42 protein-coding genes, 2 tRNA genes and 2 pseudogenes are annotated in these 45,057 nt (G+C 58.2%); 20 read left to right on the forward strand and 26 right to left on the reverse strand.

Annotated elements, in window-relative coordinates:
• Nucleotides 1-400 (reverse strand): annotated as a pseudogene (locus tag Q1M04_RS11285) (collagen-like protein); the annotation flags it as partial.
• Between the two features lie 318 nt (nucleotides 401-718).
• On the opposite strand from Q1M04_RS11285, the gene Q1M04_RS11290 reads away from it, so the two are divergent.
• Nucleotides 719-1,525: a hypothetical protein gene (locus Q1M04_RS11290; protein ID WP_300447848.1), complete on the forward strand. Its 807-nt coding sequence runs from the start codon at nucleotides 719-721 to the stop codon at nucleotides 1,523-1,525.
• 296 nt (nucleotides 1,526-1,821) lie between these two features.
• Nucleotides 1,822-1,908 (forward strand): annotated as a pseudogene (locus tag Q1M04_RS16180) (DUF4368 domain-containing protein); the annotation flags it as partial.
• Nucleotides 1,909-2,198: 290 nt separating this feature from the next.
• On the opposite strand, the gene Q1M04_RS11300 reads toward Q1M04_RS16180, so the two are convergent.
• A complete protein-coding gene (locus Q1M04_RS11300) occupies nucleotides 2,199-2,390 on the reverse strand; it encodes a DUF951 domain-containing protein (RefSeq protein WP_293279730.1) in 192 nt (63 codons plus the stop codon).
• Nucleotides 2,391-2,458: 68 nt separating this feature from the next.
• Here Q1M04_RS11300 and Q1M04_RS11305 point away from each other — a divergent pair, with 68 nt between their 5' ends.
• Nucleotides 2,459-3,391 carry a S1 RNA-binding domain-containing protein gene (locus Q1M04_RS11305; protein ID WP_297999737.1) on the forward strand — a complete coding sequence of 311 codons (933 nt, stop codon included), beginning with the start codon at nucleotides 2,459-2,461 and terminating at the stop codon, nucleotides 3,389-3,391.
• Here the strand turns inward: Q1M04_RS11305 and Q1M04_RS11310 are convergent.
• Nucleotides 3,372-4,640 carry a replication-associated recombination protein A gene (locus tag Q1M04_RS11310; protein WP_295755698.1) on the reverse strand — a complete coding sequence of 423 codons (1,269 nt, stop codon included), beginning with the start codon at nucleotides 4,638-4,640 and terminating at the stop codon, nucleotides 3,372-3,374. The genes Q1M04_RS11305 and Q1M04_RS11310 overlap by 20 nt on opposite strands.
• 265 nt (nucleotides 4,641-4,905) lie before the next feature.
• On the opposite strand from Q1M04_RS11310, the gene galE reads away from it, so the two are divergent.
• From galE to Q1M04_RS11365, 11 genes are all read left to right on the forward strand, one after another.
• Entirely contained in the window at nucleotides 4,906-5,925 is a 1,020-nt protein-coding gene (gene galE / locus Q1M04_RS11315; protein WP_297999735.1) for a UDP-glucose 4-epimerase GalE, read from the forward strand.
• 22 nt (nucleotides 5,926-5,947) lie between these two features.
• Nucleotides 5,948-6,868, forward strand: a complete 921-nt coding sequence (locus tag Q1M04_RS11320) for a sugar phosphate nucleotidyltransferase (RefSeq protein ID WP_297999734.1) — start codon at nucleotides 5,948-5,950, stop codon at nucleotides 6,866-6,868.
• A 1-nt stretch (nucleotide 6,869) separates the two neighbouring features.
• A complete protein-coding gene (locus Q1M04_RS11325; protein WP_297999732.1) occupies nucleotides 6,870-7,982 on the forward strand; it encodes a phosphotransferase enzyme family protein in 1,113 nt (370 codons plus the stop codon).
• Complete coding sequence (locus tag Q1M04_RS11330) at nucleotides 7,979-8,842, forward strand: PocR ligand-binding domain-containing protein (protein WP_293279724.1); 864 nt, start codon at nucleotides 7,979-7,981, stop codon at nucleotides 8,840-8,842. Before Q1M04_RS11325 ends, Q1M04_RS11330 begins: the two co-directional genes overlap by 4 nt.
• A 185-nt stretch (nucleotides 8,843-9,027) precedes the next feature.
• Nucleotides 9,028-10,359, forward strand: a complete 1,332-nt coding sequence (locus Q1M04_RS11335; RefSeq protein WP_293279723.1) for an ABC transporter substrate-binding protein — start codon at nucleotides 9,028-9,030, stop codon at nucleotides 10,357-10,359.
• Nucleotides 10,360-10,520: 161 nt separating this feature from the next.
• Complete coding sequence (locus Q1M04_RS11340) at nucleotides 10,521-11,477, forward strand: carbohydrate ABC transporter permease (protein WP_300345775.1); 957 nt, start codon at nucleotides 10,521-10,523, stop codon at nucleotides 11,475-11,477.
• The gene (locus Q1M04_RS11345; protein WP_295755687.1) at nucleotides 11,474-12,337 is read left to right on the forward strand and encodes a carbohydrate ABC transporter permease; all 864 of its coding nucleotides are present in this window, start codon (nucleotides 11,474-11,476) and stop codon (nucleotides 12,335-12,337) included. The genes Q1M04_RS11340 and Q1M04_RS11345 overlap by 4 nt, the downstream gene beginning before the upstream one ends.
• 141 nt (nucleotides 12,338-12,478) lie before the next feature.
• Nucleotides 12,479-13,231: a glucosamine-6-phosphate deaminase gene (nagB, locus tag Q1M04_RS11350; protein WP_297999802.1), complete on the forward strand. Its 753-nt coding sequence runs from the start codon at nucleotides 12,479-12,481 to the stop codon at nucleotides 13,229-13,231.
• Nucleotides 13,222-14,355: an N-acetylglucosamine-6-phosphate deacetylase gene (nagA, locus tag Q1M04_RS11355; RefSeq protein ID WP_297999804.1), complete on the forward strand. Its 1,134-nt coding sequence runs from the start codon at nucleotides 13,222-13,224 to the stop codon at nucleotides 14,353-14,355. The genes nagB and nagA overlap by 10 nt, the downstream gene beginning before the upstream one ends.
• Before the next feature lie 225 nt (nucleotides 14,356-14,580).
• Complete coding sequence (gene ugpC, locus Q1M04_RS11360; protein WP_293280711.1) at nucleotides 14,581-15,759, forward strand: ABC transporter ATP-binding protein; 1,179 nt, start codon at nucleotides 14,581-14,583, stop codon at nucleotides 15,757-15,759.
• A gap of 126 nt (nucleotides 15,760-15,885) precedes the next feature.
• A complete protein-coding gene (locus Q1M04_RS11365) occupies nucleotides 15,886-16,305 on the forward strand; it encodes a rhodanese-like domain-containing protein (protein ID WP_204789492.1) in 420 nt (139 codons plus the stop codon).
• A gap of 42 nt (nucleotides 16,306-16,347) precedes the next feature.
• Here Q1M04_RS11365 and Q1M04_RS11370 read toward each other — a convergent pair whose 3' ends face one another.
• From Q1M04_RS11370 to Q1M04_RS11385, 4 genes are all read right to left on the reverse strand, one after another.
• Nucleotides 16,348-17,319: a hypothetical protein gene (locus Q1M04_RS11370; RefSeq protein WP_297999808.1), complete on the reverse strand. Its 972-nt coding sequence runs from the start codon at nucleotides 17,317-17,319 to the stop codon at nucleotides 16,348-16,350.
• On the reverse strand, nucleotides 17,261-17,794 hold the full coding sequence (locus Q1M04_RS11375) for an RNA polymerase sigma factor (protein ID WP_293280705.1): 534 nt from the start codon (nucleotides 17,792-17,794) through the stop codon (nucleotides 17,261-17,263). The genes Q1M04_RS11370 and Q1M04_RS11375 overlap by 59 nt, the downstream gene beginning before the upstream one ends.
• Before the next feature lie 149 nt (nucleotides 17,795-17,943).
• Entirely contained in the window at nucleotides 17,944-19,035 is a 1,092-nt protein-coding gene (gene ychF / locus Q1M04_RS11380; RefSeq protein WP_297999810.1) for a redox-regulated ATPase YchF, read from the reverse strand.
• Nucleotides 19,036-19,231: 196 nt separating this feature from the next.
• Complete coding sequence (locus Q1M04_RS11385) at nucleotides 19,232-19,828, reverse strand: site-specific integrase (RefSeq protein WP_300345823.1); 597 nt, start codon at nucleotides 19,826-19,828, stop codon at nucleotides 19,232-19,234.
• A gap of 13 nt (nucleotides 19,829-19,841) precedes the next feature.
• Between Q1M04_RS11385 and Q1M04_RS11390 the strand changes: the two genes are divergently transcribed.
• On the forward strand, nucleotides 19,842-20,210 hold the full coding sequence (locus Q1M04_RS11390; protein WP_300345771.1) for a transposase: 369 nt from the start codon (nucleotides 19,842-19,844) through the stop codon (nucleotides 20,208-20,210).
• On the opposite strand, the gene Q1M04_RS11395 is transcribed toward Q1M04_RS11390, so the two are convergent.
• Nucleotides 20,174-20,788 (reverse strand): hypothetical protein, encoded by a 615-nt coding sequence (locus tag Q1M04_RS11395; protein ID WP_300345769.1) that lies wholly within the window; start codon nucleotides 20,786-20,788, stop codon nucleotides 20,174-20,176. The genes Q1M04_RS11390 and Q1M04_RS11395 overlap by 37 nt on opposite strands.
• A 343-nt stretch (nucleotides 20,789-21,131) precedes the next feature.
• Between Q1M04_RS11395 and Q1M04_RS11400 the strand changes: the two genes are divergently transcribed.
• On the forward strand, nucleotides 21,132-21,263 hold the full coding sequence (locus Q1M04_RS11400) for a hypothetical protein (protein ID WP_300345767.1): 132 nt from the start codon (nucleotides 21,132-21,134) through the stop codon (nucleotides 21,261-21,263).
• Nucleotides 21,264-21,371: 108 nt separating this feature from the next.
• Here Q1M04_RS11400 and Q1M04_RS11405 read toward each other — a convergent pair whose 3' ends face one another.
• Both Q1M04_RS11405 and Q1M04_RS11410 read right to left on the reverse strand, forming a co-directional pair.
• On the reverse strand, nucleotides 21,372-22,400 hold the full coding sequence (locus Q1M04_RS11405) for an MmgE/PrpD family protein (protein ID WP_300345765.1): 1,029 nt from the start codon (nucleotides 22,398-22,400) through the stop codon (nucleotides 21,372-21,374).
• A 346-nt stretch (nucleotides 22,401-22,746) separates the two neighbouring features.
• A complete protein-coding gene (locus tag Q1M04_RS11410; RefSeq protein ID WP_295754764.1) occupies nucleotides 22,747-23,868 on the reverse strand; it encodes a D-alanyl-D-alanine carboxypeptidase family protein in 1,122 nt (373 codons plus the stop codon).
• Between the two features lie 148 nt (nucleotides 23,869-24,016).
• Between Q1M04_RS11410 and Q1M04_RS11415 the strand changes: the two genes are divergently transcribed.
• Nucleotides 24,017-25,060, forward strand: coding sequence for an aldose epimerase family protein (locus Q1M04_RS11415; protein WP_300345763.1), 1,044 nt, complete (start codon nucleotides 24,017-24,019; stop codon nucleotides 25,058-25,060).
• A gap of 36 nt (nucleotides 25,061-25,096) precedes the next feature.
• Here the strand turns inward: Q1M04_RS11415 and Q1M04_RS11420 are convergent, their stop codons facing one another.
• The 9 genes from Q1M04_RS11420 to Q1M04_RS11460 all read right to left on the reverse strand — a co-directional run bounded on the left by Q1M04_RS11420 (nucleotide 25,097) and on the right by Q1M04_RS11460 (nucleotide 35,245).
• Entirely contained in the window at nucleotides 25,097-26,164 is a 1,068-nt protein-coding gene (locus Q1M04_RS11420; RefSeq protein WP_300345761.1) for a galactose ABC transporter substrate-binding protein, read from the reverse strand.
• Complete coding sequence (locus Q1M04_RS11425; RefSeq protein WP_300345759.1) at nucleotides 26,109-27,038, reverse strand: substrate-binding domain-containing protein; 930 nt, start codon at nucleotides 27,036-27,038, stop codon at nucleotides 26,109-26,111. The genes Q1M04_RS11420 and Q1M04_RS11425 overlap by 56 nt, the downstream gene beginning before the upstream one ends.
• Nucleotides 27,035-28,849, reverse strand: a complete 1,815-nt coding sequence (locus Q1M04_RS11430) for a sensor histidine kinase (protein ID WP_325303401.1) — start codon at nucleotides 28,847-28,849, stop codon at nucleotides 27,035-27,037. The genes Q1M04_RS11425 and Q1M04_RS11430 overlap by 4 nt, the downstream gene beginning before the upstream one ends.
• Nucleotides 28,850-29,041: 192 nt before the next feature.
• Nucleotides 29,042-30,637 (reverse strand): helix-turn-helix domain-containing protein, encoded by a 1,596-nt coding sequence (locus Q1M04_RS11435; RefSeq protein WP_300345757.1) that lies wholly within the window; start codon nucleotides 30,635-30,637, stop codon nucleotides 29,042-29,044.
• 118 nt (nucleotides 30,638-30,755) lie between these two features.
• Nucleotides 30,756-31,751, reverse strand: a complete 996-nt coding sequence (locus tag Q1M04_RS11440; protein ID WP_300345755.1) for an ABC transporter permease subunit — start codon at nucleotides 31,749-31,751, stop codon at nucleotides 30,756-30,758.
• Between the two features lie 14 nt (nucleotides 31,752-31,765).
• Nucleotides 31,766-33,274, reverse strand: coding sequence for a sugar ABC transporter ATP-binding protein (locus Q1M04_RS11445; RefSeq protein WP_295758882.1), 1,509 nt, complete (start codon nucleotides 33,272-33,274; stop codon nucleotides 31,766-31,768).
• A 146-nt stretch (nucleotides 33,275-33,420) separates the two neighbouring features.
• Complete coding sequence (locus Q1M04_RS11450) at nucleotides 33,421-34,482, reverse strand: galactose ABC transporter substrate-binding protein (protein WP_295758880.1); 1,062 nt, start codon at nucleotides 34,480-34,482, stop codon at nucleotides 33,421-33,423.
• A 193-nt stretch (nucleotides 34,483-34,675) separates the two neighbouring features.
• Complete coding sequence (locus tag Q1M04_RS11455; protein ID WP_204792118.1) at nucleotides 34,676-34,897, reverse strand: hypothetical protein; 222 nt, start codon at nucleotides 34,895-34,897, stop codon at nucleotides 34,676-34,678.
• Between the two features lie 201 nt (nucleotides 34,898-35,098).
• The gene (locus tag Q1M04_RS11460) at nucleotides 35,099-35,245 is read right to left on the reverse strand and encodes a hypothetical protein (protein WP_204792119.1); all 147 of its coding nucleotides are present in this window, start codon (nucleotides 35,243-35,245) and stop codon (nucleotides 35,099-35,101) included.
• Nucleotides 35,246-35,498: 253 nt separating this feature from the next.
• Between Q1M04_RS11460 and Q1M04_RS11465 the strand changes: the two genes are divergently transcribed.
• Both Q1M04_RS11465 and Q1M04_RS11470 read left to right on the forward strand, forming a co-directional pair.
• A tRNA-Leu gene (locus tag Q1M04_RS11465) sits at nucleotides 35,499-35,585 on the forward strand.
• Between the two features lie 14 nt (nucleotides 35,586-35,599).
• A tRNA-Met gene (locus Q1M04_RS11470) sits at nucleotides 35,600-35,675 on the forward strand.
• Between the two features lie 71 nt (nucleotides 35,676-35,746).
• Here the strand turns inward: Q1M04_RS11470 and Q1M04_RS11475 are convergent.
• The 7 genes from Q1M04_RS11475 to Q1M04_RS11505 form a co-directional block, all read right to left on the reverse strand.
• Nucleotides 35,747-36,979 (reverse strand): IS3 family transposase, encoded by a 1,233-nt coding sequence (locus tag Q1M04_RS11475; protein ID WP_326186855.1) that lies wholly within the window; start codon nucleotides 36,977-36,979, stop codon nucleotides 35,747-35,749.
• Nucleotides 36,897-37,553 carry a helix-turn-helix domain-containing protein gene (locus tag Q1M04_RS11480; RefSeq protein WP_300345750.1) on the reverse strand — a complete coding sequence of 219 codons (657 nt, stop codon included), beginning with the start codon at nucleotides 37,551-37,553 and terminating at the stop codon, nucleotides 36,897-36,899. Before Q1M04_RS11480 ends, Q1M04_RS11475 begins: the two co-directional genes overlap by 83 nt.
• Before the next feature lie 138 nt (nucleotides 37,554-37,691).
• Nucleotides 37,692-39,638 (reverse strand): hypothetical protein, encoded by a 1,947-nt coding sequence (locus Q1M04_RS11485; protein ID WP_300345748.1) that lies wholly within the window; start codon nucleotides 39,636-39,638, stop codon nucleotides 37,692-37,694.
• A 2-nt stretch (nucleotides 39,639-39,640) separates the two neighbouring features.
• Nucleotides 39,641-40,555, reverse strand: coding sequence for a TRAFAC clade GTPase domain-containing protein (locus Q1M04_RS11490; protein ID WP_300345746.1), 915 nt, complete (start codon nucleotides 40,553-40,555; stop codon nucleotides 39,641-39,643).
• Complete coding sequence (locus Q1M04_RS11495; protein ID WP_300345744.1) at nucleotides 40,552-41,490, reverse strand: TRAFAC clade GTPase domain-containing protein; 939 nt, start codon at nucleotides 41,488-41,490, stop codon at nucleotides 40,552-40,554. The genes Q1M04_RS11490 and Q1M04_RS11495 overlap by 4 nt, the downstream gene beginning before the upstream one ends.
• Before the next feature lie 14 nt (nucleotides 41,491-41,504).
• Nucleotides 41,505-42,575 carry a GTPase-associated system all-helical protein GASH gene (locus tag Q1M04_RS11500; protein ID WP_300345743.1) on the reverse strand — a complete coding sequence of 357 codons (1,071 nt, stop codon included), beginning with the start codon at nucleotides 42,573-42,575 and terminating at the stop codon, nucleotides 41,505-41,507.
• Nucleotides 42,572-43,861, reverse strand: a complete 1,290-nt coding sequence (locus Q1M04_RS11505) for a metallophosphoesterase (RefSeq protein ID WP_300345741.1) — start codon at nucleotides 43,859-43,861, stop codon at nucleotides 42,572-42,574. The genes Q1M04_RS11500 and Q1M04_RS11505 overlap by 4 nt, the downstream gene beginning before the upstream one ends.
• 212 nt (nucleotides 43,862-44,073) lie before the next feature.
• Between Q1M04_RS11505 and Q1M04_RS11510 the strand changes: the two genes are divergently transcribed.
• Nucleotides 44,074-44,982 carry a tyrosine-type recombinase/integrase gene (locus Q1M04_RS11510; RefSeq protein ID WP_300345739.1) on the forward strand — a complete coding sequence of 303 codons (909 nt, stop codon included), beginning with the start codon at nucleotides 44,074-44,076 and terminating at the stop codon, nucleotides 44,980-44,982.
• Nucleotides 44,983-45,057 lie beyond the last annotated feature (75 nt).

Consider the following 45,057-nt stretch of genomic DNA (forward strand, 5'->3'; position numbering starts at 1 on the left):
CGCCCGTAGCGCCTGTGGCGCCAACCGCGCCGGCGGCTCCGGTGGCCCCGGTAGGTCCGGTGGGGCCGGTGGCTCCAGTGGCCCCAACCGCGCCGGCTATGCCGTCAGCCCCAGTGGGTCCGGTCGCGCCAGTGGCCCCGGTGGGCCCAGTCGCGCCCGTAGCCCCGGTCGCGCCAGTAGGTCCCCCGGCAGGGCCGGTGGCTCCGGTGGGGCCGGTGGCTCCAGTGGGGCCCTGCATGGGAGAGGCCGTCAGCGCCTCCTGCATCTTCGCTTTCAGAAAGAGCTGGTTCTGCACTGCGGTCTCCAGCATACTGCGGACGCTTTCATTCGCGGCCAGCACATCGCTGACCGTGGCGGGCGGGCCGCTGAGACCAGGCAGGGTCCCCAGAATATATTGCAACTTCTCGCCCTCAGCGTTGAGGATATGGCTCAGTCCGAGCTCCTCCATGGCAATGGAGGAAAGAATTTGATTAACCGCGTCTTCCCGCCCAATAGGCGGGTCAACCGTTGGGAAGCCGGGCAGAGACATAATTGAGAATCTCCTTTCAAATTGACAGGCGCACCGTAAATATGCGCCTGGATAGTCTATGCCTCCGCCAGCGGGAGGGTTCCTGCCGCACCGGACGGCCCCAACCGGCATAGTGTAAAACAGCGGCATGGTCCCCTGCCGCACATCTTGATCCCGGCCTCCGCTGGGACGAATTTTGGAGTTTTGAACATGTCTATGCCATCCTTTCCACCCAATGGGGCGGATCTGACCCGAGAGGAAGCTCTGACCATGATCATCGCATCCATCGCCATGGAAGAGCTTGCCCTGAGCCATATCCTCAACGCTGAGGGTGAGAAGCTGCAATACATTCTTGGGACTCTGCCAGGCACAAGTTCCTGTACCTGTACCTGTCCTCAGGATGTGCTGGCTGTCAACAAAAGTGTCACCGCCCTGGTTGAGGCGGTGACGCAAACTCAGATCCTTTTGAAAAATAAACTGGCCCAGGTGCTGGAGTTCTGCCCGCGCCCTTCGACGCCGGACTGCAAGCAGGATCCGCCTCCTGCTCCCTGCTCTCCGCCGCCGTGTCCTGCGCCCTGTCCGGTACCACACTGTGAGAAAAGCGCTGTCCAGCTGGTCAGCCAGCAGGAGCGGATGCTGTGGAATCCGGGCTGCCGCCTGCCTTGGAAACTGCGATGCTGCTCCGGAAATAGTATCGGCTGGGACGGACACACTCCCGCTCAAATCCAGCTCAGCCCCGAGAAAACCTATGTGGTTCAGTACACGATGAACATCTGCGTCACTACGCCGGTCGAGGGGGCGATCCTTCTCAGGCAGTCACCCTGTTTGGCCTTTACGGACCCGCTGCCACTCTGCTTTTCTGTTGGGTGTTCTCAGCAGACTTTGCATTATGCCTCTGTGCTGCGCCCATCCCGAAACAATAGATGCTCCGCAGAACTGTCCCTGGTTCTGGACGCCAAAGCACCGGTATGTGTGGAACGGGCCGTACTGGATATAATGGAACTTGTGGCGGAATAGTGATCCGCTGCTCAGTTTTTCATCTAAAAACCGGAATTTCGGACGGTCTTTGCAGCCGGCTACAAACGATCCTCACTGTCTGTTTGCAAAAAGACGGTGGGGATTGTTCACATTTGGATGATTTGTTGCTTCTGGTCTCCCGCTCTTGAAAAGAGCAAACCTATGCCCGGTTTGCGAAAGTATCCCAGCGATACGAGCAGGAGCAGACGGACTTGAAACAGTCCGTTGAAAACCGCCGGGCTATTGTAAATGCCGCCGGAACCCAGGCTGTCAATGTCCAGGGCTTTCTGAAAATCGTGAAGAAGTACACCAAACCCATCGATCTGACCCTGGCAATCCTGCGGGAGTTTGTTGAGAAGGTGGTCGTTCACACCCCGGACAAGTCCAGCGGACACTGGGTACAGCGGATCGATGTGCACTACGCCTTCATTGGGGAGATTGATTTGTCCCCAGAGTACAGCAAGTTAAGTACAGGAAAGAGACCACTGCATGACGATCTTGCATCATGCGGTGGTCTCCCGCCGGGAAAACTTCTTAATCAGGGTTCCCTTTTGACAGCCCTTTTTTGCGCCCGCGGGCGTTTATCCGATGTAAGGCAGGATCATCGAGGCCAGCAGGGCCACCACCAGCACCACCGCCAGGGTCAGCGCGATGACCCGCTTCAGCTTGCCGTTCATGTGGATTCCTCCTTTGTCAGTACTTTGCGGATGCTCTTTTCCGCCTTGCTCCGGGGGAGCATCAGCTCATGGCCGCAGCCCCGGCAGCGGAGCTTAATATCCATGCCCACCCGCAGGATCTCCCATTGGACGCTCCCGCAAGGGTGGGGCTTTTTCAATTCCACCAGATCATGAAGATGCAGGTCCATCTTGTCCTCCTGTCAACCATTTCGGTTTTCCGCATATATTGATTTATCAACGATAAGGATGCGATATCATGCCGGAAAATAAACTGTACCTGCCGGAGGGCCTCCGCCCTCCCGTCCCCCTCGCCCTCGACCATCTGCGGGAGGCCCTGGAAACCGGGGACATTCTGGAAGCTCCCGTCCAGCGCTGCGGCGTGGACCACACTCTGCTTTTGAACCTGGGCGGCGTCCAGGGCCGCATCCCCCGGGAGGAGGCCGTGGCCCCCTGGATCAGCGGCGCGGACCGGGACATCGCCGTCCTCTCCCGGGTGGGAAAGCCCACCTGCTTCACCGTCACGGCCCTGGAATCCGACGGAAAGGGGGCTCCTGTGGCGCTCCTCTCCCGCCGGGCGGCCCAGGAGCGGGCCATGGCCTATTTCCTGGAGCGGTTGGAACCCGGGGCCGTCCTCACGGGCCGGGTGACCCGGCTGGAGAGCTTCGGGGCCTTTGTGGACGTGGGCTGCGGCATTGTCGCCATGCTGCCCATCGAACATATTTCCGTCTCCCGCATCTCCCATCCCAGGGAGCGCTTTCAGAAGGGACAGAAAATCCTGACGGCGGTATGGTCCCTGGACCGGGAAGCCCGGCGCATCACCCTCACCCACCGGGAGCTGCTGGGCACCTGGATGGACAACGCCAGCCGCTTCCGCCCCGGGGAGACGGTGCGGGGCGTGGTGCGGACAGTGAAGGACTACGGCAGCTTCATCGAGCTGGCCCCCAACCTCTCCGGCCTGGCGGACGCCAAGGAGCGCCTTTCCCCCGGAGACGGGGTCAGCGTGTACATCAAGAGTATCCGGCCGGAGCGGATGAAAATCAAGCTCCAGGTCATTGAGAAGCTGCCCCCCGCCCCGCCGGAGCCCATGCAGTACCAGATCACAGACGGGAAGCTGGACCGCTGGGTTTACTCCCCGCCGAACTATGAAAAGCCGGTGGTGGAAACGGTGTTCACAGCTCCTTCCCCTTGAGCTTTTCCCAATAGGCCTTGGCCGCCTGTTCCGTCTTGTTCTCTCCCCATTCGTAGTACTTCACGCCCTTCAAAGCGTCGGGGAGATACTGCTGGTCCACCCAGTGGCCGGGGAAATTGTGGGGGTAGAGGTAGTGCTGCTGGTTATCAAAGCCGGTGGTGTCGGCGTGGACGTTCTGGAGCTGCCGGGGCACGTCCCCGGTGCGGCCCGCCCGGACGTCCGCCCGGGCCTTCCCGATGCCCTCCACCACGCTGTTGGATTTCGGGGCGGTGGCCAGCAGAACGGCGGCCTGGGCCAGGGGAAGCTGCGCCTCCGGCAGGCCCAGCTGCATCGCCGTGTCCACACAGGCCTTCACAATGGCCACGGCCTGGGGATAGGCCATGCCCACATCCTCGCTGGCGGAGCAGAGCAGGCGGCGGCAGGGCGTCACCAGATCCCCCGCCTCCAGGAAGCGGGCCAGGTAGTGGAGGGCCGCGTCCGGGTCGCTGCCGCGAAGCGATTTCATCAGCGCGGAGGCGATGTCATACATGGCGTCGCCTCCCTTGTCATAGCGCATGGCGCTGCGCTGGGCCACCTGGGCGGCATCCTCTTTCGAGAGAAAGAGCGTTCCCTTTTTCGGCTGGGCCGCGTGGCTGAGAAGCTCCACGGCGTTGACGGCCTTCCGCACGTCCCCGCCGCAGGCGGTGGCGATTTGCAGGGGCAAACCCTCCTCCCACTCCAGGGGAAGGGGCGAGCGCTCCTTCTCAATCTCCAGCGCCCGGAGGACGGCGGGCTCCGCCTCCTCCGGCGGCACGGCCTTGAACTCGAAAACCGTGCTCCGGCTGAGAAGGGCCCCGTAGACATAAAAATAGGGGTTCTCCGTGGTGGAGGCAATCAGAGTCAGCTTGCCGTTCTCCATAAACTCCAGCAGGCTCTGCTGCTGCTTCTTATTAAAATATTGAATCTCGTCCAGGTAGAGAAGCACCCCGCCGGGGGCCAGCAGGGTCCCCACGTCGGCGATGATGTCCTTCACGTCCTGGAGGGAGGCGGTGGTGGCGTTGAGGCGGTAGAGGGCCTTGTGGGTCCGTTCGGCCACGATGTTGGCGATGGTGGTTTTCCCGGTGCCGGAGGGGCCGTAAAAGACCATGTTGGCCTCGGTCCCGCTCTCGATCAGGCGGCGGAGCACCGCGCCGGGGGCCAGGAGGTGCCGCTGGCCCACCACTTCGTCCAAGGTTTTGGGGCGGATCTCATCCGCCAGGGGGCGCTGCATGGCGGTCCCTCCTTTTCTCGTCTTATGGGAAGGGATTATACCACACCCAAGCCAAAGTTTCCAGACGTAGCGGAAAAAATTGTTTTCCCCTGGACAAGCCCCCATATCTTTAGTATAATAAACGCATAAATCGGACGATATTTCTAATAATTGGGACTATCGTCTCTTCCCATTTCCATCCAATGGGCCTACAATAAGCGTAATGATTCTCGAAAATATTTCACCAAAGCGGTCAATTTTTATAACTTGAAAGGAGCGGCTTTTTATGTCCATTCTTGTTTGCGGCGGCGCGGGCTACATCGGCAGCCACACCTGCGTGGAGCTCGTCCAGGCGGGCTATGACATCATCGTGGCGGACAATCTCTACAACTCCAGCGAGGAGGCCATCCGGCGGGTGGAGCAGATTGTGGGAAAGAAGATCCCCTTCATCAAGGCGGAGCTGTGCGATCTGGAGCAGGCGGAGGCCCTCTTTGCCCAGAATCCCGGCATTGACTCCGTGATCCACTTCGCCGGGCTCAAGGCCGTGGGCGAGAGCGTCGCCAAGCCCCTGGAGTACTATTCCAATAATCTTATCAGCACGCTCTACCTCCTCCAGGCCATGCGGAAGCACGGGGTAAAGAACTTCGTCTTCTCCTCCTCCGCCACGGTCTACGGCGACCCCGCCTCCGTGCCCATCCGGGAGGACTTCCCCACCGGCGGCACAACGAACCCCTACGGCACCAGCAAGCTCTTCCAGGAGAAGATGCTCATGGACATCTGCGCCGCGGACCCCACCCTGAATGTGGCCCTGCTCCGCTATTTCAACCCCATTGGAGCCCATGAGAGCGGCCTCATCGGCGAGGACCCCAACGGCATCCCCAACAACCTGGTGCCCTATATCGCCAAAGTCGCCGTGGGCCAGCTGGAGAAGGTCCATGTCTACGGAAACGACTACGACACCCCCGACGGCACCGGCGTGCGGGATTATATCCACGTCGTCGACCTGGCCAAGGGCCATGTGGCGGCGCTGAAAAAGCTGGAGCGGAACTGCGGCCTCTTCGTCTGCAACCTGGGCACCGGCAACGGCTACAGCGTGCTGGATGTGCTCCACGCCTATGAAAAGGCCTGCGGCCATGAGCTGCCCCACGTCATGGACCCCCGCCGCCCCGGGGACATCGCCCAGTGCTACGCCGACCCCAAAAAGGCCAGGGATGAGCTGGGCTGGACCGCGGAGCTGGGCATTGAGGAGATGTGCGCCTCCTCCTGGAAGTGGCAGTCCATGAACCCCAACGGTTACAAGGGATAAGGGAGAGAAAGGGAGAGAGGAAATGAACAAGCCTGTCCTGGTCATCATGGCCGCCGGCATGGGCAGCCGGTACGGCGGCCTCAAGCAGCTGGACCCTGTGGGGAACCACGGCCAGCTTATCATCGACTACTCCATCTACGACGCCCGCCGGGCGGGCTTTGAGACGGTGGTCTTCGTCATCAAGCCCGAGATCGAAGAGGACTTCAAGCGCTGCATCGGCGACCGGGTATCCAAGTCCATGGACGTCCGCTACGCCTACCAGCTCAAGGAGGACCTGCCGGAGGGCTACTGCGTTCCGGAGGAGCGCCGGAAGCCCTGGGGCACCGCCCACGCCGCCCTGGCCGCCCGGAACGTGGTGGACGGCCCCTTCGCCGTCATCAACGCCGACGACTACTATGGACCCGAGGCCTTCCGGGAGATTTACGGCTACCTCTCCGCCCACGCCGACGGAGACGTCTATGAGTACGTGATGGTGGGATACCTTTTGAAAAATACCGTCACGGAAAACGGCACCGTGGCCCGGGGCGTGTGCGAGGAGACGGCGGACAACTTCCTCACCCGTGTCACCGAGCGGACCAAGATTGAAAAAGGCGAGCCCCCCCGCTATACCGAGGACGACGGGCAGACCTGGACGGAGCTGCCCGAAGACACCATCGTCTCCATGAACATGTGGGGCTTCACCCGCAGCTTCCTGGACGAGGCCTGGGCGCGCTTCCCCGCCTTCTTAGACAAGGCCCTGGCGGAGAACCCCGCCAAGGCGGAGTACTTCCTGCCCACCGTGGTCAGCCAGCTCATCGACGAGGGCAAGGCCCGGGTCAAGGTCCTGCGCAGCGAGGACAAGTGGTACGGCGTCACCTACCGGGAGGATAAGCCCACCGTGGTGAGCGCCATCGCCGAAAAGACAGCATCCGGTCTCTACCCCGACCGGCTTTGGGAGGGTTAAGATGAACGCCGCGGAAGAGAGATTGCAGGAAGTCCTGGCCGCCTTTGACTTCGGGGCCCCCGTGGTGGGCGCCCTGCGGTACGGCCAGGGGCATATCAACGACACCTTCGTGGTCCACACCCAGCCGGAGGACCGCTGCTGCCGCCGCTTCATCCTCCAGCGAATGAGCGCCGCCGCCTTCAAGCATCCCGACGAGCTGATGGAGAACATCATCGGCGTCACCGAGTATCTGGGCCGCGAAATCGCGAAGCACGGCGGCGACCGGAGCCGGGAGGCCATGGAGGTCCTCCGCCCCCGGAATGGCGAGTCCTTCTTCACCGACAGCGCCGGAGGGGCCTGGAGGGTTTACCCCTTCGTGGAGCGCACCATCTGCTACCAGTCGGCGGAATCGGAGGAGCTGTTCGCCGCCTCCGGCCGGGCCTTCGGCCGCTTCCAGCGGCTGCTGGGGGATTATCCGGCGCAGACCCTCCACGAGACCATCCCCAACTTCCACAACACCGAGGACCGGCTTCAAAAGTTCAAGGCCGCTCTGGCGGCGGACCCCCTGGGCCGGGCCAAGGACTGCGGGCCGGAGATTCAATTTGTGCTGGACCGGGAGGCGGACTGCTCCGTGGCCCTGAACGCCATGCGGGAGGGAACGCTCCCCCTCCGGGTCACCCACAACGACACAAAGCTGAACAACGTCCTCATGGATGAAGAAACCCACGAGGGCGTGTGCATCATCGACCTGGACACCGTCATGCCGGGCCTGGTGATTTACGACTTCGGCGACTCCATCCGCTTCGGCGCCAACCACAGCGCCGAGGACGAGCGAGACCTCTCCAAGGTCAATCTGGACGTGGAGCTCTTCTCCGCCTACACCGCCGCCTTTCTGGAGGGCGCCGGGGGCTCCCTCACCAACGAGGAAATCGAGTACCTCCCCTGGGGCGCCAAGCTCATGACCCTGGAATGCGGCATCCGCTTCCTCACGGACTACATCGACGGCGACCATTACTTCCACATCAGCCGGGAGGCCCAGAACCTGGACCGCTGCCGCACCCAGTTCAAGCTGGTGGCGGACATGGAGTCCCGCTGGGCCGAGCTGGAGGCCATTGTAAAACAATACCGGAAATGAACATACTCTTTGACGAGGAGCGTCTGCGCAAGCTGATCGCCAACCTCAACATCCTCACCGGCGTGCCCGCCAACATTCTGGACCTGTCGGGCCGGGACATCAACCTCTTCCGGGGCCATCCCCCCTTCTGCCGGGCCATCAACGACCTGCCCGAGGGCCACGAGCGCTGCGTCGCCTGCGACCGCTGCAAAATTCAGCATTATCAGGCGGAGAGCGGCTTTCAGCACTACCGCTGCCACGCGGGCATCTGCGAGGCCGTCATGCCCCTTTACAGCAAGCAGAACCCCGTGGCCTACCTTGCCGTGGGCTGCTATCTGGATGATTCCCCCATGGAGGAGCAGTGGGAATACACCCGCTCCCTGCTGGACTGGTGGCCCGACGGCCCCGACGCTTTGAAGGACGCCTTCTTCCAGTTCCGCCGGTACTCCAAGGCGGAAATCCAGGCCTACACCGAAACCCTGGAGGCCCTGTCCGCCTATATCCAGCTCAAGGGCATGATTTTAACGGCGGAGCAGACGGATCTCCAAAAGCTGGAGCTGTATCTGGAGCAGCACTATATGGACAAGCTCTCCCTGGAATCCATCTCCCAGCAGCTCCACATCGGCCGGACCAAGCTCTGCTCCCTGGCCAAGGAGCTCTCCGGGGGGCGGACCCTCTCCTACCTGATTACCCGGCGGAGGATCGAGGCCGCTAAGCGTCTGCTGCTCCAGAGCAGCATGCCCATTTCCGCCGTGGGGGAAAAGGTGGGAATCAGCGACTACAACTACTTTTCCAAGGTTTTCCGCTCCGCCACCGGCATGACTCCCAGCGCTTTCCGCAAGAGCTGCCGGGACGCGGCGGCCGCTTCCAATTTTAGTTAATCGTTTACGGAAATCGTACGAACTTTCGTGGTTCGTACGATTTTTCTACAAACTGTACGGAGCCCCCTATTATTTACAAATTCTACAAGTATAATAAGAGTATGAGGGCGGCGTTTGTGAATTTTTCATATCGCATCCCTCACATGTGTATTCCGCACATAAAAATTGTAAAGAGGAGAATGACGATGAAAAAGTTTCTTGCCACTTTGCTTGCTCTTGTGATGGTCCTGTCCCTGGCCGCCTGCGGCGGCGACAAGGGCGGCGAGACCACGCCCCCGCCCGCCGACACCGGCAGCACCGACGCCCAGACTCCGCCCGCCGGCTCCGGAGACAAAATTGACATCAGCGTCATCGCCGCCGAATACGGCCAGAACACCAAGGAATGGTGGGCCGGCTTCCAGAACGACTTCAACGGAAGCCACGACGGGATCAACCTGAATGTGGAGGTCGTCTCCTGGAACGACATCTACACCGTGGTCAACACCCGGATCTCCAACAATGACGCCCCGGACATCCTGAACATCGATGTCTTCGCCGACTACGTGGCCGACGACCTGCTCCTCCCCGCGCAGGACTACGTCTCCGACGAGACCTATGCCAAGTTCTATGACGCCTTCCTGGAGCAGTCCAACATCGACGGCACCATCTGGGCCATCCCCGACCTGGCCTCCGCCCGCGCCATGTACTACAACAAGGGCATCCTGGAAGCCGCCGGCGCGGAAGTTCCCACCACCTGGGACGAGCTGAAGGACGTCTGCGCCAAGATTAAGGCCTATGACTCCAGCATCTATCCCTGGGGCATCGACATGACCACCGACGAAGGCCAGGCCGCTTTCGCCTACTACATCTGGAACAACGGAAGCGACTTCACCGACGCCTCCGGAAACTGGACCCTGAACGCCGACGCCAATGTGGAAGCGATTGAATACGCCATCAGCCTGGTCAAGGACGGCTACACCAACTCCGACCCCGCCACCGAGACCCGCTATGCCCTGCAGGATCTGTTCGGCGCGGGCAAGCTGGCCATGGTCATCGGCCCCAACTCCATTCCCACCTACATCGCCGACAACTATGCCAAGGCCAATACCCCCGAGGAAGAGCAGATTGACTTTGCCTTTGCGGCCATCCCCACCAACGGCGGCAACGCCTCCGTCTCCGCCGGCGTCATGGACCGGTTCATGTGCTTCGACAACGGCCATTCCGACGAAAAGCTCGAGGCCATCAAGGAGTTCTTCGACTTCTTCTATGAGGACACCCGCTATTCCGACTGGGTGCTGATGGAAGGCTTCCTGCCCGCCACCTCCGCCGGCGGCGAGATCGTGGCCGCTTCCGACCCCGATATGGCCCCCTGGGTGGACATCGTGGGCTCCTGCAAGTTCTATCCCACCGCCAAGGCCGAGTGGGCCAACGTGAAGCAGGGCGTCATCAATGTGGAGCAGCAGGCTCTGATGGGCGGCAATGTTCAGGAGCTGCTGGATGAGCTCCAGGCCGAGATTGAGGCCGAGGCTGCCGGCTGACGCCTCCAATCGCTTCACCGTTCACCGACATGCCACCGCGGGGCCGGGCCTGAACGGCCCGGCCCCCGTTTTCTTCCAGCCGTTCTCAAAGCGCGGCGGCCCCGCCGGGTTTTGACAGCGGCCGGAAGACGCTTTGATTCTGACTATAGGGAGGTGTCCCCGTGAGTACAAAGACCCCTGCTGCCCCTGCGGCATCCCAGGAGCTGGCCAGGAAGGCCCCACGTTCCTCCAAAAGCAAAAAATTCTTCCGCAAGGTCGAGCCCTACATCTGGATTGCCCCCAGCATCATCCTGATGGCCATTTTCATCGTAACCCCCATTGTCAAGGTCTTCCAGCTCTCCATGAGCAAGGTGACCCGGGCGGGTCTGGTCAAGGGATACAACAACTTTGAGAACTTTACCAAGGTCCTCAAAAGCCCCGCCTTTGCCCTGGTGCTGAAAAACACCATCGTCTGGACCATCGCTGTGGTGGTGATTTCCACCGTGCTGGGCTTCATGCTGGCCCTGGTGCTGAACAATAAATTCCGGGGCCGGAAGGTGGCCCGGGCCATCGTGGTCTTCCCCTGGGCCACCACGCTGGTCATTCAGGCCAGCGCCTGGAACTTCATCATCAACAAGGACTACGGCACCTTAAACACCCTGCTGATGAAAATCGGCCTCATCAGCGCCCCGGTAAACTGGACGCCCACCCCGGGAGCCTACTTCGCCTGGGAGATCGCCTGCGGCATCTTCGTCACCATTCCCTTTGTCACCTTCTGCGTGCTCTCCGGCCTCCAGAGCATCGACGCGTCCTATTACGAGGCCGCCACCGTGGACGGGGCCGGGTACTTCCAGAAGCTCTTCAGCATCACCCTGCCCCTGGTGAAGTCCTCTTTGACGGTGGCCACGGTGCTGAACATCATCTACGTCTTCAACTCCTTCCCCATCATCTGGACCATGACCAAGGGCGACCCGGCCAACCACACGGACACCCTGGTCACCTACCTCTACAAGCTGGCCTTCTACAACGGCAAGCAGGGCGAGGCCTCCGCCGTCTCGGTTATCGGCTTTCTCATCCTGCTGGTCTGCGCCAGCGTCTACATGATCTACACCCTGCGGAAAGGAGATGACGATTTATGAGCCAGCCCGTGAATACCGTGAAAAAGCCGGTTTCCATAAAGAAAACCATTCTGCGCGTCCTGCTCTACTTCGTCGTCCTGGACGTGTGCGTCATCACCCTGTACCCCTACTTTGCCATGCTGTGCACCGCCCTGAAAAACCGGGTGGAGATCTTCTCCGGCGGCACCGTCCTGCCCGTCGTGCCCCTGTGGTCCAACTTCATCGACATCTGGAGCCGGGCTCCCATGGCCAAGTACATGCTGAACTCCGTCCTCATCGCCGGCGGGTCCACCATCATCGCCATGCTCTGCGGCATCCCGGCGGCCTATGCCCTGGCCCGGATGAAGTTCAAGGGACAGACCGCTTTCCTGGGCTTCGTCATCGTCTCCCAGATGTTCGCCCCGGTGGTGCTGCTCATCGGCATCTATCAGGTCATGCAGCGCCTGGGCCTGACGGACAACATTTTGGGGCTCATCTTTATCAACGCCGCTTTCAATCAGGCGTTCACCATCTGGCTGCTCCGGGGCACCTTCATGGGCATCTCCGCGGAAATGGAACAGGCCGCCACCATCGACGGCTGCACCCGTGTCCAGTCCATGATGAAGGTGCTGCTCCCCGTGGCGGCCCCCGGCATCGTCACCACGCTGATCTTCATCTTCATCAACGCCTGGAACGAGTACACGGTAGCCCTGTGTCTCATCTCCACCGACGACTATAAGCCCCTGACGGTGGGTATCAATACCTTTAACGGGTATAATATGATCGAGTGGCAGTACCTGTTCGCCGCTTCCATCTTCGCCATCATCCCCGTGGTCATCCTGTTTATGTGCATTGAGAAGAACCTGGTCAGCGGCCTCGCCTCCGGCGGCGTAAAAGGCTGATACTTTTTCTCGAGAGAAAAAGTATCCAAAAAGAGCTTTCGCTCGCTCTGATAGTCTGGCAATCCACCTGGCCGAAGCGACGGCAACATAGAATTGCGTTATAGAACCTTGTTTTTGAAACTGGAAAGGAGAAATGCCATTATGAGAATCTTTATCGAGAAGGACTACGACGCCATGAGCCGCCGGATGGCCCAGATCATCGCGGCGGAAATCACCCACAACCCCGCCTGTGTGCTGGGCCTGGCCACCGGCTCCACCCCCGAGGGGGCCTACAAGTATCTGGTGGACTGGCACAAGCAGGGCTGCCTGAGCTTCCAGGACGTGCTCTCCGTCAACCTGGACGAGTACGTGGGCCTGGCCCCCACCCATGACCAGAGCTACCGCTATTTTATGCAGAGCAACCTCTTCGACCATGTGGACATCGTCCCCGAGCACACCCGGGTGCCCGACGGGTTGACCAAGGACCCCGCGGCCTTCTGCGCGGAGTACGACGCGTATATCCGCTCCCTGGGCTATGTGGACCTCCAGCTCCTGGGCATCGGCCGGAACGGCCACATCGGCTTCAACGAGCCCGGCGACTGCTTCGTCAAGGAGACCCATGTGGTGGACCTGGCGGAAAGCACCATCGACGCCAACGCCCGCTTCTTCGCCACCCGGGACGACGTGCCCAAACAGGCCATCAGCATGGGCATCGGGGCCATCATGGGCGCCAAGAAGGTTCTCCTGGCCGCCAGCGGAGCGGAGAAGGCCGACGCCATCCTGGGCTCCATCTGCGGGGCTATCACGCCCCACTGCCCCGGCTCCATCCTCCAGCTCCATCCCAACGTGGCGGTGGTCGTGGACGAGGCCGCCGGAAGCAAGCTGAAAGCCGCCGGGGTAAGCGTATGCGGATAACCGGCGGGCAGGTCTTTGACCTGGAACAGGGCTTCACCGCCCGGGATCTCTGCACCGACGGGGCCCTGATCTCCCATGTCAGCGGTGATGGGGATGTTTTGGACGCCTCCGGGTGCTACGTCATCCCCGGCCTGGTGGACGTGCATTTCCACGGCGCGGTGGGCGAGGATTTCAGCGACGCCACCTCCGAGGGGCTGCAAAAAATCGCGGACTATGAGCTTAGCCAGGGCGTGACCTATATCTGTCCGGCGGGCATGACCCTGCCGGAGGACCAGCTGACCGCCATCTGCAAAACCACCGCCGCCCACCGCAGGCAAAATTCCGGCGGCGCGGAGGTGGTGGGGGCGCACCTGGAGGGTCCCTTCCTCTGCATGGCCAAGAAGGGCGCGCAGAACGGCGCGTTCCTCCACGACCCCGACGTCCCCATGCTGGGGCGCCTCCAGGAGGCGGCGGAGGGCTGCGTGAAGCTGGTCACCGTGGCTCCCGAGCAGCCCGGCTCCGTCGAATTTATCAAGGCGGCAAAGGACCTGGGGGTCCATGTCTCCGTGGGGCACACCGTGGCGGACTACGAGACGGCCAAAACCGCCTTTGAGGCGGGGGCGGACCATGCCACCCACCTCTATAACGCCATGCCGCCCCTGGCTCACCGGGACCCCGGCGTCATCGGCGCGGCCTATGAGGTCCCCTCCGTCATGCCGGAATTGATCTGCGACGGCATCCACATTCACCCGGCGGTGGTGCGCCTCACCTTTGGCCTGTTTGGAAAAGAGCGGATGATCATCATCTCCGATTCCCTCCGGGCCACGGGCATGCCCGACGGCGAATATCCCTTCGGTGGGCAGATGATCGAGGTCCACGGCAACCGGGCCACCATCCTGCACCACCCGGAAACTCTGGCGGGCTCCGTCACCAGCCTCATGGGCTGTCTGCGCCAGGCCATCGCCTTCGGCATTCCGGCGGCGGACGCGGTGCGGGCCTGCACCTACAATCCCGCCCAGTCCATCGGCATCGACGACCGGACGGGCACCCTGGACGCGGGCAAGGAGGCCAGCATCGTCTTGCTGGACCAAAAGGACCTGTCCATCCGCAAGATTCTCTTCAAGGGCCAGGCCGTCACAGCCTGAGTTCCGGGCTCAACGTTGGACTTGGCGGGATACCCGCCTTTCCATAAAATCAACGGGCCGGGCGGCGACTCCATTTCCATCGTCCCCGGCACCAACAAAAAAGGAGGAATCCCCCGCTTTCACTTGCGGTGCGGCAGTGTGGAGACCTGCCGTAATGCCCGCGGGAACGCGCTTCCCGGGGCGAGGCGGAGACGGCGGAGGCCGCTTCGTCAAAGTGAGTACGCTATGGCAACTCTGAACCTCAAGAGCATCAAGAAAATCTACCCCCACAGCGGCGACCAGAAAAAAACCAAGAAAAAGGCGGCGGACCCTGAAAAGAAGGTCAATCTCCAGGTGACGGACAAGGGCGTCGTGGCGGTGCAGGAGTTCAACCTGGACATCGCGGACAAGGAATTCATCGTCCTGGTCGGCCCCTCCGGCTGCGGAAAGTCCACCACGCTGCGGATGGTTGCCGGCCTGGAGGAGATTTCCGAGGGCGAGCTGTACATCGACGGCCAGCTCATGAACGACGTGGAGCCCAAGAACCGGGACATCGCCATGGTCTTCCAGAGCTACGCCCTCTATCCCCATATGACGGTGTATGAGAACATGGCCTTCCCCCTGAAGCTCCGCAAGGTGCCCAAGGATGAGATCGACAAGCGGGTCAAGGAAGCCGCCGAGATCCTGGACATCACCCAGTACCTGGACCGCAAGCCCAAGGCCCTCTCCGGCGGCCAGCGCCAGCGCGTCGCCATCGGCCGCGCCATCGTCCGGGAGCCCAAGGTGCTGCTGATGGACGAACCCCTGTCCAACCTGGACGCCAAGCTCCGCAACCAGATGCGCGCCGAGATTATCAAGCTCCGGCAGAAAATCAACACCACCTTTATGTACGTCACCCATGACCAGACCGAGGCCATGACCCTGGGCGACCGGATTGTCATCATGAAGGACGGCTGGATTCAGCAGATCGGCACGCCGCAGGAGGTCTTCGACCATCCCGCGAACCTCTTCGTGGCCGGATTCATCGGCACGCCGCAGATGAACTTCTTCGACGCCAAGCTCTTGAAGGAAGACGGCAAATACAGCGTCTCCGTGGGCGGCATCAAGGTGGATCTCTCCGACACGAAGCAGAAGGCCCTGGCGGCCAAGAACGTGGGCTCCCAGGCCATCACCCTGGGCGTGCGGCCCAGCCACATCACCCTGGGCGACGGGGCCAACACCCTGACGGCCACGGTGGACGTGTCCGAGATGATGGGCAGCGAAGTCCACCTCCACGCCAACGCCGAGGGACGGGACGTAGTGGTCATCGTGCCCACCCTGGACCTCTCCAGCGTCAGCTTCGCTCCCGGCACCGCCATCCACCTCAGCTTCGACGGCAGCGTCTGCCATCTCTTCGACAGCGAGGGCAAGAACCTGGAATTCTAAGCGCCTTTGTTTTTAGAAAGCCGGTACGGATTTTCCGTACCGGCTTTTTGCAAAAAGATTGATTTTTTCCCCGGCTTCCTGTAAACTAATGCTTGTCCCAAAAATCTTACCAACAGGAGGCGCTCTATGAAAGAGCTTTTTCTTCTGGCCGCCGTCATCTGTTTCGGCATGGCCATTCTGAAATTCTTCTCCGCCCGGATGGACCGCTCCGCTCCCGCTTCCCAGGACGCCGGAACATCCCGGAACGTCATCAGCGGCGAAGAGGCCAAGGAGCGGCTGGAAGCCAATCCGGACGCCATTTTGCTGGACGTGCGGACCCAGGAGGAGTACGACGGGGGCCACATTCCCGGCGCGGCGTGCTTTCCCAATGAGGACATCCTGCCGGAATTCCCGCTCCCCTTTGAGAAGGACGCGGAAATCCTGGTCTACTGCCGCTCCGGCCGCCGCAGCGCCGAGGCGGCGGAGAAGCTGAAGCACATGGGCTATACCAACGTGGCCGACCTTGGCGGCATTGTGAACTGGCCCTATGAAACCACCACCGATTGACTAAGAAGAGCCGCGCCGGAGGGCGCGGCTCTTCTTTCGGGTTCAGTCCTCCGGTACGGCGTAGATGCCGTAAACAAAGAGATCGTCCGGCCCCGCCAGCTCCGGCAGGACGGTCATATCCCCGTCCCCGGTCCACTCCACCTTCAGCTCTCCGGTGTGGAGCCGGTAAGTCTGCGTTTTTTCCGTTCCATCGCCGGAAGTTACCGTCACCGTCAGCAGCCCGCCGTCGAAGAAGTCCGCGTCCATCTGGGCCTCGATGCTGATGCCCAGGCCGGTAGGAGCCATCTCCTCCGGAGACACCCAGAAGCCATATCGGGCATCGGGGTCGTAATCCTCCTCCACGCCGGTTCCCAACGCGGTCATTTCCGGCATATACCAGACCCCGTCGTCCCGCTGGCTGATGGCGGCGGGGGCAATCCGTCCCTCCGCCATGGCTTGCCGGTACTCCGCCAGCTGCTCGTCTGTCAGGTTCTCCCGGATTTGGTAGCGGTACAATCCACCCCGGTCAATAGAAAGGGATACCTTGGCAATATTCTCCCCGGTAACCTGGAAGAGACAGCCGGTAAAGTCGCCGAATTCCGGTGTGGTGCAGCCCTCGCCCACCGAGAACGCGATGCTGCCGTCCGGCGCAGGACCGTAGGTCGTATCGGTTCCCGCGGCATAGGCCGTCAGGCCGAAGGTGGGCACCAGGATTTGGGCCGGAGGCGCCTCCTCCCGCCCGGTGCTTCCGGGGGTCCCGGGCGCCGCTGTAGGCACGGGCCGGAGGGAGAAGCCTCCCAGCACCAGAGCCAGGGCGCAGACGGCGCAGACCGCCGTCCGCAGGAGGACCCGCGTCCAATTCCTCGGCGCCGCAGCGGCTGTAAACGCCGTTTTTGTCCGAGGGCGTCCCCAGCCTTGCCGTTCCCGGCAGGGAGCCGCTTCCGCCGTCCGGCGGCGTGCCTCGAAAAGCACCTGGTCATTCAGCCCGGCGGGCGTATGGATACGTTCCGTCAACTTCCGATAGCGATTTTCCATCATCAAAACCTCCCAATAAGTCCTTCAGCTCCGCCCTGGCCCGGCGGAGGCGGCTGCGCACCGTGGCCGCCGGGACGCCCAGCAGGGCCCCAATCTCACCGCTCTCATAGCCCTCGCCGTAGAAGAGGTGGACCGCCGTCCGCAGCTTCTCCGGCAGACGCCCTACCGCGTCCCACAGCTCCGCCGCCTCCTGGTCCACAGGCCGGGCCATGTCCGGCACCTCGTCCAGGGATATCACGCCTCCCCTTCTCCGGCGGGCCCGCCCCAGGTCGGCACAGCGGTTCAGCGCCGCCCGAATCAGCCAGGCTTTTGTCCGTTCGCCGTCCCAGCCGCCGGCCCGCTGTTCCAGCAGGCGGAGGAAGACGTCCTGATAAACGTCCTCCGCGTCGGCGGCGTTTTGCAGCCGGCACAGGGCCAGGCGGTACACCGTGTCGCCATAGGTTTTCATGGCATTGCTCAATTCCTGCTCCGTCAAGGCAATGCCTCCTTTCCTTGGTCTGAAAAGCGCCTTTCACTCATAACACGTTTGGGGAGGCCCTTCTGTTCACTCCGATGAAAAAATTTTTCCCTTTAAAACGGGCGGACGCTTTGCGTCCGCCCGTTTTCTCTCTCCGTATTTCCGCCTTATACGTTGAACCGGAAGTAAATCATATCGCCGTCCTGAACCACGTACTCCTTGCCCTCGCTGCGGAGCAGGCCCTTTTCCCTGGCGGCGGCCACGCTGCCGCAGGCCTCCATGTCGCTGTAGGCGATAACCTCCGCCCGGATGAAACCCCGCTCGATGTCGGAGTGGATCTTCCCCGCGGCCTGGGGGGCCTTGGTGCCCTTTTTGACGGTCCAGGCCCGGCACTCGTCCTTCCCGTAAGTCAGGAAGGAGATGAGGCCCAGCAGTGTGTAGGAGCATTTGATCAGCCGGTCCAGGCCGGACTCCTCCACGCCGATCTCCGCCAGGAACATCTGCTTCTCCTCGCCCTCCAGCTCCGCCACGTCCTGCTCCAGCTTGGCGCAGATGGGCAGGACCTGGCTGCCCTCGGCAGCGGCAATCTCACAAACCTGCTGATAATACTGGTTCTGCTCCAGGCGGGAAAAGCCGTCCTCATCGGTGTTGGCGGCGTAGATCACGGGCTTGAGGGTCAGCAGCTCGCTGGTCCGCAGCAGCGCGGCGGCGTCCGCGTCACAGTCGAAGGTCCGGGCAAGCTTCCCCTCGTCCAGGTGCTTTTGGAGGGCGGTGAACAGCTCCACCTCGTGGGCGAATTTCTTGTCCCCCTTCAGGGCCTTTGTTGCCTTCTCCACCCGGCGCTGGACCATCTCCAGGTCCGCCATGACCAGCTCCATGTTGATGATGTCGATGTCCCGCCTGGGGTCCGTGGAGCCCTCCACATGAATGACGTTTTCATCGTCAAAGCAGCGGACCACATGGACCACCGCGTCCGTCTCCCGGATATTGGCCAGGAACTTGTTCCCCAGGCCCTCGCCCTTGCTGGCGCCCTTCACCAATCCCGCGATGTCCACAAATTCAATGACCGCCGGGGTCTTCTTGTCCGGTTCGTACATCTCCGCCAGCTTGTCCAGCCGCTCGTCGGGGACGGCCACCATGCCCACGTTGGGGTCGATGGTGCAGAAGGGATAATTGGCGCTTTCCGCGCCGGCGTTGGTGATGGCGTTGAACAGAGTGGACTTTCCAACGTTGGGAAGCCCCACGATTCCTAATTTCATTTTTCTCCCTACCTCCTGATTTTTCAAGGGTTTCCGGCGTTTGAATGATGTCTGCCACACCATTTATACACCATTTTCGCATTTAGATACGCTTAGATATATAGAGTTATGGCCATTCGGCCACTCTTTGTCGCTAAGTTCGCAGCGGCAGCTCTTTGGGGTCTGATTTGCATTACACCCCACCACACCATCCGATTCAGGCACTTTGGTAAGATTCAAATTGCCTCACTGCATTTGCCATAGAATCGTCAGTCACATGGACATAGCGGTCCATCGTCGTTTTAATGCTGGCATGGCCGAGCAGTTTCTGCAAAACCTTCGACTGCATACCGCTCTCAATCGCCCGAGTTGCATAGGTATGGCGAAGCGCGTGCATACAAAATCGCTTGATTCCCGCCTCATCACAAAGCTTATACAGGTGGGCATCGTAGGAGCTGTTCTTGTTCGGCATCCCCGTTCGGAAATTGATGAAGCCCAGATCCCGCATAATAAGCTGAGATTTGACACCCGTTCGCCGGTCGATATACTCCAGGGTTTGCGAGAGCATTGGAGATTCTTTTCGGTAGGCCCGACTTAACTCTACGCTCTGGAGTATCTCATATGCTCGGTTAGTCAAAGGGATCGTTCGATAACTTTGCTGGGTTTTGGGTGGATCAGCCCTCCAAAAGGCTTGCTTATGCCGATACTCTAAAGTCTTATTGACAGTCAAGGTTCGTTTTTCCCAATCAATCGCATCCCATGTCAACCCGATTACTTCACCAGTGCGCAAACCCGTTTCTAAGGAAACGCTGATTTAATCCCCCGAAATGATAAAAGATGCCGGGAGCGGCTTTGTCCACACAGTGGAGGCCACCGCCGCCAATGTTCACGATGTCACTGCAGCGGCAAGGCTTCTGCGGGAAGATGATAAGGCGGTCTGCGGGGACAGTGCCTGCCTTGGGATAGAGAAACGGGAAGAAATCAAAAGCAATCCGCAGCTTTTTGCCATTGAATACCGCTTCAACCGCAGGCCGGGTCGGTTCCCCAGGGTTTCAGACAATGCCATTGACTGGGAGCGGTATATTGAAAACCGAAAATCTGCCGTACGCTGCAAGGTGGAGCATCCCTCGTCTGTTTGCCTGGCTTTTACCTGCTTTAATCAGTGCTTCCTTAATATCAGTGCGTACTGCGCATAGTTATGTGACCTTTGTGCGGTTTCCAAGAATTTCCCCTGCTCTTCCACAGTAAGATACTTGATATCATCCACTGTTCGAACAGGCTTAAAGTAACGAACCCCATTCATAGGATGTTTAATAATCAGGTCATTCATCAATGCTGATTTGAACATGGTCCCCATCGTAATATATGCTTGACGAATTGTCGATCCAGCATAATCTGCTTCCATCCTGTTGAGGACGACCTTGCAGTGCATGGGTTTGACGTTTGACAGCAACATACCACCAATCACAGGCTGAATATTGTGAACATACCGCTCCCGGTAGTTTCTACGAGTATTCGGTACCAAGTCTGCGATCATGTTCTCTTGCCGAAACTCAAACCATGTGTCCACAGTCATATCCGATGATAGAACAAGAATGTTGTCACGCGTATCTGCAAATCGAGCTTCCTCCAACCAGTTCCGTGCCTCTGGAAGCGTAGGAACATACTTCTCGTGGCGCTTACCATACTTGTCTATGAATCTTGCGTAATAAAAACCATCCTTCCTTTGGCAGATGCCCTTACCGCATTCTTTCCCTTTTAAGTTCTTTCCCATGAGGTGCGCTCCTTTCCTACTACGAGAAAAAGAGCCAATGCAATGGCTTTATTTTATCATAAAAGTCCATATATCTCAATAGGAACTGTCTCTAGATTACAATTTTTTTGCTAATGGTGGATTCTATAATTTATTAACAGCCGGACAGTATCCACTGTCCGGCTCAGTCTGTCGAAAAAGTCTGCCACAAGGCAGACTTTTTCATATAAAGATGATAAAATAGGGAATAATGGGAGAGAGATATGTTGGAGCGAGGGAAAAACGAGCGCGGGGTCATAGAAATGGTGGATACGGAAAGTCTTGTGCCGACGGAGCATCTGTTTCGGCAGGTATGGATGCGGCGGTGCGTTTTGAACGGCTGTATTATGGTATCGCGGAGCCGCTGTACATCGAGGATAAAGGGCGGTGGAGCATCGGCCCGGTGGTACTATTCAAGCTGGTGCTGCTCCAACACCTGGATGGGAAAGACTTTTGACAGAAGATACGTTGTCCGTTTACGGGCGGCAAGGCGCAAGATGCAGGCAAAAGATATTCGATGCGTCTCTTGAGACGCCCGCCAATATCAGGCCCTTCTAGAGCTTGCTCAAGCCTCCGGCTTAGCCGGAGGTTTTGCCTTCACAAATAGCCTGTCCGAAAGCGCCGCCACACTGGCAAAGTCCTCCAAACGCAGGACAGCCTCGATGATCTCTTCCGCCTTTTCCGGCGAAAGAACGCCCGCCGTCTGCGTCCGGAACTGCCGGGCCGCATCTTCCAAGGGTGCGGCGGTCCCCGCTGTCAGGGATGCGGACGCCTCCCGACGCTCGCCGTTTCGCAGCTTGACGCTCACCGTGACTGCGGGGAGGGTCCCCTCCCGGAAGGCCGCATAGGCGTTGCACTCCGTCATGGTCTCAAGCGCTTTGACCTTCTTCGCCAGGGCGGTGGTCAGGGGATCCCTCCGCCCATCCTCGGAGTACCACCCCGCACCCGGGGCCAGGCCCCGCAACGCGGAGGCAACCACGAAGGGAATAGACGTCTGCGCCTGCAGCATGGAGCCGTATCCGTTCTCCGGCGCGTGCGTAAAGCCCTCCGTCACAGGAGAAACCGTGATTTCGTCAATCTCCTCCAGGCAGACGGCGTGCTCTTGGACAATCCGGGCCGCCGCCTCTGCGGGAGCCTGCGCCCACAGTACCGCAGGCCAACGCCGCAGCACCGTTTCCGTCAGGAAATAGCGGCTGCCCAGTTCCCTGGTGAACCAGGTGGGAGCGGACTCGTCTCCGCTGACGATCACGTCTCCGTCTCCGTTGGCGGCGTCGTTTCCGCAGATTATCCCCCGATAGCAACGGGACTCGTCCAGCGCATCCCGGCAGTTGCGGATGCCTTTGTCCACGGCCTTTGCCACCATAAAGCCGTCCCGGGCCCGGTAGCCGTACTCATAGTGGCCGAAGTCGGACATGGTGGTCAGATGATAACGGGTCGGCAGGGTGCTGCTCTCACACCCCATGCCGATGGCCTGGTCGACCCTGCGGGCGTCAAAGCCGTACAAGACGGCGATGGGAAGGATCGCAGCGAAAATCTGCCAGCTGGTCACGCCCCAGCCCTTCTCCCAGCGCTTTGCGTCAGGCTGCACCACCACGGCAATGCGCTGGTATTACTTCCGAACTGAAAGGTCGGAAGTAATATGTGCCATGTTTTGCGGTTGCCGCTGTTTACAGCAGCGAGCAAAGCGGCTTGAATCAAATTCATTATTTCCGAGCTTTGAGCTCGGAAATAATATTTTAACTGCATTTCCTCGCCCCCCTGCTCTGATTATACCATATTTCGAGCGCTTTGGGGGCACTTTGTCAACAGCTCCATTCTGTGACAAGTTTTTCAGCTTGCTGAAAAACGTTTGATCCAAATGGTGCAGGGAACCCTTCCTGGGTTCCCCGCACACACCCTTCCTTCCCGTTGAATCGGTCTTGCGTTCTATCTCTATAGGCTCACCCCGCCAGGCACGCCGTCCGCAGGAGGCGCAGGAACATCTGGCCGTAGGTCACCCGGGGCACCTCCTCCCCCGCCAGCAGGGGGATTTCCGCCACGGTCTCCTCCCCGGAGCTCACCGTCAAAGTCCCCAGCCGGTCCCCCAGGGCCACGGGGGCGGGGACGGACTCCTCCAGCGCCACGGACTGGGTGAGGTTTCCGGCCTTGGCCTTCTCCAGAAGCAGCGTGCCCCCCTCGCCGGGCACCGGCTGGACCGTGGCCTGGGCCCCCAGCTCCACCGGGACGGGGGGCAGGGCCTGGTCCGGGACAATCTTCCGCAGGGCGTAGCTGGCAAAGCCGTGGCTCAGCAGGGCCTGGGCGTCCTCGAACCGCTGGGCGGAGGTGGCCCCCTTCATGATGACGGCAATGAGCTCCATGCCCTCCCGCTCCGCCGTGGCGGAGAGGCAGTAGAGGGCGCTGTCGGTGGAGCCGGTTTTCAGCCCCGTGGCCCCCTCGTAGAACCGCACCAGGCGGTTGGTGTTCACCAGCTGGGACTCCCCGTTCCGCAGGGTGTCCATCCAGATGGTGGTGTACTGGCGGATGTCCGGGTGGTTCAAAATCAGCTCCCGGCTCATCAGGGCGATGTCGTAGGCGGAGGTGACGTGGCCCGCCGCCGGAAGGCCCGTGGCGTTTTGAAAGGTGGTGTCCCGCATCCCCAGCTCCGCCGCCCGCCGGTTCATCCGCTCCACAAAGGCGTCCTCGCTGCCCGCCACGGTTTCCGCCAGGGCCACGGCGCAGTCGTTGGCGGAAACCACGCAGACCGCCTTCAGCATGTCGCTGACGCTGAGCTGCTCGTTCTCCTTCAGCCAGATCTGGGACCCGCCCATGGAGCAGGCGTGGGCGGAGGCCGTCACCATGTCGTCGTACTTCAGCTGTCCGCTGTCCACGGCCTCCATGGTCAAAAGCAGCGTCATCACCTTGGTGACGCTGGCGGGCTCCAGCTGCTTGTGCTCGTCCTTGGCGAAGAGGACGGTCCCCGTCTCCTTCTCCATCAAAATGGCCGACGGCGCGGACACCTCCACCGCCCGGGCGCCGGTGGTCAGCAGCAGCGCGGCGCACAGCAGCGCGATTCCTCTTTTCATGATGCTCCCCCTTTTGCTTGTACTCGTCGGTTAAGCCTATGAGGCAAAGAGGGCATTCATGCGTTGTCCTGGGACAAAACCCTTTGACCGGGGCGGAAAAATATGCTATGCTGATTCTGCTAATTTAAATTGGAAAGAGGGTATTCCCATGTCTGTTCCCATTCCCTTCGGCACGATGCCGGACGGTACGCCCGTAGAGCTGTATACACTGGCCGCCGGGGCGCTCTCCTGCCAAATCATCACCTTCGGCGGCTCTCTCCAGTCCCTCCGTGTCCCGGATCGATCGGGCAGGCCGGTGGACGTCCTCCTGGGCTTCGACGCGCTGGAGCCCTACCGGACCCACGGCAAGTCCCTGGGGGCCCTGGTGGGCCGGTATGCCAACCGCATCGGCGGGGCGAAATTTTCGCTGAACGGCCAAACCTATCAGCTGGCCGCCAATGACCATGAGGTCAACCACCTTCACGGCGGCCAGGTGGGCTTCAACCAACGGGTTTGGACTGTGGAAGAAGCGGAGGACAACCGCCTTGTCCTCTCCCTGCTCAGCCCCGACGGGGAAGAGGGCTACCCCGGAACTCTCAAGGCCCAAGCGGCCTACACCCTGACGGAAGAGGGCTTGACCATCGACTACCGGGCGGAGTCCGACCGGGATACTGTCTGCAACCTGACGAACCACGCCTATTTCAACCTCTCCGGCCACGACAGCGGCCCGGTGCTGGACCAGTCTATCCAGATCCTGGCGGACCGCTACACCCCCACGGACTCCTTGTCCATTCCCACCGGGGAGATCGCCTCTGTGGAGGGCACCCCCATGGACCTGCGTCAGCCCACCCCCATCGGGGCCCGCATTGATGAGGCGTTCCCCCAGCTGCTCCAGGCCGGGGGCTATGACCACAACTGGATTCCGGTTGGCGAATCGGGCGCTCTCCGGCCCATTGCCCGGGCCTCTTCCCCCGCCACCGGCGTCTCCATGGAGGTTCTCTCCACCCTCCCCGGCGTGCAGTTCTACACGGGGAACTATCTGGACGGCTGTCCCGCCGGGAAGGGCGGCGCACCCTACGGGGGCCGCTGGGGCTTCTGCCTGGAAACCCAGTTCTATCCCGACTCCCCCAACCATGACAACTTCCCCTCCTGCGTCCTCCGGGCGGGAGAGGCCTTCCACCACACCACGGTGTTCCGCTTCCCCCAAAAATAAACGAGCAGGACCGGCCCTTTCGGGCCGGCCCTGTTTTCACTTCTCCAAAAACTCGTCCAGGTTTTCCAGCGTCACCTGCCGGTAGGGAAGCCACACATAATGCCCCTCCGCCAGGTCCACCGCCTGGCCCGGGTCCTCCCCGTTCCAGAGGGCCAGCGTCAGATCCAGCATAGCCTGGGCCTGGCCCCGGCCGTCGTTGTGGACGGTGCCGTAGAGCTGCCCCGCCGCCACCGCCTCCAGGGCCGGAGCCGTGGCGTCCACTCCCACGATGAGGGGCCAGCGCTCCCGGGGCGTTGACGCCAGGGCGTCGATGGCCCCCAGGGCCATGTCGTCGTTGTTGGAGAAGATCACCTCGATGCCGTCCCCAAACTCCTCCAGCCACTGGGCCGTCCGGGCGGCGGCCTGGGCCCGGTTCCAGTTGGCGGTCTCGTTGGCCAGCTTTTCCACCTCCACGCCCCCGTCCACGACGGCCTTGATGGAGTACTCCGTCCGCAGCAGGGAGTCCTGGTGCCCCGGCTCCCCCTCCAGCATCACGTACTGAAGAATGCCGTCGCCGCTGCGGTCCAGGGACTCCCGGTCCGCCCGCCAGGCGTCCAGCACCAGCCTGCCCTGGAGCTCGCCGCTCTCCCGGGCGTCGGCCCCCACGTAGTAAATCTGATCCCAGCGCTGGATGTCCTCCGCCACCGGCTGGCGGTTGAAGAACACCAGGGGCACCCCCTCGGCCTCCGCCTTGTCGGCGATAACCGCCGCCGCCGTCCGGTCCACCAGATTGACGCACAGCACGTCGCAGCCCCGGGCCAGGAAGCGGTCCACCTGATCCATCTGGGTGTTCTGGCTGCTCTTGCCGTCGGCGATGAAGAGGGTGATCTTCTCTCCCGTCCCGCTCTCCGCCTCCCGGACCAGGCCCTCTAAGTCCTGGGCCATGGCGGAGATGAAGGTGTCGTCCTGGGTGTAGAGGGCCGCGCCGATGCGGAGGCTGTCGTCCTTCCCCCCGCCGCAGCCGGAGAGGGCCAGCAGCGCCAAGGCCAGCAGGGCGGCGGGGCCCCGCCTACCGGCTGGAGGACGACATGATGGGAAACAGCAGCTTCTGGTTTTCCGGCGCATAGATATCCTCCTCTCGCAAAATGAAGAAGGGCAGGGGGCCCAAGGCCCCCCCCGTTCCCCGGACGGCGTTCACCGCCCGCCGCACCGCCAGGTACCCGGCGGCGTAGTCGCTCCAGGCGGCGATGGCGGCAAGGTTCCCCCGCTCCAGCTGGGCGGTGATCGCGGCGGCGCTCCCCACGCCGTAGAGGGCGAAGTCCCGGCCCCCTGCCTCCCGCCCCTCGGCGGTCCGCTGGGTCACCGAGGGCTCGAACGCCATGACCCACCGGGGGGGCTCCTCCGGCAGCGCCTCCGCCCGCCGGGCGGGGATTCCCTCCGCCGACAGCGTTTCCTCCGCCGCCTCCAGCCGGGCCGACACGCCGGCGCAGCGCCCGGCGGTGTCCAGCAGCAGCACCTCCCCGCCGTCCCAGTCCTCCAGCAGGGCCTCCGCCAGCTCCTGCCCCAGCAGGGCATTGTCCGGGGACACCACGCCCGCCGCCCCCTCCATGGGGGACTCCAGGGTCACCACGGGACACACCACCAGCCAGGGGTCCAGCGCGGCGGACAGCGCCGCCGGGTCCGCCGGAACCACCACCAGCGCCGCCGCCCCGTCCTCAATCTCCCGCAGAAGCAGCTCCTCCTGCTCGGCGCCGTCATTGGCGGCGGCGAGGGTGAGAAAGCGGAGCTCCGCGCCCAGCTCATCCGCCGCCTGCTCCATGCCCTGCCGGGCCACGGTCCACCCGGAGCTGTCGGTGTCCCGGAGCAGCACGGTGAGAGACAGCAGCTGGGGCTCCCGCTCTCCCCGGAGGAGCTGGGGCAGGGCCAGGGACAGCGCCGCCGCCAGCCCCAGGGCCGCCAGGATGGCGATTTGAATGAGTCTGCTTTTTTCCGTTTTCATAGCTCCTCCCCCTGCCGGCGGCGTTCCGCCTCCTCCCGGTCCAGGGCCGGAAGGCGGATGCGGACCAGCGTGCCCTCGTCCGGCTCGCTGAAAATGGCCAGGCCGTATCCCTCCCCGAAGGTGAGGCCCACCCGCTGGTGGACGTTCCGCACGCCGATGCCGGAGCCCTTGGTCCGCACCTCGGGCCGGTCCTCGTCCAGGAGGGAGGCCGCCAGCTCCGGGCGCATTCCCAGGCCGTTGTCCTCCACGTCGATGAGCAGGTCCTCCCCCTCCCGGTAGGCCGTCACCCGGATGAGCCCGTCGTCCTCCGCGCTGGCCATGCCGTGGTAGATGGCGTTTTCCAGCAGGGGCTGGATGATGAGCTTTAGGGTGTAGAGCCCCTCGGTGCCGGGCCGGGCCTCAATCTCCGTGGTGAATTTGTTCTTATAGCGAATCTGCTGGATGTTCATGTAGTGCCGGGCGTGCTCCAGCTCGTCCGCCAGGGGGATGATGCTCTTCCCCTTGCTCAGGGAGATGCGGAAGAGCCTCGCCAGGGAGGTTACCATCTGAATGGCCTCGGTCTGCTGGCCGGATTCCGTCATCCAGATAACGGAATCCAGTGTGTTGTAGAGGAAATGAGGGTTGATTTGGGACTGGAGCACCTCCAGCTCACTGCGGCGCTTCTCCCCCTCCTGGCGGACGATGTCATCCATCAGGTGCCGCATCGTGGAGACCATGGAGGCCACGGCGTGATTCAGCCGCTGGACCTCGTAGCAGCCTCCCTCCTCAATTTTCACGCCGGCCAGCCCCTTGTCCAGCTCCCGGATGGACCGCTCCAGCCGCAGGATGGGGTCCGAAATCCGGGCGGAGATCAGGAAGTTCAAAAAGGCCATCAAAAAGATGGAAAACAGCAGCAGGGTCAGGCCGAACAGGGGCAGCTGGGGGGAGGCCGCGAACCAGCTTTCCGCCGGGGCCACGCCCACCAGCTTCCACCCGGTATACCCCATGGTTTTTACCGTGACCTGCCGGGACCGGCCCTGGAACTTCTCCTGGTGGCTGCCATCCCGGTATGCCGCCGCCGCCCGGTTGTTCTCCTCCAGCAGCCCGGCGTAGATCAGCTGCTGCCGGGGATGGTAAATCAGTTCCCCGTCGCCGTCGATGAGGTAGAGATACCCTCCGCTGCCCAGGGTTACGTCCCGGCAGACCTGCTCGATGCCGCTGAAGCTCATGTCCACCAGCAGCACGCCCCCCTCGGTGGCCCCGTCCCGGGTCAGCTGGACGTGGCGGCTCAGGGAGACCACCCAGCGGTAGGGGTAGTCCGGGTCGTCGAAGATATTTTGGACATGAGGGGTGGAAAAGTGGAGATTCTCCATGCTCTGGCTGGCCGCCTGGAACCAGTCGCTGTCCGCCGTCTCCGCGTCCCGCTTCAGCGCCGTCAGGGGCACGGCGGACACCAGGGCGCCCTCCCCGTCAAAGACCGCCAGGGACACCAGATCGTCCCGGTTTTCCTCATACAGAAGACTCAAATCCCCGGTGAGATCGTCCTCCGCCAGGTCCATGTTCTTGATGCTCCGGTAATACACCGTGTCGGAAATGCGCATCATCCGCCGGAGGTAGCTGTCCAGGTTCAAATTGGCCTGGGCCAGCACCCGGCGGCTGTTTTCCGCCACCAGCTGCTCGTTGACGGCGGAAAAGCGCCAGATGAGGCTGACGCTCATCAGCAGCATCCCCGCCGCCGCCACGGCGGTGAAGGACAGGGAGAGGACCATCTGGATGCTCATTTTGCGGTAGCGCTCCGCCCACTGGGCGGCGAGGCGGCGGAATACGTTCACGGCTCTCTCCCTCCTCACGGTGAGGTTTGCTTTTCCCTGGGAAAAGCAATGCCGGGCCATGGCCCGGCATTCAAAACACCTGGGCTCCGGCTCTTTTATTATCGGTTATGCGCTCCGGCCGTCCGGGACGGCCCAGGGCCGGCGGCGCCAAAAGCGGGGCCAGCCATTTTTTAAGGCCATGGCGTTTCTCCCCTACTCCCTCTGCCCCGCCCGGAACTTGGACGGGGACAGGCCGAAGTGCCGCTTGAAGACATAGCTGAAATAGTTGGGGTCCGAGAAGCCCGTGGCCTCGGCGATGCGGTAGGTCTTCTCGTCCGTCTCCCGGAGGAGCCTCGCCGCCTCCTCCATGCGTACCTTGGTGACGTAGGCGGTGAAGGACATGCCTACCTCCCGTTTAAACAGGGTGGAAAAATACGTGGGGGAGAGGTGGATGTGGGAACACAGCGCCTCCACGCTGAGCTGCTCGTTGGTGTAGTGCCCGGCGATGTAGTCCTTGGCCCGCTCCACCATCTGCCAGGCGGAATCGCTGCGCCTCCGGCCCAGCAGGTCGCGGAGCCGCCCGCAGCGCTCCCCCAGCCAGCTCCCCAGCTCCTCCAGGCTGGAAAAGCCGGAGACGGACACCGCGCCGGTGAAGCCCTCGCCGAAGACCTCCTCCACCGGAAGCCCGCCGGACCGGGTAATCCGCACCAGGCAGGTCACCACCTCCAGCAAAAAGAGGTCGCACTTGCTGAGGGACAGCCCCGCCTGGCGCAGCCGCTCCATCAGTTCCCGGACCACCGCCTCCGTCTGCTCCGGGGTGCCCAGCTTCACGGCGGCAGACAGGGCCCGCTGGTCCTCCTCCTCAAAGGAGGGGGCCGCGGCGGACAGGGGCTCCTGGTCGCCGATGTAGATGACCCGGCCTCCCCCCGCCAGCACCCGGTAGTCCAGGGCGGACCGGGCCCCGGCGGCGCTGTGGTTCAGCTCCTCCGGCCCCCGGCAGGGCAGGCCCACCCCGGTGGTGAGCCGGAATCCCAGGTAGCTCTGGGACAAACGGGAAAGCCGCTCCAGCTCCTCCAGCAGGGGATAGAGCCGGTCCTCCCGGTCCAGGTGGACCAGCAGGGCCGCCATGTCCCCGTAGAGCACCACCCGGGCGGCGCAGCCCGCCAGGGCGAAGTGCTTTTCCAGGAAGGACTGGACGGACAGCAGCAGCAGCTCATCCCGCTCCCCCTCGTCCCCGTCCACATGGACCAGGGCGGCGGTCCACAGGCCCTGGGGCAGATCAATCTCATACCGGGCCGCCCGGTCCTGGACCTGCTCCGGGCGGATCTGGCCGCTGAGAAGCCGGGTATAGAACAGCTCCCGCAGTACCGGCAGGCTCTCTTCATACCTCCGGCGCAGGGTCTCCATGTCCCGCCGCTCCAGCCGCTGGCGGTCCAGCTGGTCCCGGAGGGCTTCCAGCACCCGGGTCAGCTCCGGGGCGTTGATGGGCTTTAGGATATACTCGGACACCCCCATGCTTACCGCCTGGCGGGCATACTCAAAGTCGTCGAAGCCGGAGAAGACCACCAGCCGGGCCCCCGGCAGGGAGACCCGCAGACGGCGGCACAGCTCCAGGCCGTCCAAAAAGGGCATCTTGATGTCGGTGAGCACCACGTCGGGCCGGAGCTGCTCCGCCAGCTCCAGGGCCTCCTCGCCGTTGCCCGCCTCCCCCACCAGGGCAAAGCCCAGGGCGGCCCAGTCGATCTTCCGGCTGATGCCGGTGCGGATCTCCTCCTCGTCGTCCGCCAGCAGAACCCGGTATTCCTCCATGGAAGCGCCCTCCTTTTTCTCATTTCCTTTAGTATACAACAAAAGGCTCTATTTGAAAAGAAGCTCCGGCGCATTTCGCGCCGGAGCTTTGGAAGTTCTTTCCAAGAACGGGTGCTCTTTACTTCTTCGCCAGATACTTCCGCAGGTCCAGGGCGACGGCCACGATGATGACAAGGCCCTGGGCAATGAAGGTGTAAGCCGGGTCCACCCGGAGGAACTGGAGGCAGATTTTCAAAATCTCGAACACCAGCACGCCGATGAGGATGCCGCCCACTTTGCCCACGCCGCCGTTGGTGGACACGCCGCCGATGGTGCAGGCCGCGATGGCTTCCAGCTCATAGCCAAAGCCCGTAGCCGTGGAGGCGCCGCCGGCCTTGGCGCCCACCATAAAGCCGGCAACGGCGTACAGGACGGAGGCCAGCACGTAAATGCGGATCAAAGTCGCCGGGACATTGACGCCCGCCACCTGGGCGGCGTTTTCATTGCCGCCGATGGCGTACATGTATTTACCGTGCCGGGTCTTGTTGTACAGGAACAGCATGTACGCCCCCACCACGATGGCGAAAATGGCCAGGTAGGGGATGGGGCCCAGGGAACCCAGGGCCACCTGGGAGTAAGAGCTCTTGAAGCCGCCCAGGGGGTCGTTGCCCGTCACCACGGAGCAGAGGCCGTAGACAATGGTCTGCATGCCCAGGGTGGCGATGAAGGGGGGGACCTTCAAAAAGGCAATGACGCAGCCGTTGATGGCCCCGAAGACCGCCATGATAGGAATGACGATTAAAAGCGCCGCGAACCAGGGCAGGTCCGGCATCCAGGGCAGGGCCCGGGCGGCGTAGTCCACGCTCTGGAGCATCATGGCGGCAAGGCAGGCGGCGAGGCCCACCTGACGGCCCGCCGACAGGTCCGTGCCCTTGGTGATCAGGCAGCCGGAAACGCCGCAGGCGATGATGAACCGGGGAGACACGTTGACCACCAGGTTCTTAAAGTTGTTGGACGTCCAGAAGTTGTCGGCCACGAATCCCACAAACAGAGCCAGGATAAAGATCAGGATGATAATGGCGTTGTTGGACAGGAAATTCTTGACCGCTTTCGCGTTGAGCTGTTTATTCTCCATGGTTTCTCTCCTCCTTATTCAAACTGGGTGGCCAGGGCCATGATGTTTTCCTGGTTGGCGTCTTTCCCGTCGATGAAGCCGGTGACCCGGCCGTCGCACATGACCATAATCCGGTCGGACATGCCGATGAGCTCACTCATTTCGGAGGAGATCATGATGACGCTCTTGCCCTGCTTCGCCAGCTCGGCGATGATGCAGTAGATTTCATATTTCGCGCCCACGTCGATGCCCCGGGTGGGCTCGTCCAGGATGAACACGTCCGGGTCGTTGGCCAGCCACCGGCTGATGAGCACCTTTTGCTGGTTGCCGCCGGAGAGGGACTGGATCAGCGTCTTGGACGAGGGGGTCTTGATGGAGAGCTTGGCCACGTTGTCCTGGACCAGCTGCTCGATCTTCCCGTCGTCCAGCATGAAGCCGCCGATGAGGTACTGGTTCAAGGAGGCGATGGACACGTTGTCCGCGATGGAGAGGACGCCCAGGATGCCCGTGGCCCGGCGGTCCTCCGTCAGCATGGCGATGCCGCTGTCAATGGCCTGTTTGGGCTGGTTGATTTTCAGCTCTTTTCCCTTGTAGGTGATCTTGCCCGCGCTGTGGCAGCGGAGGCCGAAAAGGCCCTCCATCAGCTCCGTGCGCTGGGCCCCGACAAGACCGGCCACGCCCAGGATTTCGCCCCTGCGGACCTGGAAGGAGGCGTGGCGGAAGCTCTTGGGGTTGATGGAGGTGAAATCCTCCACCTCGAAGACCACCTCGCCGGGGACGTTGCTCCGGGGCGGGTAGAGGTTGGAAAGCTCCCGGCCCACCATCTTGGTGATGATGAAGTCAGTGGTCAGGCCCTTGGCATCCCAGGTGCCGATGTACTGTCCGTCCCGCATGATGGTGACCTCGTCGCTGATGCGGAGGATCTCGTCCATTTTGTGGGAGATGTAGACAATGGCCACGCCTTTTTGCCGGAGCTCATGAACAATGGTGAAGAGGGCCTCCACCTCCGCCGCCGTCAGGGAGGACGTGGGTTCGTCCAGAATCAGGACCTTGCAGTCGGCGGACACGGCCTTGGCGATTTCCACCAGCTGCATCTGGGAGACGCTGAGGCTGCCCAGCTTGGCCTTGGGGTCATAGTTCAGGTGGACTTCCTTCAAAACCGCCGCCGCGTCCTGATACATTTTTTCGTGGTCGATGGTGACGATGGGCCCGATGCGCTTGGTGGGGTAGCGGCCCACGTAGATGTTCTCGCCGATGCTCCGCTCGGGAATGGGCTGGAGCTCCTGGTGCACCATGGCGATGCCCCGGTTCAGCGCGTCCAGAGGGCCCTTGATCTGGACTTTTTGTCCCTCGTAGACGACCTCGCCCTCGTCCATGTGGTAAATGCCGAACATGCACTTCATCAGCGTGGACTTGCCCGCGCCGTTTTCTCCCATCAGCGCGTGGACGGTGCCGGGGCGGAGCTTGAGCTGCGCGTGATCCAGGGCCTTGACGCCGGGGAAGGTCTTAACCACGTCACGCATTTCCAAACGATATTCTGACAATTTACGGTCCCCCCTTGTTCGTGTTGGCTTTTCCATAACCGGCAAAATGGCGGGAGCCGGGCTTCACCGGCTATGGAAAAGAGGGGCGCGTGCGCTTCGGCACGCGCCCCTGTCAGACGTTTTCGCGTTGTTTTGATGAACTTGGATTACTTCATGAAGTCGCCCACGTTGTCGGGAGTGACCTTCACATAGTCGACATAGACGCTCTGCTCGCCGGAGGCATAGGTAGCTCCGCCCAGCAGCTTCTCCATTTCGGCGACAGCGCCGGCGGCCTGGCCGTTGGCGTCGTTCAGGACGGTTCCGGTCATGTTGCCGTTGCTGACTTCGTTCAGGGCCGCGTCCAGGGCGTCCACGCCCACCAGATAGATGTCCTCGTTGACCTTGCGGCCGGCGGACTGGATGGCCTGGAGAGCGCCGATGGCCATATCGTCGTTGTTGCAGAAGACGACCTCGATTTTGTCGCCGAACTGGGCCAGGTCGTTGGCGCAGATGGTCTGGCCCTTCTCACGGTCCCAATCGCCGCGGGTCAGGTTCAGCTGCTCGACCTCGACGCCGGCGTCCTTCAGGGCCTTGACGGAGTACTCGGTGCGGAGCTGGGCATCAATGTTCTCGGGGTCGCCCTGGATCATGATGTAGGAGACTTTTCCGTCGCCGTTGATGTCGCCCTTGTTGGGGGTGTCCAGAATCAACTCGCCCTGGAAGGTACCGGACTGGGCGGCGTCGCAGCCGACGTAGACCAGCTTGTCATAGGCCGCCATCTGGTCGGCGGTGGGCTCCCGGTTGATCAGCACGGTGGGGATGCCCGCGGACTTTACGGTGGCAATGATGGTGTCCGCCGCGGAGGTCATGACGGGGTTGATGATCAGGGCGTCCACTCCCTGGGTGATGAAGGTGTTGATTTGCTCGTTCTGTTTGGCCTGGTCGTTGTTTCCGTCCACGACGGTGACCTGATAGCCCTTGCCCTCCAGAATCTCCTGGAGCGCGTTGCGGTAGGTGGTCATGAAAGCGTCGTCGAATTTGTAGATGCACACGCCGATGTTTCCGCCGGCGGCGGGCTCTTCGGGTTCGGCGGCGTCGCTGCCGGTATCAGCGGGGGCGCTGGTGTCGGCCGGGGGAGTGGTGTCGGCGGGCTTGTCGCCGCCGCCGCAGGCGGTCAGCAGAGCCAGCATCATAACTGCGGCAAGAAGCAAGGCAAACGTCTTTTTCATCATAGTTCCTCCAATCAGTTTTTCGTGCTCCGGGGCGCACCCCAAACCACGCCTATCATTTTAGACGGGCTCCCGCAAAAAGACGATAGAAAATTCTTGGAAGTTTTATGAAAAAACTAAGATAAAAAAGACCGGCCCGCCCTCCCCGAGGGAGCGGCAAGGCCGGTCTTCCTTTCTTTTTGCGCGCGGCGGGTCAGGCCATCTTCTCCACCAGGCGGTCCACCATCTTAGGGTCCAGGCCGTCCTCGGTGACCACCTTGGCCTGCTGGCCCACCAGGGCGTAAAGGCCCAGCAGGGACCGGGCGTCCAGCATCACGGTGTCGGTGCTCAGCCAAACCTCATAGGGGGTTTCGCAGGCCAGGCGGTGGATGCGGTTAATCTGCTCGTCGCTTTTTATATCAATATTTCTGGTCATGATAAATTCCTCCTTGTCAAAGCGCGGTGTCGAACGGAATGAAGTTCCATCCCTCCTCGGGATTAGGCACATTCTAGCAGGGCAGGGTAGGAATGTCAACGCCGGAATTTATCAGAATTGCACAACTATAGATTAAATAATTTGTGCAAAAAGTCAATATCCTTTTGGTGGACGCCCCTCTCCCCTTCACGTTCTTTCCCGTTAGAGGTCGTCCGCATCCTGAACGGGGACCTCATAGGGGTCCAGGGGCCGGCCGGTCCAGCTCCCCATGGGGTCGGTCTTTGCGGAAGTAAATTGGGACAGCTCCTTGGCTTTTTGCATCGGCTTGTCTTCCGGGCGGCGTTCCATGTCAGCTACCTCCTTATTGAACTATAATTTAATAAAACATGGAATTTGCTGAAAATCAGTATTCCCAGTTGGAAGCGGTTTTCTCCAGCAGTTCTCCAGCAGTTTTTGGAAGACCCGGCGCCAAGATCCAAGCGGTCCCAGCCGCCCCCGCGCAGGCTCTGCCGGGCCCTGCCGAAAAAATTTTTGCTTTTTTTGAAATTACTGCTTGACAAACCAGGCGTTCCTATGGTATCCTATGCATTGCCGACAAGTTGCCGGTGTGGTGGAATTGGTAGACACAGGAGACTTAAAATCTCCCGGTAGCGATACTGTACCGGTTCGAGTCCGGTCACCGGCACCACAAAAATAGAATATCGCGGAGTAGAGCAGTTGGTAGCTCGTCGGGCTCATAACCCGGAGGTCGCAGGTTCAAGTCCTGTCTCCGCAACCAGTTGATGTGTGGTCGATTTTTTGGAATCTTTTTTCGCATTCCAGAATCGGCCACACATCGTTTTGTTACGCCTAAAAAGCACAGCCGATTGCTTCGACTGCGCTTAGCCTCTGGAAATATTCGTTTTCAGCCTCTACAGGGGTTTTGCCTCCATTGTTGGAGTGTGGCCGTTTGTTGTTGTAGAAGGAAACATAATCCCGGAGTGAAGCGGTCAGGTCATTTATTCCGACATAATGGAAACGATAAATTTCCTCCGCTTTCAAGCTGGCAAAGAAGGACTCCATAGGAGCATTGTCAAAAGGAACCCCAGGCTTAGAAAAAGATTGCCGAACATTATGGCCCAGCAACAAGCTTCGGAACTCATGTGACCTATATTGACCGCCTCGGTCACTGTGGAAGATCAGATCCTTTGAAGGCCTTCGAGAATAGTAGGCATCCTGGAATGTATGGCTTATGAGAGAAGTGTCCTCCGATTCAGAAAGACGTGCCGCAACGACTCTTCTAGCGAACAGGTCCAGCACGACACAGAGGTAGTATTTGCCGGAATCTGTTTGAATGGCTGTGATATCGCTGAGCCAAGCCATATTCGGTCTTGGCTGGGAAAATCGCCTGGCGAGTATGTTTGTACAATCGCACGGCCAATCGATCGGATATTTGCTTTTCCTCTGTGGAGGGACCAACCAAGGAGAAATTTCTCGAAGCAGTTCCAGCACTTTTCGCTTGCTCACTGAAAACCCCTGTGAAATCAACTCCTGCCTAATTTTCTCTGCTCCTATGCGTTTAAGACGATCACCGCAGATTTCCCGAATCGCAGGCGTCAATTCGAGATTGTGCTTTTCATAGACTGTCATATCAGGTCTACGCAAGATGTGATAGTACAAGTTAGACTTCCTGATTTTCAGCAAGCGGCAAACAAGGTTGGGACCATATCGCTTCAGGAGAGGTTGCGCACAAGAAATCCTGATGGATTCTGGTACTTCCACAAAAACTGATCCGCTCCGAAAGAGCCTCAATTCAGCCTGTGCCTTTTCAAATTGTTTTGTAAGTTGTGCGCTTTTTCGGTTAACTTCCTTTAGACTCATCGAACTTGCTCTTGAATACTGAAGGTCAAAGTGTCTAAACCATTCACGTAAGGGTTTATCTGTAACCCCGGAAATCTCACATATTTCTGTCAGGGAGAATCCTGTTCGGTATTTCTCATATAACGACCACTTATACGCCTCACTGTAAAATCTGGACATCCTGCGTATTTTCCAAATCACTAGCATCGGGCATAGGATAATAAGGCTGCTCCGGACTTTCATTGTAAAGGCCCATTTGCTTCATCAATCGGATGATTCTCTTTTTGCTGGTGCGAATACCGTGATTCCGCAGTTGAAGCCGTATCCGTTCCGCACCAAAGCGCCGGCTGCTATTCTCAAAGGCCTGTGCAATTTCGGAACGAAGAAGCCTCTCCTTCTGCTGATAGGCTGTTTCTTTCTGGGCAGCAGCTATGTGATAATATAGGGATGACGGTCTTATTTCAAAAACTCGACAGAGTTGTTTGAGGGAATATGTATTTAAATGCTGCACCGCCATATCTAAGCGGCGTTTTAGCGGAATACTTTGCATTATATGGCTCTCATGAATTACAGCAATCATGCGTTTTTGTTCATCCAGCTGTTTTTCCAGGTCTGCAATGTGGGTCAAAACAGCTCCCATATCCTGAATTGGCAGATCCGCAAGTGTGTATCTCTTGAGGTCATCCTTCCAGTCAGCAATCCATCGATAGACAGTCGAGCGATGGACACCCACTTCATCTGCAATCTTTGGGGGAGTATATCCGCATAGATATTTTTGCAAAACTTCGTATTTCTGATCTTCTGAGTATGGTTTCATATTAAATACCTCCTGCCGCAAAAGGGCGGCAGGAGGTATTTTAGCACAAAACCTCGAATGACGAAACAGACGGCAAGATTTTCTTCTGCATTTTTCACAAACTGATACTGGTTGGAATGGTTATTATGCGCAATCAACTCAGTTAACGTCAAAATTAAATTTATTTCCACAATTCTCTGCAGCCATTCTCAAACGCTTACATTTATCCCATTCATTAAACCATTCAACCTTTGGCAAAAATTCCGATATCTTCTCCCATTTAGAGGGTTCCATATCGTTCTCCATCAAAATCTTGTGCACGGTTAGAAATGCAAACTCAACGCACTCATTTGGAAAAGTCTCATTTGAACGGAGAATGATTGGCAGGATAAACTGGGCGTAGGTTCTTTTTAAGTCTTCCGAAGTTGTATTCAAACAAAATCTTTGATAAAAATCAGCCCAGAGATCAGCGGGTTCGGTCAACATGGTTTCTTGATAAGGGTCTATTACGGAGATGACCGCTTGGAAAAGCACCGGATCACGTACACATTTAAGTTTTTGGATACTGAAACTTTGATTGTACACACAAACATCACACCACTGCAATACTGCCGAACCTGTTTCCACCTTTAAGGGTTCGACACATTCAAAAAACGATTCAATGCTGATATTGCCGAACATCTCATATACATCTTTAGCAAAACAATATTGACTGGTTTGATAGAGACCTTTTAGAATGCCAACGCATTCATCAGGTATACTGTTCTTCGATGCCATGAGTTTCCGAAGTTCATGCAGAGATTCCGCTTGGACACTTTTCGATTGTTTCCAGATGTCTTTGCACAGTGCAAGCCTCCAGTTCAAGCGAAGGAACAACGCACACAGATAGGGAGACTGATGCAAGAGCAGAGAAAAATCACTCGGTGTTAGAAGCATAGCACAATATTGAACTGCGCTCTCACCCGTTGCATTTAATCCCCGCTCAATAAGGCTTGGCAGAAAATGGATCATGTCCTTACGGAAAGCTTGCCACATCAGGTCAAGGACTTTTTTAAGCACCTTCTCGGAGGCAAATACATCCTCACCAAAAAGCGAATCTGAGGTTGAAAGAAAATCGGACAGAACGGGAAGGAGTACAGATGATTCTTCGTGCAGTATGGGTTGAGAAAGAAATATCCGTTCAAACACTTTTCCCATTACATTCGTAACATCTCTTTTGTTGTTTATATTTTTCTCAAGCAGACATAGAATCTCCGTTATGGAAAATTTATCTAAATGGATAAGCAAGTCATAAATCTGCTCAAATGCAAACCAATTTTTATAGTTGTAATACTGTGTGCCGCAGGATTGCACAAAATTCCTGATTTGCGGCGATTTCCGCTTAGCCACAGACGCCGCATGAAGATTGTGTGGACAAAGATATTGAGAAATGTCCAAAAAAAACATTTTTGATCGGTTTGATCGAAAAGAGGCTCTCGTTACCGAGGATGGCATAATTTGCAGATCCAAAGGCACCTTTTGCACTTCCCGATTAGAAAACGAACCCGTGCAAAAGGTGAGATCTCTGAAGAAGTTTAGTCCCATATCACAAAGCATATACGCAAGCGCCGCGTTAAGTGCCGCGTTATTCTCGGCAACCGCGACTACCGGTTCCGCATGTCTGGTCAGAATGGACAATAGGCAGTACGCTGTTTTTTGAATATCAGAGGGTGTGGGGCCGCTTTTATATGCACCGTCAATCTCAATGGGCATCATATAAAAGTTTTTCCATGTCCTTTTAAGGGTGCTTGGCCGCTGAAATAAGCTCTCCAGGTCAATTTGATTAATCTCCGTTGAGCTGCCGCAGTCTAAAAGCAGTGTATGCGTCCAAACGCAGCCTAACCTGGGCATTTCGGGCGCGTACCATGTCTTACTCAAGGCATAGAAATTCTCTGCCAGCAAAAAGCAGCCTGTCAAATAGCCGTCAAAGCCTTTTGGTACAGCGGGGCCGGACAAATCGCTGAGCGGCCCTAGTATTTTCAAGGATTGGTTTGAAAGCGGAACCGATGAGGCCAACAGATCGTGTCCATTGGAATATCCCCAAAGCGCCTGGTGTATTTTTGCCATTTCTACATCTCCACTGACGCATGCATCACATTCCATAGAGGGAGCGTGATGTCATGTAATCGTTCTCCGGCGGAATCGACGACCAGAATTCTCTTTACAGGCGCAGCGCTATGTTTTTCAAGCAATCGCTCCGTCTCTTCCTCTGAATTCAGCCGTCCGCCCTGGGCGCTGATGCCATAGTATAAAACGTCTAATTGATCTCTGTGTGTATAAAGATATTGCCATAATAATGGGAGATGTTCTTTCACGCACTGCTCCGGGCCTTCACAGTCTGCGACAACATCCCAGGCAGAAACGACTACCGCAAGTGGTACGGCGCCGCTCTCGTGGTTTTCCAGCAAAAACAAAATGTCCTGCAGGAGGACTGCAAGCTGTATAGCCGTAGGCGTTGCTTCTTTGGGTGCTTCTGCGGGCGTATCTTCCCCAGGCGGTGTCTCTTCAGGGCTGTCCTTCGCGGCTCCCTGTGAATCCTCCGGAGGCGACTCCCTCCTGATGTGAGCGGGAAGCTCCGAAATCAGCTCCGGCTCCTTGATGTTTCCCGGGTTGATAAAGAGCATAATGCTTCCGCAGGCTGTGATTTGGGCAGCAAGCTCCGCTTCCATCTCGCGTGTGCGATACTGCTTCTGGAATGTTTCTCCAGAGAGGTCGGGAAATTCAACTTGAAAGACGTTGCCCTCGCTGTCTTGTAATTGGAGGTGCAGGCGCTCCTGCTCTGTACCCGGGTTCGTTCTTGGGACTTTTTCCCCTTTTGCCCAGGTTTCTGCCAGCAGGGCCAAATACTGGTGGTTCCCTGTAAACCTGTCCCACTTGAGCTTTGTCTGAATATCGGTCTGCTCCAGCGAATATGCTAGAGCCGCCAAAAAAGATGTTTTTCCCGCAGCAGGAAGGCCAAGGATAAAACACGATCCGTTCTTCATCTTTTTGCCAGCTCTCCCCACAAATTAAATTGCGACTTCATTTCAGATACTTGCCGCTGTGTAGCCTTACTCCAAACAGAAGATTCCGCCAGAATATCATCCAATAACTGCTCCACGCCATACCCTACCAGGCAGGTTTCGGTATCGCCCGGCATGGCTGCAATCTGATAGAGACGGCATCTTTCTTCTAGCGCCGGAATTTTTTTGACTACTCTTGCAAGAATGCTGTTTGCAAAATCCGAAAAAGAGCCCTCATCCATTTTTGCAATCAGGTCATATTTGCTAATAACAATCAAAATACGAGAATTATGTTTCAAAAGTCCGCCGTCGGAGAACGTGCGCAAAAGATGCTCCATACGCAACAATTCCCCATCTCGATCTCTCTTCCTGATCAGGAGTTCCCCGTTCAGAATATAGAGGAAGTGGGCTGCGGCGCAGGCAACCGGAAATCTTTCCTGCGCCGCATGGATGTCCGCGTGGATCTCCTTGAAATCTTCTCCGGAAAAGTCTGTTGTCAAGAGGTTGATCATCTCACCGGAGTCACGCCGTTGAAAACGAAGATGCAGAAATTGATCAATAGAACCCTTGGGTGTCCTTCCCACATCAGGTTGTGCGCGCATGGAATCGACCCTTGTGGGAAAAGCCCGCTCCTCAAAGGCGGCCAACGTCTGTGAACCGGCAAAAAGATACTTTTCCTGGTACTTTCCCGTTAAAACCGCATGATAAATATAAGTGAGAAGCGCTGTTTTGCCGCTGCCGACATCACCCGCCAATATACAAAGATTGGATTTCTCGGCCGCGAAGATCGGATTCAGCTGTTCCACGGAAAGCGGCTGCCCTTCCGGCAGTTGGACTGCCCCCGATCCATCCGTGTCGGTTTTGCCTTCAGAATCGACCTCCAGTATACCGGCATCAATAAAATCAGAATTATCCATAGACGTTCCTTATTCTACTTATAGCAATTTTCATAGCAACGCAACGCTAAAACTTCAAGATACATCTGCCATGCATATTGATATGGTGTAAAGTTATCGTTCTCAATTTCAAAAAACTCCCGCCGGAATTTAGGATACCATTCCTCTGCCTTTTCGGCGTTATGAGAGCAAATGATCCCGTTGCAAAGCGGGAGGCATTCCAATATCGGCGAATTTTTAGCAACTTTGAGAATTTTCTCCCGCAGTATGGACGGTACTCCCATGACGCAGTCCGAGAAAGACTGCTTCTTTTGCGCTCCCTTGCATGCAGCAATCAGCTTTCCCAATATCCCCTCCATCGCATAAGGGCCGGGGTAGTTCGTAACAAACTGAGCCGCCTCATATCCAATGACAATACTTCCCTCAGTCTTTTCCAAAGTCTTCAAAGGACAGCCGAGACTATTACTCCGTTCTGAGAGCATCCACCAAAGCAGTTGAGAGTCTTCCCTGTAAATGTCTTGGTGTTCTTCTTGCTCAGTAATCCGCTTTTTGATTGCCTGTACACTGCTTTGGACACTGCTCAAAACCTTCAGAAGTTTGGCTGGCGCATCTCCCTCCCAGCCATTTTCTTCAATGTACGTTTTCAGCTCCGATAATCCCATTACAGAAAAGGCGGGCGTATTCTGGTTGTCCAGATTTTCTCGTAAGCTACACCGGTTGTCATCAAACTCTTGTTTGACCGTCTCCAGAATTGCAGGAAAAGGCACTTGTTCGTGAGCAAAGGAATAGCTTATTATCAGCAATTCTCCAATGTCGCGTATGTCGCTGTTTTCCACGATTTCCAGCAAGGTGACGCCAGCCAAGAGCGTCAGTTCTTCTTTGTGTTTCTTTGAAAACGAGGGGTCCACTTGAGCAAACGATTCGACGAACTTATCCAGCTGCTCCTGGCCCACAGTCCGCTTGCCGTATAAATTCAACAGAAATTTTATGTCTTCAATCGCTGCGTTTTCCGCAAAATTCTCTATGCACGCGATTCTTTTTTCCACCTGGCCCTCGCTTGGATTTGGGCACACATCTAAATACCATTCACGAAAATTTCCATTCATACCATTGGCCCCCTTCTTACTTCTTCCAGCAGCTGCTCAACGCAGCCCTGTTCCTTAGCCCGCCTGATATAGCTGTCCAGTAAACATATATGCGGGGTCTCCCCATCCGCCAGCCTGTCCAGATTCAACTCCGCAAGGATCTCTCGCCGACGGAAAAAGGGGAGATTCATGAAGCCGTAAATAAATCGGCGTTCCCACGATTGTACGGAAATCTTCGGCGTTTTGAGTTCTTCTTCTGACGAGGAATTTGTATCCTTCGAAAGCGCTTCTTCATCAGCTTTTTCCTCCAGGTTGATTTGAAACTCCTCGTATTCTACGCCGCCCGGAAGCCTCTTCTCAGGTTCAAAGGCAGTTTGCGCATGATTCAAGACCCGCGAATAGATTCTCACCGTTAAACAGGGCGTTCCGCTTTTACTGTCGACATCCAAAGTGATCCAGTTATATCGCGGCTTCCATTCGCCATATGTGCGGCACGGATGTGTCGCTCCGCTGCCAACAATGAGACTCTTTCCGTTAAACTCGATTTTCTGGACATGTTTATGGCCATACAACTGAACAGCGACCCTGTTACTCATTTTCTCGCTGAGTATTTTGCCCGGGTCCTCCCAGCACTCCGGCGGATGGTGACATAAACTGAGATAAATCGTGTGGGTGCTTCTCTCTGGTATCTGACAATTACCAATACGCATTTTCTTTTCTTGTGTTTCACTGATGTGATCCTCTTCGCTGGAAATCATGGCGGAATTGATCCCAACCAGGCAAAGGTTATGCTCCGCGTCAATGGGCATGATTTGCTGCCACAAGAGCTTGTCCTGTGTATAATCACAACAATATCGTGCCGCAAAAGTCTCATTGAAATTTTGAATGGGAAGGCCCAGCGTATATGCGTCCTGGGGAGACCGCATAAACTTTGCCAGGCAGAGGTCATAGTCTACCTGAGTGTGTGCGTTTTCCAGTTGATGCTGTAATAATTTAACGCAGCTTGTGTTTTTTGTGATATTTTGATCGACATCATGATTCCCAGGTACGCAGAAAATGTGAGTCCTGTCAATCGACAATTCCGTGCAGATTTGTTCAAGGAATTCAGAAGCAGCCTTGTATTCCGCCGCCTGCCCACTGAACGCAATATCGCCGCATATGAGTATCCCATTTATTTCAGTGATGGCGCTTTTGCAACAATATGTAATATCCCACAGCACTTCGTTCCGTAAATCCTTATCAACATCATAAGAATCGTTGCTATATTTATTGAAGTGAATATCGGATAGATGAATAAATGCGAGCATATCCTACACCCTTTTATATCTAAATCTTACCCACTCTGCTAAGAGCAAAAAGTGACTCATCTCTAAAATTAGCCATATTATACCACGTTGGCAAAGAAATAGCAATCTATTTTATTTATATTTACCATTTCTTAAAAATTAGAATACGCATAGACAGTCCAAAGGGTTTCCTCCATAATGAAGTATACTACAATATAAAAGGAGGATTTTTTATGGAAATAATGCCTAAGCTTATTAGCCAGTATCTTGCATCTGGCGAGTATGTGCGAAAACTATCTCCAAATACACTTAAAGCATATAGAATTGATCTTCTGCAATTTTCTGAGTTTGTAGGCGGAGAATGGCCGAGCTCAAATGAGCTAAATGAGTATATTAAATACCTAAATCAAAAATTTAACCCACGTTCTGTCAAACGAAAACTAGCTAGTGTACGAGCCTTTTACAGAAATCTGGAAGAAAATAATATTATAATAGAAAATCCCTTTAATAGACTCCACATTCACATCCGCTCTCCCCAGCAGCTTCCTCGAATTATCCCAAATCAGATACTTCGTGACCTGTTGGCATATGTTTATAGTACTTATTCGACGAAGCATAGAAATACTTTGCGGGACATTATGATTCTGGAGCTACTCTTTGGCACAGGGCTTCGAGTTTCGGAGCTTTGTGCATTAAACAACGACACATTTTTGCTGAGTGACGACTCAATTCAGTTGCTAGTCAATGGCAAAGGGCAAAAAGAGCGTATTCTTCAGCTTTCAACACCGGAGGTTGTCCGAATAGCCCACATATACTGTCAGGAATTCTCAGAGGAAATACACAACCAAAAGGCGATTTTCTTTAATCAGAGGATACACCCGCTCTCTCCTCAATCGGTGCGCAGAATTATTAATAAATATCTGAAAAAAATGGGAATAACCTATCATGTGACACCTCATATGTTTCGGCATACGTTTGCAACCTCATTGCTGGAAGCAGGAATGGATATCCGATATATTCAATCGTTGTTAGGACATAGCTCTATTTCAACAACGCAAATTTACACACATGTTGCTACACAGCGGCAAAATATGTTGCTCGCAGAGAAGCATCCACGAAGAAAAATGAGTTTTTCACTTTGAGCATATAGAAGGCCGCCAGATATTATCTGGCGGCCTTCTATATGCTCACTTGCAGGATAATCTGCAATTATCCGC

The organism is uncultured Oscillibacter sp., assembly GCF_950073225.1.
Classification (GTDB): Bacteria; Bacillota; Clostridia; order Oscillospirales; family Oscillospiraceae; genus Oscillibacter.

Coding starts and splice junctions, on each gene's coding strand:
- Q1M04_RS11290 (WP_300447848.1), top strand. CDS start 719: ATGTCTATGCCATCCTTTCCACCCAATGGGGCGGATCTGACCCGAGAG.
- Q1M04_RS11490 (WP_300345746.1), bottom strand. CDS start 40,555: ATGAAGAACGGATCGTGTTTTATCCTTGGCCTTCCTGCTGCGGGAAAA.
- Q1M04_RS11320 (WP_297999734.1), top strand. CDS start 5,948: ATGAACAAGCCTGTCCTGGTCATCATGGCCGCCGGCATGGGCAGCCGG.
- Q1M04_RS11305 (WP_297999737.1), top strand. CDS start 2,459: ATGCCGGAAAATAAACTGTACCTGCCGGAGGGCCTCCGCCCTCCCGTC.
- Q1M04_RS11365 (WP_204789492.1), top strand. CDS start 15,886: ATGAAAGAGCTTTTTCTTCTGGCCGCCGTCATCTGTTTCGGCATGGCC.
- Q1M04_RS11335 (WP_293279723.1), top strand. CDS start 9,028: ATGAAAAAGTTTCTTGCCACTTTGCTTGCTCTTGTGATGGTCCTGTCC.
- Q1M04_RS11440 (WP_300345755.1), bottom strand. CDS start 31,751: ATGGAGAATAAACAGCTCAACGCGAAAGCGGTCAAGAATTTCCTGTCC.
- Q1M04_RS11370 (WP_297999808.1), bottom strand. CDS start 17,319: ATGGAAAATCGCTATCGGAAGTTGACGGAACGTATCCATACGCCCGCC.
- Q1M04_RS11455 (WP_204792118.1), bottom strand. CDS start 34,897: ATGACCAGAAATATTGATATAAAAAGCGACGAGCAGATTAACCGCATC.
- nagB (WP_297999802.1), top strand. CDS start 12,479: ATGAGAATCTTTATCGAGAAGGACTACGACGCCATGAGCCGCCGGATG.
- Q1M04_RS11345 (WP_295755687.1), top strand. CDS start 11,474: ATGAGCCAGCCCGTGAATACCGTGAAAAAGCCGGTTTCCATAAAGAAA.
- Q1M04_RS11500 (WP_300345743.1), bottom strand. CDS start 42,575: ATGAATGGAAATTTTCGTGAATGGTATTTAGATGTGTGCCCAAATCCA.
- Q1M04_RS11395 (WP_300345769.1), bottom strand. CDS start 20,788: ATGGGAAAGAACTTAAAAGGGAAAGAATGCGGTAAGGGCATCTGCCAA.
- Q1M04_RS11475 (WP_326186855.1), bottom strand. CDS start 36,979: ATGAAAGTCCGGAGCAGCCTTATTATCCTATGCCCGATGCTAGTGATT.
- ugpC (WP_293280711.1), top strand. CDS start 14,581: ATGGCAACTCTGAACCTCAAGAGCATCAAGAAAATCTACCCCCACAGC.
- Q1M04_RS11480 (WP_300345750.1), bottom strand. CDS start 37,553: ATGAAACCATACTCAGAAGATCAGAAATACGAAGTTTTGCAAAAATAT.
- Q1M04_RS11390 (WP_300345771.1), top strand. CDS start 19,842: ATGATAAAAGATGCCGGGAGCGGCTTTGTCCACACAGTGGAGGCCACC.
- Q1M04_RS11330 (WP_293279724.1), top strand. CDS start 7,979: ATGAACATACTCTTTGACGAGGAGCGTCTGCGCAAGCTGATCGCCAAC.
- ychF (WP_297999810.1), bottom strand. CDS start 19,035: ATGAAATTAGGAATCGTGGGGCTTCCCAACGTTGGAAAGTCCACTCTG.
- Q1M04_RS11450 (WP_295758880.1), bottom strand. CDS start 34,482: ATGAAAAAGACGTTTGCCTTGCTTCTTGCCGCAGTTATGATGCTGGCT.
- Q1M04_RS11435 (WP_300345757.1), bottom strand. CDS start 30,637: ATGGAGGAATACCGGGTTCTGCTGGCGGACGACGAGGAGGAGATCCGC.
- Q1M04_RS11410 (WP_295754764.1), bottom strand. CDS start 23,868: ATGAAAAGAGGAATCGCGCTGCTGTGCGCCGCGCTGCTGCTGACCACC.
- Q1M04_RS11310 (WP_295755698.1), bottom strand. CDS start 4,640: ATGCAGCGCCCCCTGGCGGATGAGATCCGCCCCAAAACCTTGGACGAA.
- Q1M04_RS11460 (WP_204792119.1), bottom strand. CDS start 35,245: ATGGAACGCCGCCCGGAAGACAAGCCGATGCAAAAAGCCAAGGAGCTG.
- Q1M04_RS11415 (WP_300345763.1), top strand. CDS start 24,017: ATGTCTGTTCCCATTCCCTTCGGCACGATGCCGGACGGTACGCCCGTA.
- Q1M04_RS11510 (WP_300345739.1), top strand. CDS start 44,074: ATGGAAATAATGCCTAAGCTTATTAGCCAGTATCTTGCATCTGGCGAG.
- Q1M04_RS11420 (WP_300345761.1), bottom strand. CDS start 26,164: ATGCGCCGGAAAACCAGAAGCTGCTGTTTCCCATCATGTCGTCCTCCA.
- Q1M04_RS11325 (WP_297999732.1), top strand. CDS start 6,870: ATGAACGCCGCGGAAGAGAGATTGCAGGAAGTCCTGGCCGCCTTTGAC.
- nagA (WP_297999804.1), top strand. CDS start 13,222: ATGCGGATAACCGGCGGGCAGGTCTTTGACCTGGAACAGGGCTTCACC.
- Q1M04_RS11425 (WP_300345759.1), bottom strand. CDS start 27,038: ATGAAAACGGAAAAAAGCAGACTCATTCAAATCGCCATCCTGGCGGCC.
- Q1M04_RS11485 (WP_300345748.1), bottom strand. CDS start 39,638: ATGGCAAAAATACACCAGGCGCTTTGGGGATATTCCAATGGACACGAT.
- Q1M04_RS11300 (WP_293279730.1), bottom strand. CDS start 2,390: ATGGACCTGCATCTTCATGATCTGGTGGAATTGAAAAAGCCCCACCCT.
- Q1M04_RS11505 (WP_300345741.1), bottom strand. CDS start 43,861: ATGCTCGCATTTATTCATCTATCCGATATTCACTTCAATAAATATAGC.
- Q1M04_RS11495 (WP_300345744.1), bottom strand. CDS start 41,490: ATGGATAATTCTGATTTTATTGATGCCGGTATACTGGAGGTCGATTCT.
- galE (WP_297999735.1), top strand. CDS start 4,906: ATGTCCATTCTTGTTTGCGGCGGCGCGGGCTACATCGGCAGCCACACC.